This window comes from Marseilla massiliensis (genome assembly GCF_023336985.1).
GTDB classification, from domain to species: domain Bacteria; phylum Bacteroidota; class Bacteroidia; order Bacteroidales; family Bacteroidaceae; genus Prevotella; species Prevotella intestinigallinarum.
On sequence record NZ_JAMBLP010000012.1, the window covers coordinates 1 to 56176 of the forward strand.

Sequence of the window (56176 nt, forward strand, 5' to 3'; positions counted from 1 at the left end):
GCCTGCGGCCCCGGCCGCGCATCCCATCCCACAGGTCTGCCGGGGGCGGCCACGACGGCCGGATTGCTCCATTGCGCCGGCAGCCGTGCAGGTAGCGGACGCCGCCGCTGCTGCGCCCGATAGGGCTGATGCGGTGCGCTGAAGCATTTGTAGGAGAGGCCTGAGCTTTTCAGGTTATGCTTGTACTTTAATTAATTGTCTCCTGCTTATGGCATAGGCAGTTTTTGTAAAAGTTGCGCTTTGCAACCGTCTTTCAATCTGATATCACACGACTTTCATGAGTCCCGAAGTTTTGTGATGCAACGTGAAGACAGCGGGAAGCACAACATATAGCGCTGATTTGATAATATGGTAAGAGCGTCCATGTGGCTTTGCATGCAGTAAGAAATATAATATAAAGAAAGAAAAATGATAGTATTACTGCTAAAAATCTTTCGATTTGTTTGTCTATTTGTGTTGTTTTGATTAACTTTGCAGTTGTAAAGTAACTTAATTATGGAGAATATGTATATTAATCTATTACAGCTTATTGATATTATTCTACTGCCAGAGATGAAAGGGAGTGGGGAAATAGGCGTGTAATTATGACTCAGATATAGTTTCAGACCTTTTTCACTTCCATTAGTGAGAAAGGTCTTTTAGTTGGATAATACTTAAAATGAATATGATGAGTGACAGATTGTTTATTTTTGACACAACGCTTCGCGACGGCGAGCAGGTGCCTGGTTGTCAGCTTAACACTGTAGAGAAGATACAAGTTGCGAAGATGTTGGAGCAGCTCGGGGTTGATGTCATTGAGGCGGGTTTCCCAATTTCCAGTCCCGGAGACTTTAATTCAGTCATCGAAATTTCAAAGGCTGTGACATGGCCGACAATATGTGCCTTGACACGAGCTGTCGAGAAAGACATTGATGTTGCTGCCGAATCTTTGAAATATGCAAAGCATAAGCGTATTCATACAGGCATTGGCACAAGTGATTCGCACATACGTTACAAGTTTAACAGCACGAGAGACGAAATCATTGAGCGTGCCGTGTCTGCCGTCAGATACGCGAAGAAATACGTAGAAGACGTAGAGTTCTACGCAGAAGATGCCGGGCGCACAGAGAATGAATACCTGGCCAGAGTCATTGAGGCGGTAATTAAGGCCGGGGCAACCGTGGTTAATATCCCTGACACAACTGGATATTGTTTGCCCTCAGAGTACGGAGACAAGATAAAGTACTTGGTTGAGCATGTTGACGGAATAGACAAAGCTGTCATATCGACCCACTGTCATAATGATTTAGGTATGGCAACAGCAAATACGTTGAGTGGTGTGCTGAATGGTGCGCGCCAAGTGGAAGTCACAATCAACGGCATCGGTGAGCGTGCAGGCAATACATCGCTTGAAGAGATAGCCATGATTCTGAAGTGCCACAAGGATATTGGCATTGATACGAATATCAACACGGTGAAGATATATCCAGCCAGCCGTATGGTTTCAAGCCTCATGAATATGCCGGTTCAGCCAAATAAGGCCGTGGTTGGCCGCAATGCCTTTGCGCATTCAAGCGGCATCCATCAGGACGGCGTGCTCAAGAACGTCCAGACGTATGAGATAATGAACCCCAAGGATGTTGGGCTGGACGACAACTCCATAGTGCTCACAGCCCGTTCTGGCCGTGCTGCGCTTAAGTACAGGCTTGGAGTGCTTGGCGTGAAAGTGACGAGCGAGGAAGCAGTTGATAAGATTTACCAGAAATTCTTGAAGCTCGCAGACCAGAAGAAAGAAGTAAATGATGATGATATACTTATGCTTGCAGGAGCCGACACAGCAGAGGCTCACGCCGTCAAGCTTGATTACTTGCAGGTGACAACGGGCATGGGAGTAAGGAGTGTGGCCAGTGTAGGCTTAGACATCTCAGGCCAGAAGTTTGAGGAGTCGTCCACCGGAAACGGCCCGGTAGACGCTGCCATCAAGGCTTTGAAGCGAATCATACGCAAGCAAATGACTCTCAAGGAATTCACCATTCAGGCCATTAGCAAAGGGTCTGATGATGTCGGGAAGGTTCACATGCAGGTAGAGTATGACGGCAACGTCTATTATGGTTTCGGAGCAAACACTGATATAGTTACGGCTTCAGTGGAAGCTTACATAGATTGTATAAACAAATTTAGAAAATAACATCAGCTGATGAACACATTATTTGACAAGATATGGGATAAGCACGTTGTGCAGGCCATAGCAGACGGCCCCACACAATTATACATCGACAGACTGTATTGTCATGAAGTAACATCACCGCAAGCTTTCGATGGCTTGAGGAAGAGAGGGCTCAAATGCTTTCGGCCGCAGCAGATATTTTGCATGCCGGATCATAATACGCCTACTCACGACCAGGACAAACCGATAGAAGACCCCGTGTCGCGCAAGCAGGTAGATGCGTTGGCGGCAAATGCACGTGAGTTCGGATTGACTCATTATGGTATGATGTCTCAGGATAATGGCATAATTCATGTCGTAGGGCCAGAGAAAGGGCTATCGTTGCCAGGCATGACCATTGTGTGTGGTGATTCGCATACGTCAACCCATGGTGCCGTGGGGGCTATCGCCTTTGGCATAGGCACCAGCGAAGTGGAAATGGTCTTGGCTTCTCAGTGCATATTGCAGCAAAAGCCAAAGTCAATGCGCATAACCATCGACGGAAAATTGGGCACAGGTGTCACTGCAAAAGACGTCGCCTTGTACCTTATGTCGAAGTTGACCACTTCCGGGGCTACAGGCTACTTTGTCGAGTATTCGGGTCAGGTGGTTCGCGACATGAGCATGGAGGGCAGGCTCACCTTGTGCAACCTGTCTATAGAGATGGGCGCTCGCGGAGGCTTTGTCGCCCCTGATGATACCACATTTGAATATATCAAAGGCCGGCAATTCGCCCCCAAAGACGACGATTGGGAAAAGGCAGTGGCCTATTGGCGTACACTAAAGAGTGGTGATGACGCAGTGTTTGACAAAGAGCTTGTCTTTGATGCGGCCGACATTGAGCCCATGATTACCTACGGCACAAACCCGGGCATGGGTATGGGCATAACGTCTGCCATTCCGGAACTCAGTGATATCGACGATTCAGGAAGGGCATCTTTTGCCAAGTCGCTCGACTATATGGGCTTTAAACCGGGAGAGCGTCTGCTCGGCCATGATGTAGACTATGTATTCTTAGGCGCTTGCACCAATGGGCGCATAGAAGACTTCAGGGCTTTTGCCTCGATAGTGGAAGGCCGGAAAAAGGCCGACGGCATTGTGGCATGGCTGGTTCCCGGCTCGTGGGCGGTAGAGCGCCAGATACGTGAGGAAGGTATTGATAAGGTACTTCATGAATCCGGTTTCGAGATTCGCCAGCCGGGGTGCTCTGCTTGTCTTGCGATGAACGACGACAAAGTGCCTGCCGGGAAATATGCGGTGTCTACAAGCAACCGTAACTTTGAAGGAAGACAGGGTCCGGGCTCGCGCACAATATTGGCTTCACCGTTGGTTGCCGCCGCAGCAGCAGTAACAGGTAAAATCACAGATCCACGGATTTTAATGCAATGAACGTATGAAACAGAAGTTTAGTGTTATAACAAGTACTTGTGTTCCACTGCCTTTAGAGAATGTGGACACAGACCAGATAATACCTGCACGTTTTCTCAAGGCCACTGATAAGGCCGGCTTTGGTGACAATCTTTTCCATGATTGGCGTTACAATGAAGACGGTAGTCTGAAAAAAGACTTTGTGTTGAACAACCCTGTCTATGGCGGCTGTATTTTGGTTGCAGGCAAGAATTTCGGGTCGGGATCCAGCCGTGAGCACGCAGCATGGGCCATAGCGGGATATGGCTTTCGCGTTGTCATCAGCAGTTTCTTTGCCGACATACATAAAAACAACGAATTGAATAATTTCGTATTGCCTGTTGTCGTCACCGACTCTTTTTTGCAGGAGTTGTTCGCAAGCATAGCCGACAATCCGAAGACAGAGGTTGAGGTCGACCTTCCAAACCAGACAGTTTTGAACAAGGCCACCGGCAGGAGCGAAAAGTTTGAAATCAACTCGTACAAGAAGCACTGCCTGATGAACGGTCTTGACGACATCGACTATTTGTTGCAGAATAAGGATAAAATTGAGGCATGGGAACGGCTCAACAAATGAACAACTCCTACCGGCGCATACAGCCTTTTGTCGAGATTATGGACAGCACCCTCCGCGACGGCGAGCAGACCAGTGGCGTCTCTTTTCTGCCGCACGAGAAACTGGTCATTGCCCGCAAGCTCCTTAAGGATGTGAATGTTGACCGCATAGAGGTTGCTTCGGCTCGGGTGTCGGATGGCGAGAAAGACGCCGTTTCCATGATTTGCCGTTATGCCAGGCAGGTGGGGATGCTCGAGCGGGTCGAGGTGCTTGGTTTTGTTGACGGATGCCTTTCTGTCGACTGGATTGACAGTTGTGGCGGAAAGGTTATAAATCTGTTGGCAAAAGGTTCGTTGCGCCATTGCACCGGCCAGTTGCACAAGACGCCACAGGAGCATATTGATGATATACTGAGGACAATAGAATATGCTGAGAAGAAAGGCATCACCGTCAATCTGTACCTTGAAGACTGGAGCAACGGCATGAAAGATTCACCAGAGTATGTTTATGCCATGGTCGATGCCTTGGCCCACTGCGGTATACGGAGGTTCATGCTTCCAGACACCTTGGGGATAATGAACCCCTTGCAGGTTATAGAGTATTTCCGCAAGATGCAGAAGCGTTATCCCGGCACTCACTTCGATTTTCATGCGCACAACGATTATGACCTTGCCGTAAGCAATTCGCTTGCGGCCGTGCTGAGCGGAGCTAAAGGAATACATGTCACTGTGAACGGCCTCGGCGAGCGATGCGGCAATGCGCCGTTGTCAAGCGTTCAGGTGATATTGAAAGACCAGTTTCATGCCAAGACCAACATCAACGAGAGCGAGCTCAATGCCATCAGCCGCTTGGTCGAGGGTTATTCCGGCATAGCCGTTGCGCCCAATCAGCCCATAGTGGGCGAGAATGTGTTTACGCAGGTGGCCGGTGTGCATGCCGATGGTGACAACAAAGACAATTTATATTGCAACGACCTCATGCCTGAGCGTTTCGGTCGTAAGCGCGAGTATGCCCTGGGCAAGACGAGCGGCAATGCAAACATTGCCCGCAATTTGCAGGAGCTGGGCTTGGAGCTTACGCCTGAGCAGACCAAGAAAATCACTCAACGAATCACCGAACTGGGCGACCGCAAGGAGATTGTGACACAGGAAGACCTGCCGTTCATCGTCAGTGATGTGCTAAAGCATACCGCTCCCGAAGACAAAGTGCGGCTTGTCAGTTATATGGTCTCGTCTGCTTATGGCCTCAAGCCATTGGCAAGCGTCAAGGTTTGTATCAATGGCAACGAGTATGAGGGATTTTCCACCGGCGACGGACAGTATGACGCTTTCGTGAAAGCATTGCGCAAGATATACCGCGATTCGCTCGGACGCACGTTCCCGACACTGGCCAATTACGCCGTCACCATACCGCCGGGGGGCCGCACGGATGCATTGGTGCAGACGGTCATCACATGGCGCAATGGCGATAAGATGTTGCGGACACGAGGACTCGACGCCGACCAGACCGAGGCTGCAATCAAGGCCACGTTCAAAATGCTTAATATAATAGAAGAAGGTAACAAACAATAAATTAATAGACAATGAAACTTAAGATTGCTGTATTGCCAGGCGATGGCATTGGGCCGGAAATAATGGAGCAGGGCATTGCTGTCATGGATGCCATTGCAAGCAAGTTCGGCCATGAGTTTGAATATGAGCAAGCTCTTTGCGGGGCACATGCCATTGACGAGGTAGGCGACCCATTCCCCGAAGAGACTTATGATATATGCCGTAATGCAGATGCCGTGCTTTTCGCGGCCGTGGGAGACACGAGGTTCGACAACGACCCAACGGCCAAGGTGCGCCCCGAACAGGGCTTGCTCGCCATGCGCAAGAAACTGGGCCTCTATGCAAATATAAGGCCGGTACAGACGTTCAAGTGCCTTTTGCACAAGTCGCCGTTGCGCTCTGAACTTGTCGACGGCGCCGATTTTGTTTGCATCCGTGAGCTTACCGGCGGCATGTATTTCGGAGAGAAATACCAAGACAATGACAAGGCATACGACACCAACTATTACACCCGACCAGAGATAGAGCGCATACTGAAGGTTGGCTTTGAATACGCACGCAAGCGTCATCACCACCTCACTGTTGTAGACAAGGCCAATGTCTTGGCGTCAAGCCGGTTGTGGCGTCAGATTGCCCAGGAAATGGAACCGTCATACCCCGATGTGTCTGTCGATTATATGTATGTAGACAATGCCGCCATGCGCATGATAACAGAGCCTACGTTCTTTGATGTCATGGTCACCGAAAACACTTTCGGCGACATACTTACCGATGAAGGAAGCTGCATTTCTGGGTCGATGGGCCTGCTTCCGTCGGCTTCAACCGGCGAGAGCACACCTGTGTTTGAGCCTGTGCATGGCTCATGGCCGCAGGCCAAGGGACAGAACAAGGCAAACCCTCTGGCCCAGATACTGTCTGTTGCCATGCTTTTGGAGCATTTCAATTTGGTTGACGAGGGGAAGCTAGTCCGCAAGGCCGTCGACGCTTCGCTCGACGCATGTGTTCGCACGCCCGAGATTCAGGTCGAGGGTGGGGCCCATTACGGCACTCGCGAGGTAGGCATGTGGATTGTTGACTATATCAAGAAGTCGTAAGCCTTGAAGTCTTCAACATTTATCATCGGTGTGTGCCTGTTGGGCAGCCTTTCTGCCTATGGCCAGTCGCTTCAGCAATGGCGTGACTCTTTGTCTGTGTTGAATAGGCAGATAGAGACTTCGCCATATTCATCAGACTTGCACCTGCGTAAGGCTGCTGTCAACCTTGAGCTGGGGCAGTGGGATTATGCCGTGTCGGAGTGCGGCTTGGTGTTGGACAAGGAGCCACGCAACCTTGCGGCCCTTTTCTATAGGGCTTTTGCCAACAACAACCTGCGGCGCTATGACTTGGCGTGCAACGACTATGAGACCTTCCTCGGCATTGCTCCTTACAATATGGAGGCCAGGCTCGGCCTGGCCTATTCATATCGGAAGCTCGGGCGTAAGGCTGCTGCCATGGACGAGATGAACCGTCTTGTTGAGCAGTTTCCCGACAGTGCTGCTGCATATGCGGCCAGGGCCGACTTCGAGAAGGAGCAGAAGGTGTATGGTGCGGCTCTGTATGATTGGGAACAAGCCATACGCCTGGCTCCGGCCAACGTTGACTTCCGCATTTCGCGCGTTGACGTGCTGTTGCTCATGGGCAAGAAGAAAGAGGCTCGTGTTGCGCTCGACGAGATGGTTGGCAGCGGTGTTCCTAAGGGAATCTTGCGCAAGTGGTATGACAAATGCTCCAAGTGACGGGGCGAACCTAACCTGCCATTATGCCGCCGGGTGTTTGGATTGCATTTATATGATGGTTTCCAAGCGCTTCCATCCCATGGCCTGCCTATTGTTTGCCGATTGGCGTAGCCATTGTTGTCGGCGCCTTCTGCAGAGGCGCATGCCAATCAGCCCGGCAACAATCCGAACCTCTACGGCCCCCAAATGGCGATTGGAATTATAAACAAAAGCCTCACAGCAACCGTAAGGTGTCTGTGAGGCTTTTGCTTTGTGCCCCTTATTGTATTTCTGAGAATGCCGTTTTCATTGGGTGTCAATCCATGGTAAGCCCGTGTGGGGACGGTAGAGAGCGGCAGGGCGTGCGTCAGTTGAAGAAGTTCCACGACAACCCGAAGCGCAGAATGCGCCCGTTTTGCGGGTAGTGGGGAGTAAGGAAATACATCCTGTTGCCATTTCCGGCCGTCACGTGGCTGAACATAACGAAGAACCTGGTGCGCTTTAGGTGCAGGTTGGCGTAGACATCGACAAACGGATAGCCCCCCAGCTTCACTTTGCTTGCGCTGTTAGACTGCACAGCAAATTGGTTCAGTTGCGGCACGAAGTCAGGCGCGAAGTAGTTGGTGAAAAAATATGCGTCGCCTCCCAGCTCGACCGTAAGCTGCTTTACTATTTTAAACTTGATGTATAAGTTCGTAAACAGGTTCAGCGCAGGCACCGGCAGCACCTCTTGGTTGCTTGAGTGCTGGTAGGTTACGATGTTTTCCCAATTCAATATCCCGAGCCTGAAGTCTTGGCGCAGCTGGGCAGTGAGCAGGTTGATGTTGCCACCATGCTGGTTGATGCTGGCCGTCATGTTGGTGCGCCCGTCGGTAGTGGCGTCGTAAGACGTTGAGAAGTAAGTGTAGTTCTGTATCTCCTCCACCGCCACGCGCAGGCTGGTCTTTGTTTTTCTGTAAGAGAAAAGCCCTTCAATGCGCGTGCGCGTTTCCTTGCTCATGTCGTCGTTGTCCCACCATATATGCTTAGAGTGGTAGCGGCGCTGGTAGAACGTTGGGTTCAGCCTGTAGAAATAGGCTTTGGCTGCCAGCGTCACGGTGTCACCGAACAGGGGGAAGTTGACGTCGGTTCTGAAGTCTACCTTCAGTTGGCCCGCGTCTTCGCCCACCAGCCATGTTTCAGCCATCACATTGTAGTGCAGTGTCTTGCCTTGCGTCTTTGCTATTTGTCCGCCTATGCTCACATTGTTTTCTGTCCAGCTGGCCATCCTCGACAGAGTGTAGTTGCCGTTCTGGAACACGTCGGGCATGTCAAATTTGCGAAGCTCGTGGCTGGCAAACACTTTCAAGCCGGCCTTGGCGTATTTGTTGAACCCCTCAAGCAGGGCTATGGCCAGCGTGTTTTTTATCGAAAGCATCTTTGTGCGGTCGTAGATAGAGTCGCCGCCATAGCTCAAGTCGTCGTTGTGGGTGTAGTAAGTGTTTGCGTAGTAATCCTCGGGCGACTCGTATGTCTGGTATATCCTGTCGTACCTGTTTACGTCGGCTGTATGTATGAAACTTGTCACCGGCACAAACTCACGTTTCATGGTTGCGTCGATAGAGTCCTGCCTTTGCTTGGCGGCCAGCAGACTGTCCATTTTCTCTTTGGAGTCTACGCTGAGGCGTGTGGTGTCTATGGCCATTGATGTCGTGTCGGTAGGTTCGTCGCCGGCAATGGTTGCCCCCTCAGGTCGCCCCGACGGAGCCGCCGTGGCCACTTTTTCGCCGCGCTTGCGCCCGGTGGGCGGGTTGGCGTCTTTGCCCTGCTGTTTCTCTGCGTTGTCTTTCTTCGACTCGGCTGCAAATTGCCGCGCTTTCAGTTCGGCTTCGGTAAGCTTAACCATGCGGTAGAAACCAAGGCTGTACCTGTGGGTTAGGAAGAAGTGAAGGCTGTTGTTCCTGTTCCAGTTTTGGCTCAGCACTGTAGGTATCTCATTATCACTGTACGAGTCGTCAAAGCTTTCCGGGTGAGTTACGTAGTTGTCGTCTGTTATGCCTCCGTTCTCCGAAACCTTTTGGTGGTATGTTGAAAAGATGGCATGCATGTTGTATTGGTCGCCAAGGTACGACGCGTAGAGTGTTGCCCCGAAGTGCGACGTGCTTTGGTTTGCATAGTATCCACGGGCGTAGGCATAGTTGAGGTCGAACCCGAAGCCGAACTTCTTGTTGGCGTTCACCGCAAATTTAGCGTCGATGTGGTCTTCGCCGTTGGTCTTGTTGCCGCAGTTGTCGTAAGAGATGTTTGTTATCGGCGACAGGGTGTTGGTGAAGTGAAGCTGTTCGGGTTGCTTGATAATGTAGCTGTACGGTTGTGTGAACATGAACTGTGCGGGCAGCGGGCGGTCAATCACAATCCTGCTTTCGCGTGCGGTGTAGTTGTTGCCTGTGGTGTTGTATTCCCCGTATAGCCCGGTGTTGAATATGGAGTTCATGTACATGTGTTGCATTGTGTCGACGACAGCCGGCGTGATGTCGCCAAACTTGCGGTCAACAGTCCACACATAGATGCCCTTGGGAATCTCCTTGTTTTTAGTCGTGTCGTTGCTGTGCTTGTTGAAATTGCGGTTTTCGTTTTCGTCGCGCTGAGTTATTTGCCCTGTCTCGTCTATCTGGTTGTATGTCTGGGCATTGGCGCCGATGGCCGTGAGGCACAGTAGCGTTATAAGGGTTTTCTTCATTTACATTCTCAATATTCGGATGGCCGCATCTACAAACTTGAAGGGCAATGACGCGATGATTACGTAAAGGCCTATCGTCATGTTGCCAGCAAGATAAATAATCACGCCCGCCATGGCAATGACCATGAACGCAATGTTGAGCCAATTGCGTATCTTCTTCATTTTCAGCTGGCGTTCGTTGGGCCTTCCGTGGTGTTGGGCCTGTTGTCTTTCAACGATTTCGTCTATTTCGTCTTTTATCATCGGGTCGGCTGTGGTTTTACGGGTGTGAAATGTTGTTGTGGTTGCAAGGAAACGGCAAGCCTCTTATTTGAAGAGGTTTGCCATTTTGTTGAACAGGTAGTCCTTGCGGTCTATAGTCTTGCGGCGGAACTTGCCGCTTACCCTCGACAGTTTGTCTTTGTTCTTCTTCAGGCCGTACTCGTCGGTAATCCATTCTTCGGCGTTGTATGTCTGCGGGTTGCGTTCCTCGTCGTATAGGTAGTATATGCGTCTCATGGTTACTTCCGCCTTGCCGTCGCTGCATTCGGCCGTCAGGGTATACATAAACCGGGTGCGGTCGAGCACGAGGGGCTTGTTCTTGAACACGAGCCACTCTTGGTAGTTGGCGGCAAGCTGGTGGTTTACAGAGTCTTTCATGACCACACGGCTTTGTTCAAGCTGGTTGTCTTCCTTGCTCAGCTGTGTGAAGTAGGCCAGCAGGGTGTCGTATATCTGTGCTGCCGACTTGCCGGGCGCAGATATTTCTGTTGAAAACTGCACCTTGCCATCAACCATAGGTACGGCACCGGCCAGGTATTTTTGGTCGGGGTTGGCCTTTGTGCCTTGCTCGTTCTCCATTTCCCAAGAGTTTTGCGCCATGCCCATGAGCGGCATTAACGCCATTATTGCAACAAATATCTTTTTCATTTGCGTTGAATATAAAAGTGCTGTTTGATTTGCAAAATTACAAAATATCTGACTATTACTTGTTCTGATTACACAGATTAACATTGTTTTTATGATTATGTGGTGCAGGGCGCGTTGCGCCACTGGCCCGTGGGTGGCGTTATGATGCCGTTTCTGCCGCCGCGAACGTCACTTTACCGCATCTACTCTGATGCTGTCAATGCGCCTTGATATCTTTGGTATAGGCTTGTCGAAGAACACAAAGGTCCTTCCGTTGATTTTTGCCGTATGCCATCTGTCGGCTTCATACGTATCGCTCGCATACGCAAACGGCCGCTTGTAGAATGGTGCACTGTCGTCGCCCAGCATGAATGTTATCTTGTTCACTTCTGTGCCATTGGGTATTTGCATTGCCATCAGTCTGCCTGTTGCGTCCTCGCCGTATTCAATGTAGCTGTCTGGATCGGCCATTATCTTTCCCACCATGTCGTCGGGCAGGAACGACAGGCTGTCGCGGCCAAGCAGATAGGCGGCGCATCTCACGTTCTCGTCGTTTGGGTCGGGGGCGAAATAGTAGGTGTTTGGGCCGAACTCCACCTGCAGGAAAACAAATTTCCTGATGAAATAGCTGTTGCCCAGCATCGGTTTCACTCTTATCATGTCGGTTTGTCCGCCTTTTATTTGGGCCATTAAGTATAGGTTGTTGAGGTGGCCCTGGTATGCATAGTATATTCCCGGGATAAGCACCGCCACGATGGCTGCCGACAGCGCTGCGCCAAGCCTGGTCGAATATCGTTCGGCGCCAAGTCGCAGCAGCAGGTTGATGGCGAGGAGCATGGCGAAAAACTCCGCTGCGAAACATACCCGTGGCTGCGTGACGCCGCTGGCGAAGATTATGCCGATGCTCAATACCACCGATGAATACAGGTAGCCGTATCTGCTTAAGTGGAGAGCCAGCAACCTCTTGTTTCGCCTTCGGGCATAGGCCATCACCGCCACCAGCACCCATACCGTGCGCATCTCGGTGCAAGTGAACAGTCCGAGGCCCACCTTTACAAGTGGGCTTTCCGCTATGTGGCCGTCGCCGCCTATGGCCCGGAGCAGGGTGGAAGGGGCAAACGCGCATACAAGCGAGCCCAGCGTAAACCATGCCACATAGGGCAGGGCGGCGCTTTTGCGCATCGCTTTCCGCCTAAGCCAGCAATATCCAGCAAGGCTTATGGCAAGCGGCAGGGCCATGCCTTCATGCGTCCAGCCTATGAACAGGGTCAGCGGGCTCAGCAGATAGTCTTTGGGCGAGGCTTCGCGGCCTTTCTTTTTCTCGAAGATGAACAAGAAAAACATTATGGCGAGCGACACCCACAGGTAATTTACTGAACCCTCAACCCACAGGTATATGTCGGCAAATCCGGGAATCAGCACTATCATGACAAACAAGACCATGATTACCGTAAGTGGCTTGATGGTGGATTTTGACACGAACTTGGCGACGGCCCATACGGTCATGGCAAAAATCAAGGCGTTGGCCACGTCGTATGCCGGCTTGCTGAGCAGGCCTAGGAATGCCTGGGCCACTGTCTGCACGATGGCGCGCCCTGTGAGTTCCATGTAGTGTATGGCTTGCGATTGCACAATGTCGGCAAGGCTGCCTATCCTTACAAAACCCTCGTCGGCCGACCGTCGCCAGATGCAGTGGTATAGAATGTCGTCCGACAGGGTGTATGGCTGCAGGTAGGTGAGCAACAGCATGATTATGCCCGACATGGCTGTGAGCACCAATGATGTTTTTCTCAGGTTTCTTTTGTGCATGATAAGCTTAATATTACAATCTGTGTCTATGGTCTGTTGTCATGGAATCCGGCCTTTGGCGCTGCCGTTTTCGGCAGGCACTTCAATGCCGCCGGCCGCGGCACCGCTGCCCTTGGCAAGCGGGTTTGCGGCAATGGGAATGCCCTGCTTGCTTGGCGTGCTTTCGGTATGGGCCGTTTGGCGTGGCTGTTCGGGCTGTTTGGCATGATGAAACGGCTCGTTTTGTGTGGCAAAATCACCCGTTTTTACAACTCTCTGTATATCAGTAGTTTGTGGCGCCGGTTTAAACCTTTTATTTGGTATGTGCGAATGGCCTGCACAATGTAGCCACATGGCGTGCGGCGACGATGGCGTCAGCCCGTCGGTCGCAGGCAGGGCCATGGCTTGGCTCACTTCAGTTCCAGCTCTTTCTGCAGCCTTATAATCTCATCCCTGTATTGTGCCGCCTGGATAAAGTCGAGCCTCTTGGCAGCCTCCTTCATGAGCTTGGTCGTGTTGGCGATGCTCTTTTCAAGCTGCGGCCTCGTCATCCGTTCCACTATCGGGTCGGCGGCGAATGCAGCCGATTCGGGTTCTATGTATGCCATGCGTGCCGTCGGCTTCTCGTCCTCTTGTTCGCCGCCGCCTATTTCGGCACGCAGCACACCCGTTTTTAGCGATTTCTTGATTTGTGTAGGCGTTATTCCGTTCATCTCGTTGTATCGCATCTGCTTCATTCGGCGCCGGGCTGTCTCGTCGATGGTCTGTTGCATGCTGGCCGTAATGGTGTCGGCATACATGATAACCTTCCCGTTTACGTTGCGGGCAGCCCGTCCGGCAGTCTGCGTCAGGCTTCGGTGGCTGCGCAGGAAACCCTCCTTGTCGGCGTCGAGTATGGCCACAAGCGACACTTCTGGCAGGTCGAGGCCCTCGCGCAGCAGGTTTACGCCAACAAGCACGTCGTAGCGGCCTTCGCGCAGCTCCTCGAGAATCTTCACGCGGTCGAGTGTGGCGACATCACTGTGTATGTAAGCCGTGCTGATGCCGTGGCCGAGCAAGTATTCTGTCAGCTCTTCGGCCATCCGCTTGGTCAGTGTCGTCACAAGCACACGCTCTTTGCGCTCTATGCGCACCCTGACTTCCTCCATCAGGTCGTCTATCTGGTTTTCGCTCGGGCGCACCTCTATCTCGGGGTCGAGCAGCCCCGTGGGGCGTATCACCTGCTCTACAACCACACCCTCGGCTTCCTGCAGCTCGTAGTCGGCCGGTGTGGCAGAGACGTAGACCACCTGGTTGATCATGCTGTGAAACTCGTCGAACGTGAGCGGGCGGTTGTCGAATGCAGCCGGAAGCCTGAACCCGAACTCCACCAGGTTGGTCTTGCGCGCCCTGTCGCCTCCATACATGGCGTTGATTTGTGGCACGCTGACATGGCTCTCGTCGATAAACATAAGGTAGTCTTCAGGGAAGAAGTCGAGCAGGCAGTAGGGACGTTCGCCCGCGTTGCGCCCGTCGAAATAGCGCGAGTAGTTCTCTATGCCCGAGCAATGGCCGAGCTCCTTTATCATCTCCATGTCGTATTCCACCCTCTCCTTGATGCGCTGGGCCTTGATGGGGTCGCCCAGCTCGGTGAAATAGGCCACCTGCTTTGTAAGGTCGTCCTGTATGTTGCGTATGGCGATGTTGATCTGCTCCTGGGTGGTCATGAACAGGTTGGCCGGATATAGCTTGTATTCGTCAAACGAAGCCAGCCTGTCAAGCGTGACGGCGTCGCGCTCTTCTATGGCGTCGATTTCGTCGTCCCAGAACGTTATGCGCAGAATGGCCTCGTTGTAGGCCATGGCCACGTCGATGGTGTCGCCCTTGACCCTGAACGAGCCGCGCTGCAGGTCGATGTCATTGCGCACGTAGAGCGCCTGGACGAGTTTGCGCAACAGCGCATTGCGGTCTATAGACTGCCCGCGCCTTAGCTCAATCACGTTTTCAGACAGGGCCACAGGGCTGCCCATGCCGTAGATGCAGCTGACCGACGAAACGACCACCACGTCTTTTCGGCCCGACAGCAGCGACGAGACAGCCCGCAGCCTGAGGCGGTCTATCTCTTCGTTGATGGCCAGGTCTTTCTCTATGTATGTGTCTGTGGTCGGTATGTAAGCCTCGGGCTGGTAATAGTCGTAATAACTCACATAGTACTCTACGGCGTTTTCGGGGAAGAAGCCGCGCATCTCTTCGTAAAGCTGAGCGGCGAGGGTCTTGTTGTGGCTCAGTATCAGCGTGGGGCGGTTGGCGTTGGCAATGACGTTTGCCATCGTGAAAGTCTTGCCAGAACCGGTCACACCGAGCAACACCTGGGCCTTGTCGCCGCGCTCCAAGCCCTCGGTAAGTTCTCTGATAGCCTCCGGCTGGTCGCCGGTCGGCTTGTATTTAGATGTAAGTTTGAAGCTGCTCATGGTCGGCAAAAGTACTCATTTTCATCGTAATAAACGTTATATTAAAGAACATTTTCCAAAAAAACAAACGAAATACTTGGGGTTTCTATGGAAAATGACTAATTTTGCAATCCAAATCAGCAACGGATGAAGACCAAGATATTCATATTGTTTTGCTTTGCGGCTCTCTTCAGTGGATGCACCACTGAGTTTAACCGCGTATACAAATCAGCCGACTACAGTTATAAGTATGAGTATGCCAAGGAGTGTTTCGCCCGCGGCAAGTATATGCATGCCATCTCGCTATTGCAGGAACTGCTGACCGTGATGAAGGGTACAGACAATGGCGAGGAGTGCCTCTACATGCTGGCAATGGCTGAATACAGCGACCGCGACTACGAGAGCGCGTCGGCAACGTTCAAGAAGTACTTCTCGTCGTATCCCAAGGGCGTTTATGCCGAGCAGGCCGCTTATTACATAGGGCAGTCGCTCTACCAGAGCACCCCGGAGCCACGGCTCGACCAGACACCTACAGTGGGTGCCATCAACGCCTACCAGCAGTTCTTGGACATTTATCCCGACTCGAAGCTACGCCCCGTAGCGCAGCAGCGTCTCTTTGACCTTCAGGACAAACTGGTGATGAAGGAATATCTCTCTGCCAAGCTCTATTACGACCTCGGCGACTATTTCGGCAACTGCACCGGCGGCGGCTCTAATTTTGAGGCTTGCATCGTGACGGCCCAGAACGCGCTGAAGACATATCCGTACAGCAAGATGCGCGAGGATTTTGCTGTGCTGATAATGAAGAGCAAGTTTGAACTGGCCGAGCAGAGCATAGAGGCCAAGCGCGTTGACCGCTACCGTGACGCCGAAGACGAGTGCTACGGGTTCCTCAACGAGTATCCCGACAGCAAGGAAGCTGCCACGGCCAAAAAGTATATTGAGAAGTGCAAGAAGGTCACCAACGACTGATGTTGCATTGTTTTATTGTCGATAAATCAAATTCAGATTAGCAATATTAAAATGGATTACAAGAAATCAAAAGCTCCGGTTAACACCGTTACACGAAACATCATGGACTTGTGCGATGAGACGGGCAATATCTATGAGAGTGTTGCCATCATCGCAAAGCGCGCAAACCAGATTTCAGTTCAGATAAAGGAAGACCTCAGCAAGAAGCTTGCGGAGTTCGCTTCTTACAATGACAGCTTGGAGGAAGTGTTTGAAAACCGTGAGCAGATAGAGATTTCGCGCTATTATGAAAAGCTGCCCAAGCCTACGTTGCTTGCTACGCAGGAGTTTGTGGAAAACAAGGTTTACTGGAGGGACCCCTCAAAGGAGGCTGCCCAGGCAGAAGAAAAATAAGCTGATGTAGCAGATGTCATGATACAGCGCATACAGACAATATATCTGTTGGTGGCAGTAGTGCTCTCGGTGGTTTGCCTCTGCATGCAAATAGGCACTTTCACTGAGGGCGGGGCTGCCGTTTACAGTGAGTATAACTTGTGGGTGACCGGCCCCACCGGCGTCCGCCAATTTGTGACGTGGCCGCTGTTCGCCGTACTGCTGCTGTCGGCGGCTATTGGCCTCTATGCCATATTCATGTACGCCAACCGGTTGCTGCAGGCCCGTTTTTGCATGTTCGCCATGCTGTTGGTGGTTGGCTGGTATATACTTTATGTGGTATATGGCGGCGTTCTGAAGCCGGGTGACGGTTCTGCAGAGTTTGCACCGACGTGGGCAGGGGCTTGTCCGCTGGTGGCATCGGTGTTCTATTTTCTGGCCCGCCGTGCCATCATGGCCGATGAGAGGTTGGTCAGGGCTGCCGACAGGATAAGGTGAATGAAACAATATCGTGATAACAAGAGGGTGCATCATGGTGATGCGCCCTCTTTGTTTTGCCGCGGTATGATTTGGTGGTAGCGGCTGGTTGGCATTGTCGGTGCTTGGCTTGACCCCTCAATGCATTGGCGTCTGCTGCCTTCTGGCATGCCCTTTTATCCGGGTTGCACCCGGTGGTTGTTTATAACGACATACGAATGATTATGGAATATAAAGGTTTGGACTTTGTGGCTATTGACTTCGAGACGGCCAGCGGCAGGCGTGATTCTGTTTGCGAGGCCGGCATCTGTGTCGTGCGTGACGGACAGATTAGGGAAACAAGGTCGTGGCTGGTTAGGCCCAGGGACAATTTTTACAGCAATTTCAACATACAAATACATGGAATAAGGCCTGAGGACACGGAAAATTCACCGGCTTTTCCTTTTGTCTGGGATGAGCTGTCGGCCTATCTGGCTGAGACACCGGTGCTTGTTGCACACAATGCGGCGTTCGACATGAGCTGCATACGCAGCTCCCTCGAACAGTATGGCTTGCCAAAGCCTGATGTCACATATTATTGCTCGTTGCGTGCCGCACGCCATCTTTATGACTTCAGCTGCAACAAGTTGGATTATCTTTGCGCAAAGTTTGAGATACCAATGGGAGCGCACCACCGCGCGGGCGACGACGCCGAGATGTGCGCAAGGCTTTTCCTTAGGGAAGTCAGGGATGCAGGCTGGTGCGAATTGCACGAGATGGACTATTGCGCCGGCAGGTTGTGAAGCCTCGCGGCTGGCAATGGGGCATGCATGCTGGGGTGTGAGGCAGTGCGTGGCGTGGCGCCGCCAGGTGACGTCGGGCTCATTTCTTCTTTAAAACGAGTTTTTGTGGCAGCTTCTGCCATTTACCGTCGTTGGGCACTTTCAATGCGCTCCCGTCGCCTTGCGTCAGCACATATGTGCTGTCGTCTTTGATAGTGAGGGTTGCTGTCAGGTCTTCGCTGCCGTAATCGTTGATCAACTCGATCTCGGCCTTGTCTTTCCCGACAATCTTTGCCGAGGTGATAAGCCAGTAAAAACTGTTTCGTTGCTTGGCAAGGTATCCCGGCAACTGTCCCAGTATCTCGTGCCCGGGCACGTTGATTCCGCTGCCGTGGAAGTCGAAGTTTATGTAAACCTTGTATTCGTCATTCGACAGGTTGCCTTTGAATGGCTCTGCATCGCTTTGTGCCATTGCTGAAGCAGCCATCAGTGCAAGTGCTGCTATTGTGAGTATTCTTTTCATGTCGTAATAAATAACGTTTGTTTTGATGTGGTGGGCATTGCAGGCTCCTGTTTGTTATGCATTTTATTTGTGTTGACGCGCACAAGTCTAGGCCTTCTGCAAAGATAGCAAATATAAATCATTAAATCGTTATGTTGCTGAAGATTGTTTTGCCTTTTATTGTAAATCTCAATAATTTAATGTATATTTGCGACTGCTAACGAGTAACTTTATGGGAAGATATGATTTGAAACCGGATTATATATTTGAATCAAGTTGGGAAGTTTGTAATAAGGTAGGTGGTATCTACACTGTGCTGTCTACAAGAGCCAAGACACTTCAGGACATGATGAAAGACCGAATAATATTCATCGGGCCTGATTTTGGAGGAGATGTTCAGGATTGTTATTTTGAAGAAGACCCAAGCCTCATGGCTGGTTGGCGCGAGGCTGCGGCCTCTGAGAACTTGAACGTGAGGATAGGGCGGTGGCGTGTGCCGGGCAGCCCGGTTACTGTCTTGGTCGACTTTAAACCTTATTACCCACAAAAGAATGATATATATACATGGCTGTGGGAGCATTATCAGGTAGATAGCCTCCACGCTTACGGAGACTATGATGAGGCTTCGATGTTCTCATATGCAGCAGGCCTTGTTGTTGAAAGCTTCTATAATCACAATCTTGGGGCTGACGACCGCGTTGTGTATCATGGCAACGAGTGGATGACCGGCCTTGGACTGTTGTATGTCAACAACAAGTTGCCGCAGGTGGCGACTCTTTTCACTACGCATGCAACAAGCATCGGAAGGAGTATTGCTGGCAATATGAAGCCGCTTTACGATTATCTTTTTGCTTACAATGGCGACCAGATGGCCGGAGAGCTTAACATGCAAAGCAAGCATTCTATTGAAAAACAGACTGCGTGGCACGTTGACTGCTTTACCACCGTGAGCGACATTACTGCGAATGAATGCAAAGAGTTGCTCGACAAACAGGTTGATGTAGTTTTGCCGAATGGATTCGACAACAGTTTCGTTCCTGCACCAGCGGTCTTTGCACGTAAGAGGAAGAAAGCACGCAAGCGCATGCTTGATGTTGCGAGCTCCTTGCTTGGCGAGCGCCTTGGGGATGACACGCTGATTGTGTCGACAAGCGGGCGCTATGAATTCCGCAACAAGGGCGTCGACGTTTACATAGAAGCCATGAACAGGCTGCTGCGGGACAAGGTTTTGCACAAGAAAGTCGTTGCTTTCATTGAAGTGCCGGGATGGGTTGGCGAGCCGCGCAGAGACTTGCAGGAGCGTCTTGCCAGCGGAAAGGATTATGACACACCATTGGAAGTGCCGCTCGTGACGCATTGGCTGCATGAGATGAGCCACGACTGTGTGCTGGATACCCTTAAGTATTATGACATGCACAACCGTCAGGAAGATAATGTGAAGGTTATTTTCCTGCCGTGTTATCTTGATGGGAACGACGGCATACTGAACATGTCATATTATGATATTGTGCTCGGCAATGACTTGTGCATTTATCCTTCGTATTACGAACCATGGGGTTATACTCCGCTTGAGGCTATTGCATTCAAGGTGCCGTGCATCACGACAGATTTGTCGGGCTTTGGTCTATGGGCAAACAGCATAAAGGGAGGTTACAGCGAGCTTATTGATGGTGTGAAGGTGATTCACCGAACCGATTACAACTACTCGGAAGTAGCCGACAATATCAAGGAGACTGTGGCTGATTTCTCAAATTTCACAGATTCGCAGGTCAAGAAAGCACGCGCCAACGCAGATGCTTTATCGAAGAAAGCACTTTGGAGTGAGTTTATAAAGTATTATTTTGAAGCATACGCCATTGCATTGGAAAAGGCAGAGAGGCGTGTTGTGGGATTGAAATGAATAGTATTCATCAAATTAAAATATGAAAATTAAAGCAGATTATGTTAACGTTCCTCAGTGGAAAGAGTTGAACGTTAGGTCAGGCATGCCTGAACAGCTTAAGTGTCTGGATGAGCTGGCCCACAACATGTGGTGGTCTTGGAACCATGAGGCACGGGATCTCTTCCGTGAGCTGTCACCCGAGCTGTACCGCGAGGTAGATCACAACCCCGTTCTTTTGCTTGAGCGGCTTAGCTATGAGCGCAAGGAAGAAATCGTAAAGGACAAGGCTCTCATGAAGAAGGTGAAGAACGTCTATGGGTTATTCCGCGATTACATGGACGTTAAGCCTAATCGCAAGCGTCCTTCGGTGGCATATTTTTCAATGGAATACGGCTTGAACCAGGTCTTGAAGATTTATTCTGGCGGCTTGGGCATGCTTGCCGGCGACTATCTTAAGGAGGCATCAGACAGCAATGTGGATATGTGTGCTGTCGGTTTCCTTTACCGTTATGGCTACTTTAAGCAGTCTCTGAGCATGGATGGGCAGCAGATCGCCAATTACGAGGCTCAGAACTTCAACCTCCTGCCCATCGAGCGCCAGCTTGACAGCGACGGCAACCCGCTCGTTGTTGACGTTCCGTATACTAATTATTTTGTTCATGCATATGTGTGGCGTGTCAATGTTGGGCGCATAAAGCTCTATCTTCTTGACACTGACAACGAGATGAACTCTGAATTTGACAAGCCTATCACTCACTCTTTGTACGGAGGTGATTGGGAAAACCGCCTTAAGCAGGAGATTCTCTTGGGCATTGGTGGTGTTCTCATGCTGAAGAAGCTTGGCATTAGCAAAGATATTTATCACTGCAACGAAGGTCATGCAGCGCTTTGCAACCTGCAGCGTCTGTGTGATTATGTTGAAAGCGGACTGTCGTTCAACCAGGCTATGGAGCTCGTGCGCGCGTCTTCATTGTATACTGTGCACACTCCGGTGCCCGCGGGCCACGACTACTTCGACGAAGGCTTGTTTGGAAAGTACATGGGTGGCTACCCCGCAAAGCTCGGAATATCATGGGATGAGCTTATCGGAATGGGCCGAAACAACCCCAATGACCATTCCGAGAAGTTCTGCATGTCGGTGTTTGCTTGCAACACATGCCAAGAAGTCAACGGAGTAAGCAAGCTGCACGGATGGGTAAGCCAGAAGATGTTCTCAAGCATCTGGAACGGTTATTATCCCGAAGAAAACCATGTAGGTTATGTAACCAATGGTGTTCACATGCCGACATGGGCCGCAACAGAATGGAGAAAGATTTATGCGAAGTATTTTGATGAGTCGTTCATGAGCGACCAGAGCAACCAAAGCATCTGGGAAGCCATATATAAAGTGCCCGATGATGAGATTTGGGACACCCGAATGGCTTTGAAGAAGAAGCTCGTCGATTACATCAGGATGCAGTTCTCTGAGAAATGGTTGCGCAATCAGGGCGACCCATCGCGTGTCGTATCATTGCTTGAGCGAATCAATCCTAATGCGTTGATCATCGGTTTCTGCCGTAGGTTCGCCACATACAAGCGCGCCCACTTGCTGTTTACAGACCTTGAGCGCCTTGAAAAGATAGTTAACAACCCAGAGCGTCCGGTTCAGTTCCTTTTCTCGGGGAAGGCACATCCCGCCGACGGTGCCGGTCAGGGACTGATAAAGCGGATTTACGAGATAAGCCAGCGCCCGGAGTTCCTTGGCAAGATAATATTCCTGGAGGACTACGACTATCAGTTGGCACGCCGCCTGGTAGCTGGCGTTGACATTTGGATGAACACCCCGACACGTCCGCTTGAGGCTTCTGGTACATCAGGAGAGAAGGCAGAGATGAACGGTGTTGTCAACCTGTCTGTGCTTGACGGCTGGTGGCTGGAAGGCTATCGTGAGGGAGCCGGATGGGCTTTGACCGAGAAGCGTACTTACCAGAACCAAAGCTATCAGGATCAGCTTGACGCAGCAACAATCTACAGCATGCTTGAGCGTGAGATCATACCGCTCTATTACGCCAAGAACGAGAAGGGCTACAGCGAGGGTTGGATCAAGGTCATCAAGAACTCAATTGCCCAGATTGCTCCTCATTACACTATGAAGCGCCAGCTCGACGATTATTATAGCAAGTTCTACGAGAAGGAAGCTGCCCGTTTCAAGATGCTTTCGGCAGACGACAACCGTGTTGCCAAGGAGATTGCACAGTGGAAAGAGGTCGTTGCAGAGCGTTGGGATGCCATCGAGGTTGTTTCATGCGAGTGGGACATACCTGCCAGTGGTGTAGAGACAGGCAAGGAATACACCATCAAGTATGTTCTCAACGAGCAGGGGCTTGATGATGCCATCGGCTTGGAGTTTGTGTCAGTCAAGAGCGACGACGACGGCGAGGAGCGCATATCCAGCATCATACCGCTCAAGGTTGTTTCGCACGAAGGCAACAATTACACATTTGAGGGTAAGTTGGAAGCAAATAGCGCCGGAACTTTCAAGGGTGCCATAAGGATGTATCCGAAGAACTCAAAGCTGCCGCACCGTCAGGATTTCTGCTATGTCAAGTGGTTCACCCTGCCAAACGACAAGTGATAGTGACCGGAAACTGAGTTCATGCCATTGAAGGCATGCGTCATCAAGGCGCAGAAGCATAGCCCATGCAGCATGCTTCTGCGCCTTTTGTTCTTATGCTGGCAGTGCCTTGCCTCAGTGATGGCCTTGCCGTGTCGGTTAAGTCTTGCAGCAGAGCCATGCATTTTGCGTTGCGGTTCACGGCCTGGCACATGTCACAGCAATGGTTGGTAAGTAAAGATAGGTGAATTGGTTTCTGCAAAACATCAAGGTTTACCATGCAAGGCCATACGTTGCCAGGCATCCTATTGACGCTTTGTCATTCCGTCGCCGGCAAGGCATTTCCAAAAAACAGACTTCATGGCTTGCCCACAAGTGCCGTCGACGTATTCAACTTCAACTGACCGTTATTGTCAGAACGTTTTTTCGCGCAATTCGCCGGGCATTTTTTGTTCCAGTTCATGTCTTTTATCCCGATTGATGAACCGGTTGTAATATGTCAATAAGAAAGCCCCAAACTCATTGTCGATGTTTTTCGTGGCCTTGCTGATAAGTATTTCTTCAAACATCTTGTTCAGCTCAGTTATAGAGTCCATAATCTCTTGGCGGGCTTGGTGGTCGGCTTTTGTGTCGTAGAGGCGCGATGCAAGCCTGTTTATGTCAAGCCCGATGCCAGCCGTCTCATCTACGAAGTCCTGCCATTTGTTGTTCATCGTTGTGCCCCCAACCTCCATTGTCAGAGGGCTGTCTGCCATGTAGAGCCTTATATTGCCGCCTTCCACAAAGAAAGGCAGCTGGGCTTCCCTGTCTTTTGTTGAGAAAACGATGCAGAAACGTGTAGAATCAGCCTTGCCGGCAAACTCAAACTTGCCGTCTTTCACCACTGCCGTGTCTACAGGCTGCCCTTCGCTGTCGGCCCTTGCCATTATCACCGTGTCGCCATCGACTAGCTTTTCTCCACTGCCGCTTATCTTGAAAGAGCCAGACTGACAAGCGGCAAGCATCATGCTTGCCGCCGTCAGTACAGTTATAGTGTCCTTGCGCATATTTCGCCTTGTTACACCAGGTATTGGCTGCTTATGCTTTCGTTGTTTATCACTCGCCTTATCGTTTCTGCAAACATGTCCGCAACCGATATTTGCTTTATTTTGGCGCAGCGGTTGGAGTAGGGTATCGAGTCGGTGAACACGATTTCTTCGAGTGATGAGTTCTGCACCCGCTCGCTGGCCGGACCGCTCATGACACAGTGCGAGGCACATGCCCTCACGGTGAGGGCTCCGGCTTCCTTCATTATGTCGGCAGCCTTTGTAATTGTTCCGGCCGTGTCCACCATGTCGTCGATGATTATGACGTTCTTTCCTTTGACGTCTCCTATTATCTGCATGCTTTCCACCACGTTGGCCCTGGCGCGTGTCTTGTTGCAGAGCACCAGCGGGCAGCCGAAGTATTTGGCGTAAGTGTTGGCACGCTTTGAGCCGCCGACATCAGGCGAAGCTATCACCATGTCCTTCAGTTTCAGGCTTTGCAGGTAGGGCAGTAGTACCCCAGAAGCATACAGGTGGTCTACCGGCACGTTGAAGAATCCTTGTATCTGGTCAGCGTGCAGGTCCATGGTGATGAGCCTGTCTATGCCGGCCACGCTGAGCAGGTCGGCAATGAGCTTTGCTCCTATGCTCACCCTCGGTTTGTCCTTGCGGTCTTGCCGTGCCCATCCGAAGTAGGGTATTACGGCGTTGATGGTCCTGGCCGATGCCCGTTTTGCGGCGTCTATCATCAGCAGCAGCTCCATCAGGTTGTCTGAGTTGGGGAATGTGCTCTGTACCAGGAACACATCGCGACCACGGATGGACTCTTCGTATGAGACAGCAAATTCTCCGTCAGAGAACTTCGTTATGAGGAGCTGCCCCAGCGGGCAATCCAAACTTTTGCAGATTTTTTCTGCGAGGTATCTCGTATTGGTACCCGAGAAGACCATGTAAGAGTTTTGTTCGCTCATTTTATTGTTGTTTGTTTATGTAATGTGCTTTCAGTTTGTGGCTTTGCGGAGCCTTTCAAAATGGAGTATGAGTTCCTTGTAGTCGAGCTGGTTGTGGATGTCAAAGCGGTTCCACAGGTCGCCGCACACAACAACCCCGCCGAATCCCAGTTCCCGGGCCGTGCGTATGTTTTCTATGTTCATCCCGCCCAGCGCATACACCTTCTTGTCTATCAGTCCGTGGCTGGCGGCGTCTTCCAGTTGCTCAATGGTGAACGAAGCTTTCTCGTTGCCGTTGGTAAGGCTGTCGAACACATTCTTCAGGAACACATAGTTCGACTTTTTCTTCGCGTCCTTCAGTTCGTCCAGCGTGTGGCACGTGCGGCTCACATGTCCTTTGTATCCGTTTGGCGGCAGACTGGTGGCGTCGTCTATGTGTATGCCTTTAAGTCCGTATTCGTCTTTTAGGTAGAAGTGGCCGTGAACGGTTATCTTGTTATAGTAGTCTTCGTGCAGCAGGGTCAGCAGCCTTTCCGAGTACATCGGTGCGGCTCCCGGCTTGTAAAGATGCAGGTTGTCAAGGCCCTCGTCGAAGAGTGATGAGAGTATCTTGTCTTCCTCCACGAAGAACGTGGGCTTGGTCATTATTATGAGTTTCATTGTCTGCCTTTTCTCTCTTCTTGTGCAGTGTGGTTTGTGCCGTCAGCATGGCGCTTTGGCGTCGGTTGCGCCCGGCGTCGGCATATTCTCTGCAAAAGTAGCAATTTTATAGGAATAATGCAATTTAACCGTGGCAAAAGTTTCTGCTTTTGGTCTAAATCTTTGTCGAGGATTGTTTTTGTGGCATGGTATTAAATGAAGAAGCGGTTTGTTGGCAAATTCTATTTGTTTTCGGGCGGCATGGTGGCAGGTTGCTTCCGTGCCGGCCGGCTGTCGGTGTTGCCGTCGCGGCGTGCTGCTGTTTGCCGTTGCGGCAAGTGTCATTAAAGGCAGGCTCCCGCGGCTCTCTGATGAGTGCCGCGGGAGTCTGTTGTTTGTTTGGAATAAGTTGTTGTTTGGTTTTTATTATGCCTCGCCCTCAGGTATTACGGATACGAAGCTCTTGTTTTTCCGGCCTTTCTTGAAGTTGACGATGCCGTCGGTCAGGGCGTAGAGTGTGTCGTCTTTGCCGATGCCTACGTTCTTGCCGGGATTGTGCTTTGTGCCACGCTGGCGAACTATGATGTTGCCTGCTATCACTTTCTGGCCACCCCAGATTTTCACTCCGAGTCGTTGTGAAGCTGACTCGCGACCGTTCTTGGAACTACCAACACCTTTTTTATGTGCCATTTTCTTGTTTCCTCCTTTGGTTTAAGCGATTACTTCCTTAATTCTGATTTCGGTGAACTGTGCGCGGTGGCCGTTCTTCTTGCGGTAGTCCTTGCGCCTTTTCATCTTGAACACGATGACCTTGTCACCCTTTACGAGCGGGGTGATTACCTCGCACACTACTTTTGCGCCGTCCACGGTGGGTGCGCCTACTTCCACGCTGCCGTCTTTGTCTACAAGCAGCACCTTCTCAAACTCAACAGCCTGACCCGCTTCCGAGTTCTTGATGTGGTGAACAAAGAGCTTCTTGCCCTGCTCAGCCTTGAACTGTTGACCGTTAATTTCTACGATTGCGTACATTATTTATTATGTTAAACGGTTTTTTCCGCAAGGCGGAATGGCCTCATGCCATCACTTTCTCAAGCCTCCACGGACTAAATCGGCCGCAAAGTTACTGCTTTTTTGTGAATAATGGGGCGTATGGCTTATGGAATGAATTCGTGGTTAACCTTAATTAACTAAAAATGTCGAGGCAAAAAATAAAGCGACGATCCTCACAGACAATCGCTCTATATCTTATAGGTATTAGCCGTTTTAAGGTAAAAAGATTGTTTTCAGGATAACGAGTGCAAATATACGAATTAATTTTGGCAACACCAAAAGTTTTTATTGCGTTTTTTCAATAAAATTTGTTGTGTGGGCACACGGCGGTTTCACGCTGTTTGATTGTGGCTGTCGTTCCTTTTGCCATGCCTTTTTTGCTCTGTTGTGGCTTGTTTGTTGTGTCATTCGGTCGTTATGGATCCTCCGGGGTGTTTTAGGGGGTGCTTTTCGTCTTGGCGTATGGCTTTCCCACCTGTGCCATCAGGGAGTTTGTTTGGCTTGCCTGCTATGGCGCTTGCCAACTGTCTGTGTATCAGCGTGTTGGCAATACGGCCCATTTGGCGTTGCAAAACGGCATGTTTTGCAGTCTGAAACGGCCTGTACTGAGAGGCGATATGGGCCGTATTGCTATTGCGGTTTGCCGGTTGCAGCCGGGCAGTGGTGTGTGGGCTTTGTGCAATGCGCTTGGTTTCAGCGCCGGCTGTGCGCTGTGTGTGCCACTTTTCTCACTGATGTGTTGCCTGTGTGGCCGAAAAGATGTATATTTGCGTGCGCTGTTTCCCCAAGGGTCTTGGCGCTCTGTGCGTTTGTGTTTAATGTAAATTATGCAATAATAATAATGTCTACATCGAGTAATATTGCGATTGTGAGTTACCAATCGCCCTGCGGCAAACTTTTGCTCGGGGCTTTTGACGGTCGCCTGTGCCTTTGCGCGTGGGCCCGTGAGCTGCATCCCGGGCGTGCGCAGGCCAGTTTGGAGCGTCGCTTGGGTGTCGGTGCCTGTGAAATGGCTTCGCCGGTGACAACCGAGGCGGCCTTGCAGCTCGACGAGTATTTTGCAGGCAACCGCGTTGCCTTTACCGTGCCATTGATGCTGGTGGGCACCGAGTTCCAGCAAGAGGTGTGGCGGCAGTTGATGTCGGTGCCCTATGGGCATACCGTGTCTTACGGGCGCCTGGCCCAACTTCTGGGCCGCTCCGGTGCAAGCAGGGCGGTCGCAAACGCCAACGGGGCCAATCCTGTTTCCATTTTCGTTCCATGCCACAGGGTGGTGGGGGCCGACGGCTCGCTCACCGGTTATGCCGGAGGCATCGACGCGAAACGCTTTCTGCTCGGGGTTGAGGGGAGTGCGAGCCGATGAAGCCCGATGCTTGCGAGTTCAGGCGTGCGGTGTGCGAAGTGGTGGCGGCCATCCCTGCCGGCATGGTGGCCACGTATGGTCAGGTGGCTTGTCTTGCCGGTTGGCCCAGCCATGCCCGCATGGTGGGCCGGGTGCTCAGCTGTGTCGGGGCGGGCGAGGGCATACCTTGCCACAGGGTGGTCGGCGCTTCGGGCCGTACGGCTCCGTGCTGGCCCGGCCAGGCTGCTGCGCTCAGGGCCGAAGGTGTGGCTTTTCGGGCCAACGGCCATGTCGACATGAAGCGTTGCCAGTGGGACACCTCGACCCTGCTGCCTTTATGAGCGTTCCGCCCTGGGCAGTATGCCCGTCATTCATTTGTTTTTCACGCGGATTTTGCGTATCTTTGCGGCGGCTTTCCTGCGGCAACAAACTTGGCAGGGCAAGCCGGAAGTTAAACCATTGCAGCAAAATAAATCATGAAAGTTGACGCAACAACGTTTGAAGGTATGCATACACCTATTTATATATTAGAGGAAACGCTGTTGAGGCGTAACCTCCAGTTGATATCCGATGTGGCCAGGCGGGCCGATGCCGAGATTATACTGGCATTTAAGGCATACGCCTTGTGGAAGACGTTCCCCGTGTTCAGGGAATACATACACTCTACCACTGCGAGCTCATTGAGCGAGGCCAGGCTTGCCTTCGATGAGTTCGGGGCGCCGGCGCACACGTTCTCGCCGGCGTATACCGACGCCGAGATCGACGAGATAGCCCGGTGCTCCAGTCACATCACGTTTAATTCGCTGACACAGTATGCCAGATATTCGTCTCGCGTGCGCGATGTAAACCCACAGCTCTCGCTTGGGCTGCGCATAAACCCGGGCTACTCGGAGGTCGGCACAATGCTTTACAATCCGTGTGCGCCCGGAACCCGCTTCGGCATATCGCCCGACAAGCTCCCCGAACGGCTTCCCGAGGGGGTTGAAGGCTTTCATTGCCATTGCCATTGCGAGAGCGGGGCAGACGTGTTTGCGCGTACATTGGTGCATATCGAGGATAAGTTTTCAAAGTGGTTCCCTCAGTTGAAGTGGATAAACTTTGGCGGCGGGCATCTCATGACGCGCGAGGGGTACGACACAGACCTGCTTGTCGATACCATCAGGGGATTCCATTCTCGTTACCCCAACCTGGATGTCATACTTGAGCCGGGCAGCGCTTTCGCATGGCGTACGGGCAGCCTGGTGTCACATGTGGTTGACGTGGTGGAAGACCAAGGCATAAAAACGGCCATACTAGACGTTAGCTTTACATGCCACATGCCCGATTGCCTGGAGATGCCATACCATCCCGAGGTGAGGGGGGCGCAGCTGTTGCCGCTTGAGGCGGCCTGCGAGCCTTGCACATACAGGCTTGGGGGCAACAGCTGCCTGGCCGGCGACTTTATGGGGGCGTGGCGTTTTCAGAAGCCGCTCGCCGTGGGCGATACCGTGGTTTTTGAAGACATGCTCCATTATACCACCGTCAAGACCACGATGTTCAACGGTATTTCGCATCCTGCAATAGGCTTCCTGCATGCAGACGGAAATCTCGAAATTATGCGCTCTTTTGGGTATGAAGACTACAAAAAACGCATGAATTGAAAAAAAACGAGAAAAAAGTTGCCGAAAATTTTGCAGGTTTCAAAAAAAGTCGTACCTTTGCACCGCGTTAAGAGAAACGCTCCTTACAAAAGGAAGTGCAAAAGCGGAAATAGCTCAGTTGGTAGAGCACGACCTTGCCAAGGTCGGGGTCGCGGGTTCGAGTCCCGTTTTCCGCTCGACATTATGTACAAAAGAGTTTTTGAGCACGGGATGCTCAAGCAAATGCCCAGGTGGCGGAATTGGTAGACGCGCACGTTTCAGGTGCGTGTGCCGCGAGGCGTGCAGGTTCGAGTCCTGTTCTGGGCACTCTTTTTTCTTGTTTGATGGAGAGGTGGCGGAATTGGTAGACGCGCTACTTTGAGGGGGTAGTGTTAATTGCGACGTGGGAGTTCGAGTCTCCTCCTCTTCACCATTTTTCGCGGAAATAGCTCAGTTGGTAGAGCACGACCTTGCCAAGGTCGGGGTCGCGGGTTCGAGTCCCGTTTTCCGCTCTTCTTTTATTTTACTCAGAAAAACAACATTACCAAATGAATTTGTACTTAAGATATTTCGATAGGGAGATTTTAGTCCATAATGTAGATGATGCCATCGACTTCTTGGCAAGTATTGATGAAATTGGCATGAATCCCATGTTGGAGGAAGATATCCGTGAGTACGCAGCGAGTGATGTGTATTACCCAAAGCGTTACAAGATACGTCCACGTGTATATTTCATTATAATCAAGACCGAGGCAGCTACCATGCTCGACTTCAAGGAGAAGCGTGCGTTGCACAGCGTTTCGCCTGCCAACGACCGCGAGAAGATAGTGTCACCGGTAATAGCCCACCTCAACGAGGAACTTCCGGGGTGGTATGAGGGCGTGATTGATTTCAAACGCGTGCTTCAGGTGCCCGGCACCGGCAAGTTCCAGTACCGCGATACGCATTTTGTTGCCCAATGCAAGGCCGTCTCGGGCATGGATTGCTACAACCGTATAGTCGAGCATCTGCGCCAGCGTGTAGACAGTCGCAGCCAGTTTCCGTCGGCAAAAGGCAAGAATTTCAAGTTCCGCTACTTGGGGCAATGCAAGTAATGCTTCATTGACTCTGTGTGCTTGTTGAGTTTTCTTGTTCATCCTGATTCGGTTTTGTCATGAATAAGGTGATGCTTATTGGTAATGTGGGCAGGGAACCTGAAGTAAGGTACGTTGACCAAGGGGTGGCCGTGGCCAGGCTTACGATGGCTACGACCGAGCGCGGCTACGTGCTCCAGAACGGAACACAGGTGCCAGAGCGCACAGACTGGCATAATGTTGTTTTGTGGAGGCGGCTTGCCGAGATTGTAGAGAAGTATGTACACAAGGGCGACAAGCTCTATGTTGAGGGGCGCATACGGTATACCACGTATAACGACAAGCACGGTGTAAAGCACAATGTGACCGAGGTTTGGGCCGAGAACATAGAGTTGCTGAGCGTCAGGCCTCGCCCCGCGGCAAGCGATGGGGGCGCTGCAGCCCGGCCGTCGCAGCCCGATGGTGGCTCCGTTACGGCCGAGGATAGCCAGAACCCGCCGTTTTGAAGGTTGCCGCATGGGGCGGTAAAGATATGAAAAAGACATTGGCAAGTCTTCGCTTCCGCTCGGTAAGCAGGCTTTGCCAATGTCTTTGTTTTTTAGGTATGGCGCCGTTGCGGGCTTTCAGCTGTTTTTCTTTCGTCTGGCCATCATCCGTTTTATCCACAGATAGTAGCCTGTCAGGGGCAATATAGCGCCAATCAAAGCCATGATGAAATAGATAACCTTTGTTGTCGGGCCACCCCACGCTCCGGTGTGGAAGGCATAAAACCATCCTTTTAACTTGGCCTCGCGCGGAGTTTCGCCCCAAGTCGTTATGCTTTCCACGAGTCCGTCCTTGGTGTTGAACGTCAGTTTGTCCACGTGCCTGAGGTATCCTTCGCCGTTCTTGCTCACCTGTGCGGTGCCATTGGCAATCGTTATCGACGAGTAGTCGCCCGAGTATAGGGCCGCAATGTTGCGTGCCGCCTTGTCCCATGCGGTGTAGTCGGCTTGGGGGTTGCCGGCCTTCGTTTTGCCAGTCTTGCCGTTGTTGTCGGCCCGAGCGTGGCTTTGCTTTTGCGTGTCGGCCCCAAACATGCCGTAGACGGCCGTCCTGTACCATCCGAACGACCATGTGAGGCCTGTCAAAGCCATGACGAGCAAGACCAGGGTAGAGTAGAATCCCAGCGCCACATGGCTGTCATACCATAGCCGTCGCCACCCTTTGGTGCAGGAAACCCGCAGCCGGTGCTTCAATGCTTTCCTGTTTTTGGGCCACCATACGACCAACCCCGACAGTAGGATGATGGCCATGGCCAGAGTTGAAACCCCGACAATGGTCTTGCCGGAAGTCTTGTCGCCTTTCTTAGGCGGCACGTCCATGAGCCAACGGTGCAGCTGTCGCACGGTCTGGAAGAACGGATGGCTTTCCGGCCACCCCAATACTTCGCCGGTGTATTGGTTTACACAGAGCGAGCGCTTGCGTAAGTTGCTGAAAGTTACTTGGTAAGAGCGGTCTTTTTCAGCCGGAATGATGATGCTGGCAATGCTCAGCGAGTCGTCTACCTGTTCGCTTACGCGGTGCGCTATGGTTGCAATGTCGAGCGCCCTTGCGTTTTCTGGAGGCTCAATCTCGTAGAGATGGCTGTTTATCGCATCATTGATTTCACGCTCAAAAACCAAGGCTGCCCCCGTCAGGCAGATTATAGAGATAATCAGCCCGAAGGGGACAGAGAGCCAAAGGTGTATTTTTCTGAATGTCTTTTTCATTGTGCAGGCCTTGATTATTGGTCTTCTTTAAGCAGGCTCACACCCAGGATAGACTCCGTGTTGACCTCCATGCCTCGCACGGCATTGCCGTCTTTGTCTATCGTGTAGAGCGCTGCGCGTGAGCCGTCGGCCAGTTGCATTTCTAAGGTGATGGTGTTGCGGCTTTCGTCGATGGCCACCGGCAGTGCGATGTCCTGTATCTCAGAGGGCGAGGGCAGTCCGCTCACCTCGTTGTATTCCATTGTCTCGACGTCGAAAATGCCGAACTTCTTGTGCGACCCCTCGGCCACGCCGCTGTTGCCGGGCTCAGAGAATAGCTGAAGGCAAAACTTGTTGTCGCCTATATAGTAGCATCTCCATAGGTAGTGGCCTGTCTTTTCGGTCAGGTTAACGTAGTAGTCGCTGTCAATACCCACCGGCATCCCGTTGTCGATGTTTCTTCCGCTTATCCTCAGCACGGCCGAAGGCATCTGCGGGGCGGTTTCGTCAGAGTTCTTGATTGTGCTCTGGCAGAACAGGTATATGTCGTCGCCCACCACTTCGATGCCCGTCTCGGTGCGCGAGCGGTTGTTGCCTTTTATCTGCCCGGCCTCTTGTCCCGGGTGGTCGGCGCTCTTGCGCACAATCGTGTGTTGGTATTTCAGATACTCTTTCTGGCTGTCTTCAGGGTCAAACTCATATACGCCGATATACAGGTTGTTGGCCAGGTCGGTGCTGTAGGTGGCTTTTGCGCGTGTCGACTGGTCGTCGGGCTCTATGTGTTTTGTGTAGTAGGCCATCAGCACATAGTCTCCGTATCCTGCCAGGTCGCCCACTCCCCATGTCTCGCCTTCCATCAGGCTGGCCGGTTCGGCATCGAGGTTGTCGCAATCTATTATCCCGTCGACAACCGCGCGGTTGAAGTTTTCCAGTTCAATGAACTTCACGCGCTCATAGTGTCCGTCGCCGGTCTGGTCGGAGAGCCCTATGAGGTAGTTTTTGAATATGCCCCTTGCCTTGACATCGCCATCGAGCGCCAGTCCGCTGCCGTGCTGCACCATGGTTCCGCCAGACAGTTTCCATGCCTTGGTGATATAGTCTGACGACGAGCCTCCCTGCGAAGGGTAGTTCATCCCAATCAGATATTTGTTGCCATAGTTCACGAAGTCGGGGTTGTTGCCGCTGAAGAAGATGCGGTTGTTGGTGTTGCCTGTAGCGTCGAGCAGCCCCGACGCAATGCTGTCAACCTGTTGCAGGTAGGCCCCGTTGCTCTCTCCCGAGCCGCTCATCACTATATACTGTTCGGTGCTGTTTCCGTTAGGCGGCGTTGTTGAGCCTGGGTTTGCGTCGTCGTCGCTGGTGCAGGCCGTGATGGCACACGCCAGCATGCCGAGGCCAATGAGTCTTAAGTCTTTTTTCATTTGTCTTTAGTGTTTATTGTTTTTTCAATGTCAGTGTCATTGTTTCACTTGTTGAAGTTGTAGGCCACTTTGAAGGCGAACGACCGTCCGGGCTTCTGCATCTTGAAGTTGTCGTAGAGTCTTTCGTCGAAAATGTTGCGGCATTCAGCCGACACCGTAAATTCGCGTTGCCTTCCGAAGCTGTAGCTTATGTTGATGTCGTGCGAAATCTGCGTCGGCACTTCCAGTTCGCTGTTGTTGTATGTGTTCCACTCGTAGTTGAACTCATGCACATAGCTCATCATGTAGTGTATGTCGAGCAGAGTGCCCTTGACCACCACGTCGTTGAGGCTCACGCCTGCTTCAGCGTTTCCATACATGTATGGCATGGCCGGTATGCGCTCTTTGTAGTTGAGGCTCAGGCTTTGTGTGCCCGTTTTGTACTTCATCATGCTGCGCATGTCGAAGTAGCTGAAATTGGCCCCGACAAACAACATGCCGTTGTAGGTGTATCTCAGGCTCATGTCGCCGCCTATGCTGCGCACGCCCCCTTCGTTGCTTGAGCTGGCGCGCCCGTTGTCGTTGTTTGTGGTGCGGCGTATGTAGTCGTTGATGTCGCGGTATTGCAATGCGGCGTCAATGGTAAGCCGGTGTGCCGGCGTGTCCATGGGGCGCACCGTGACCCCCAGGTTGACGTTGTTGCTCGTCTCGGGCTTGAGCGTGGCGTTGCCCCTCTCTATGTCGTCGCCCGAGCCGAACAGCTCGCGGCTCGTTGGCAGCCTGTAGGCATATTCGTAAGAAAGGCGCAGCTGCAGGCGCTTTCCTATGAAATAAGTAGTGGCCAGCCCGCCTCCCCAATACGACTCAGTGGAGCTCATGTCGCGGTAGTTGCTCCCGCCGTCGGGGTCGAGCCATGCCTCAAGGTGGTTGACATAGTTTTTCACGAAGGCCGACGTGTTCCATATTCCCCTGTAGTCGTACTTGTAGCTAAGGCCTGATGTGGCCTTGACGCTCTTTTGCGGGTGGTCGTATTCTGGCTTGCTGACGGTCTCATCCTTGCCCGACCGCGAGAAGGTGGTCAGTGTTGAGCTTACAGACACAGAGTGGCCGGGGGCCGGAAACAGCGCTATGGCCAGGTTGGCCGCACCGTTGTGGTCGCGGTAGTGGTATTTTGTGTACGACAGTTCGCCCGGGGCGCTCTTGTCGGGGCCGCGCTCTCCCAGCCAGTTGTAGTTGCAGCTGGCCGTGTCGGCAGCATACGACTTGCCGAAGTTGTAGTTGCCGTTGAGCGACACATGCAGCCCTTCGAGCACGTCAAACCGTTTCTCGTATGTCAGCGTGGGCATCAGGGTGCTTGCAGTGGTGTATCGGGCGCCGTACACCCAGTTCATGTTAGATGCGTTCTGGGTCTCTTTGTACTCATAGCCGCCGGTGAATCCGAGCAGCAGCCTGTCGGCAAAAGGCTTGTCTACCACGCCCACCTTGAGCACGGCGGCCTCGTTGTGGTACCTGGCGTGGAAGCGTCGCACCTCGAAGTCGCCGTAGACCACGCTGTTGTTTGTGAAGTCCGTGTAGTGGTCGATGTTCACCTTGTAGTCGTTGTCCGAATAGTTTTGGTAAGCGTTCAGCGAAACGTGGAAACCGTTTTTGGCCGTATACTCGGCGTAGACGTTGGTCTTGTGAGTGTTGAACGAGCCAAACGAGTAAGACGCGTTGACCCTGGTGCGCCGGCTTTTGTCTGTCACGATGTTGATGGCCCCGCCCAGGGCGTCGCCTCCGAGCTCTATGGGCACAACGCCCTTGTACACCTCGATGCGCTTGGCCAGCCCCGCAGGTATGTTGTTGAGCCCGAAGGCCGAGCTCATGCCTTCCATCGGAACCCCGTCGATGAACACCTTTACGTGGCGGCCCGAGAATCCGTTGAGCGACACGTCGGCATCGGAGCCCACTCCGCCGCCCTGCCTTATCCTCACGCCGCTTATGCGGTCCATCACGCTTGCCAGGTCCATGGTGGTGTTCTTAAACTTGTCTGTCTCTATAAGTGAAACGTTGTATGCCAGCCGTGCCACTTTCTCGGTGGGGCTCAGGCCGTCGACCACCACTTCGCCGAGAGACTTTTCGTCGACCGCCATCTTGATGGCCATCGTTTCAGACGACTTCAAGTCGACCGTGCCACTGTGCTTCCTGTAGCCCAGCAGGCTCACGCTCACGGTGTATCTGCCCGCCTTGCCCAGTTGTATGGTGGCCTTGCCGTCGGCCCCGGTCAGGGCCCCTCCGGCCAAGGCATTGCCTTCGGCGGAGCGCACCTCCACGCGGGCATGGCTCAGCGGCGCGCCGTCAGCCTTGTCGGTAACTATGCTTGTCAGCTTTAATGCTTGTTGGGCGCTTGTAAGCGCAAACGCAAATACGGATATGAGTAGAAGGCTATACCGCAATTGATATGGCGATTTATTCATGTCGATGTATATGAGTTGAGTGATATGATTTTTGATTTCGGGTGCAAAGTTAGGCATAATTCGAGCAGTAGGCAATCGCAATTATTAGTGATATTTGGCACGGAGACGGCCCTGAAATTGGTCTTTTGGGTGGTAATAATACACTGAAATGGTGATTTTTCGGTGCCGGTGGCCTTTGTTTGTGCGGCCCATGACCATCCTTTGGTTGCATGTCATCGCCATTGCGCCATGCCAGCGGCCGGTCTGGCTCCTGGGCTTGCCTGTAGCGTCATGGCCTCGGTTGGCGGCCATTTGTTGTAATAAAAAATGCTACTCACGGCATCCGGCGCAACAAGCTGGCTGTGAGGCGTTTGCCAAACGGGCCGAATGCTATGGCCAAACGGCCTTTGTCGCTGTGCGAAACGTGCCGTATGGCAGGCCGGAATGTGCCGCCTTGCCATCCTATGGTGCCGCCGGCGTCAGGCATGGCCATAAGTGTAATCATGTTTTACTGCGGGCCATCCGTTTCGTCCCGCCCTAAGCCCTATCTTGCACTGGCCGGAGCGCAGCCGCCCCGTGCGCATCGGGCAGTGTGGGCAGCCCGGCCCTGCATCGTTGACGGTGCCGCCGACAGGGCCGCTTCATGCAGTCGTAGGCTGCCATACACATCGCAAAAACTATTATCGGCTGTTAAAAAGCCATGTCATTTCTTTGTAATTCATTCGTTTTGCCTTAATTTTGCAGTCAAAACAGATAAATAGCGATGGAAATAAATACAGCCGAATTTACTTTGAGCGCGCCGCGTGAGTCGATGTGCCCAAAGGACAACAGGATAGAGTATGCATTCATTGGCCGTTCGAACGTTGGGAAATCGAGCCTAATAAATATGTTGTGCGGCAAGAAAAAGCTGGCTAAGACGTCGGCCATGCCCGGCAAGACGCTGCTGATAAACCATTTCATAATAAACCGTGAGTGGTATTTGGTAGACCTGCCCGGCTATGGCTATGCCAAGCGGTCTAAGACAGAGAAGGCCCGCCTGGAGCAGATGATAAGCGGCTACATACTGCAGCGCAAGCAGTTGGCATGCGTGTTTGTGCTTGTCGACGTGAGGCATGAGCCGCAGCAGATAGACCTTGAATTCATCAACTGGCTGGGCGCCAGCGGCATACCGTTTGCCATCGTGTTTACGAAGGCCGACAAGCTGTCGGCCGGCAAGGTTGCCGGCAATGTCGAGGCATACAAGGCCAAGCTGACGGAGACATGGGAAGAGCTGCCGCCTATATTCATAACATCGTCGGAAACGAGGGTGGGCAAAGAAGAGTTGCTCGGGTATATCGACTCGGTAAACAAGTCTCTCAAGGACGCATAAGGGCATGGCAAAGGACAAACCGTTTCTTGACGTACAGAACCTGACCAAGACGTTCGGGGCGCTCGTGCTGTTTGAGGACATCAGCTTCAGCATAGCTGAAGGCCTGCGGGTGGGGCTGATTGCCAAAAACGGGACGGGCAAGTCGACGCTGCTCTCGGTGCTCTCGGGCAAGGAGGGGCGCGACGCCGGCGAGATAATATTCCGCCGCGACCTGAAAGTGGGCTTCCTCGAGCAGTCGCCGGTGTTCGACCCGGCTGAGTCGGTGCTCGACGCCTGCTTCAACCATCACGGCGACGACGCCCTGGTGCTTAAGGCGAAGCAGATACTGACGCGGCTTAAGATTCGCGACCTGTCGCAACCGATGGGGCAGCTCAGCGGAGGGCAGCAGAAAAGGGTGGCACTGGCCAATGTGCTCATCACCGAGCCCGACCTGCTGATACTCGACGAGCCCACCAACCACCTTGACTTGGACATGATAGAGTGGCTCGAGGGCTACCTGTCGAGCGGCAACAAGACGCTGCTGATGGTGACGCACGACCGCTTTTTCCTCGACAGGGTGTGCTCGGTGATAATGGAGCTCGACGACAAGCGCATTTACACATACCGCGGCAACTACAGCTATTACCTCGAAAAGCGCCAGGAGCGGCTTGACGCACGCCGGGCCGAGATAGCCAGGGCCAACAACCTGTATCGCCGTGAGCTCGACTGGATGAGGCGAATGCCGCAGGCCCGCGGACACAAGGCCAAATACCGCGAAGACGCATTCTACGAATTGGAGCGGGTGGCCAAGCAGCGCATGGAGGAAAGGCAGATGAGGCTGAAGTCTTCAAATGTATATATAGGCAGCAAGATATTCGAGTGCCAGTACATATCTAAGGCGTGGTCGGGCGAGCATGTCATAATGAAGGACTTCTATTACAACTTCGCGCGTTACGAGAAGATGGGCATCGTTGGCAACAACGGCACCGGCAAGTCGACGTTTGTCAAGATGCTGCTCGGGCTCGAGCAGCCGGATTCCGGGCGGATTGTGATAGGCGACACGGTGCGCTTCGGCTATTTCTCGCAGGAAGGACTTAAGTTTGACGAGGGCCAGAAGGTGATAGACGTTGTAAGGGACATTGCCGATTACATCGACTTGGGCGGCGGACGCCACCTCACGGCGTCGCAGTTCCTGCAGCATTTCCTGTTCACGCCCGAACAACAGCACAACTATGTGAGCAAGCTCAGCGGTGGCGAGCGCCGCAAACTGTATCTGTGCACAGTGCTGATGCGCAATCCAAACTTCCTCGTGCTCGACGAGCCTACCAACGACCTCGACATAGTGACGTTGCAGATATTGGAAGAATATCTTGCCGACTTCCCCGGTTGCGTCATCGTGGTGAGCCACGACCGCTATTTCATGGACAAGGTGGTCGACCATTTGCTGGTGTTCAAGGGCGATGGGGTGATAAAAGATTTCCCCGGCAATTATACCCAATACAGGGCATGGAGCTCGCTCCAGTCGAAGGAAGAGGTGGAGACGGAAGCCAAGGTGCGTAAGGCCGCGCCGCAACAGCCGCGGCATGAGGCCAGACGACGTATGACATACAAGGAGAGAATGGAGTTTGCTGAGCTCGAGAAAGACATAGCCGCCCTGGAGGAAGAGAAGAAGTCAATTGAGGAGGCGCTGTGCAGCGGCACCCTCTCCGTGGCCGAGCTCACAGAGAAGAGCAAGCGGTTGCCGCTGCTTAACGAAGAGCTTGACGAGAAGAGCATGAGGTGGCTGGAACTCAGTGAGATAGAAAACAAATGAAGGAGGCGCAGATATGATACAGCAATATCCTTCACAATTGTTGGAAAAAGCCGTCGACGAGTTTGCCAAGTTGCCCGGCATAGGCCGCAAGACGGCCCTGAGGCTTGTGCTTCACCTGCTCAGGCGAGATGCCGACGAGGTGGAGCGCTTTGTCGGAGCCGTGGGCAAGTTGAGGCGTGAGGTCAAGTATTGCTCCGTTTGCCACAATATAAGCGACGGCGACGTTTGCCCTATATGTTCCGACCACAGCCGTGACGGGGCAACGATATGCGTGGTGGAGAACGTGCAGGACGTCATGGCCGTCGAGGCTACCATGCAGTTTCATGGCCTTTACCACGTGCTGGGAGGGGTCATCTCGCCAATGGACGGCATAGGGCCGGGCGACATCGAGATAGACTCGCTGGTGGAGCGGGTGGCCCGCGGAGGCGTGAAAGAGGTCATACTGGCCCTTGGCTCAACCATGGAGGGCGACACCACCAACTTTTATATATACAGGAAGTTGGCGCCATACGACGTAAGGTTGAGCGTCATTGCCCGCGGCATATCCGTAGGCGACGAACTGGAATACACCGATGAGGTGACGTTGGGCCGGTCGATACAGAATAGGACATTGTTTGACGGAAAGTAAAATAATGATGAAAAAGACACGAAACATATTGATGGCAGAGTTTTGGACAGGCATAGTAGTGTCGCTTGCACTTGTTGTCGCCTATGAGAGCGATGTGCTCGCAGTGGGCGCCTGCGCTTCGGCAAGCGGTGCCGAGTTTGCTGCCATGACCGCCATGGAGCTGCTCACGCTTGTGGCCATACCTCTGTCTTTGCGCATGTTCAGGTTTGCCCCGGTGAGGCATGCTCTTGCCGTTGGCGCCGACCGGGCCTTGGCCAGGTGGGGAACAGTGCGCATTTTGTTGCTTGCGCTGCCCATGGTGGCCAACACGCTGCTTTACTATCTCTTCATGTCAACAACATTTGGGTACATGGCCATCATCCTGTTTCTGTGTATGCCGTTTGTGTTCCCGGCATTGGGGAAATGCTACTACGAGGTGTCAATGGCCGAAAAAGACAAATGAAGCTGAGTGTAATCATAGTAAACTATAACGTAAAGTACTACGTAGAGCAGTGCTTAGATAGTCTTGGGCGGGCGCTCGACGGCATCGAAAGCGAGATTTTTGTGGTAGACAACCACTCGAAAGACGATTCGGTGGGCTACATCACACGGCGTTTCAAGAATGTGGCCGTCATAGACTGCAACCATAACCTGGGCTTCGCGAGGGCAAACAACATAGCCATACGCCAGTCGGCAGGCGAATACGTGCTGCTGCTCAACCCCGACACGTTTGTTGGTGAAGACACCATACGCAATGTGCTCGCCTTCATGGATCTGCATCCCGCTGCCGGCGGTGCCGGGGTCAGGATGTACAATCCCGACGGTACAAGGGCGCTGGAGTCGAGGCGGGGACTGCCAACGCCAATGACATCGTTCTACAAGATGTTCGGGCTCTGTGCCCGCTTCCCGCAAAGCCGCACGTTCGGCAGGTATTACATGGGCTACCTGAGCTGGGAAGAGCCCGTTTGCATAGAGGTAATCAGCGGGGCGTTCTGCCTGTTGAGGCGCGAGGCGCTCGACAAGGTTGGACTGCTCGACGAGGATTTCTTTATGTATGGCGAAGACATCGACCTGTCGTACAGACTGCTGCAGGGGGGCTATGAAAACTGGTATTTGCCTTACCCGATACTGCATTACAAGGGGGAGAGTACACATAAGACATCTTTCCGCTACGTGCATGTGTTTTATCAGGCAATGCTCATATTCTTCAGGAAGCATTACGGCCATCTCAGCTTCTGCATAACGGTTCCCATCAAGGGGGCCATATATGTCAAGGCGCTGGTAGCTCTGGTCAAGATGCTCTCGTACAGGCTGCGCAAGTCGCTTGGGCTGATATACAAGCGGGGCGACGACCCGAGGTATCTGTTCGTCGGCGGGAAGCAGATGACCGACCGCTGCAGGCTCGTAGCGAGGCGGAAGGGGCTCTCGGCCGACTTCTGCAGCGGCGATGAGAACAACTATGTGTTGGCCATCGACATGGTGAACCGATATCTGGAAAAGACACCTCTCTATGTCGTGTTCGACACAGACGCCTTTTCTTATAAGTCTATGCTGGGGATAATGGCGCAAGTGTCGAGGCCCGACGTTAAACTCGGGACGTTCTCCAACAAGACAAAGATTATTATTACACCCGACGAGATAATAAAATGACAACTCTTGGCGCAAAGCAGCATATAAGGTTGAGGGCCATGGAGCCCGAAGACCTTGATTGGCTGTATAAGATTGAAAACGACACCACGCTTTGGAACGTGGGGGCGACCAATGTGCCGTATTCACGGTATGCGCTTCACGATTATATAGCAAATGCGGCAAACGACATATACATCGACAAGCAGGTAAGGCTTATAATTGATGATGGACTTGGCGTTCCGGTCGGGGTGGTTGACCTGGTGAACTTTGATCCGAGGCATCTTAGGGCAGAGGTCGGCATTGTAATAGAGTCAAAATACAGGCGCTGTGGCTATGCGGCCATGGCCCTGAGGGAGGTGGCGGCCTATGCCTCTGATGTGTTGCATCTGCATCAATTATATGCGGTGGTTGCTGAGACAAATGTAGTCTCGGTCAGACTGTTTGAATGCATGGGCTATACGGGCTGCGGAAGGCTCAAAGATTGGCTCTTCGACGGCAAAAAGTTTGTCGATGCAAAGGTTTTGCAAGTTTTTTTGTAAATTTCTCGTGAAAAGTTTTGGAGATTCAAAAAAAATGCCTACCTTTGCACCCGCAATCAGAAATGAAGACAAGAGGTGCGTTAGTTCAGTAGGTTAGAATGCCTGCCTGTCACGCAGGAGGTCACGAGTTCGAATCTCGTACGCACCGCTTGAAGAGAGCGGAAAAATTGAAATGGTGCGTTAGTTCAGTAGGTTAGAATGCCTGCCTGTCACGCAGGAGGTCACGAGTTCGAATCTCGTACGCACCGCACAAAGGCTTAAAGAGGTCTTCGGCAATGAAGATAAAATGCCTTCAAAGCAATGCAAAACGTTGTAAAACATCTGTTTTACAACGTTTTTTTTATAAACCTATATCATCAGTGATGCCGTTGGATGGAGTAGCCCAATTTCGGGTTGTGCGCTTAATGCGCGTCGTACCTTTTATACACGGCTTTTAGTGGAATGCACTATAAGCGTCAATAGATCCAGGCAGGCTCACTATGAAACTGCAAAGTACCCTTACCAATAATGGCCGCAATGTGCGATGCAATCAAATTCGCCGTTATGCCTCCGAGGCATGATTAGCATAATCCATGGCCTTTTTCGGTGGCTAAATCACGATTATGATTCATTGTTTTATCAGAATTGTATGTATATTTTTCCAATATTTTTCGGAATGACGGCCAATTTCATTTGACATCAAAAGTAAATATGTATCTTTGTTGCTGGTGGTCATGGCAATTATTGCTTGATACTCAGTATGGTAGAGTCACAATGTCGTTTTGCCAATCAACAAATTGACATGTGTAAGTAATTCATATAGCTCATTCAAACACGATATTAATAATATGGAAGATTTGAAAAGATTTATTGCAAGAAACAAGGATACTTATGTAAAGCATTCCGATGTATCAGAAGAAATGATTTCTAAGTATGAGCAAATGTTTCGTGGAAAATTCCCAAAAGAACTGGTTTGGATATGGCGAAATATGGGCTTTGGAGTTTACGAAAACGGATATTTGCAAATTGTAAATCCGGAAGAATATGATTTTGTGTTTGATTATATCGACAAATTATTAGAACCAACCATAGTTTGGGGTATTACCGCCTTGGGGGATTTATTATTATGGGAAGGGAATGATAATTGGATCATAGCTCCAGATGAAGGTAATAGAGGGGCGTTTATGAATATCAGGTTTTTAAAAAAAAGAAATAACAGGGAGCGATCCTTCTGTATATCTTGATATTCTTATTAACGATGAAATAAATTTGTTAAGAGATTATAAAGCCAAGCCCTATCTACAAGTGAAGGATAAACTACCTAAATTAGAATATGGTCAATGCTATGGTTATGTTCCGGCATTAGCACTTGGTGGTAGCAGGAGTATCAAAAACTTGCAAGTAGTAGATGCGAAGAGTTATATTGATATTATCGGTCAATCTGTTGGTAAGATTTATGATTTAGAAGATTAAATATAAATCCACGTAGTACATGCCGCAATTTACATTGAATCAAAAAAGAGAGCTTGCTTTCTATGGATTTGAGCCTGTCAACCTTGTTACAGGCTCTGTTCTATACGATGGCATTGATTTTTCTTTCTCAGGAGCTTTACCATTGGAGTTTCTGCGTATGTATCATTCGGATAGTAGTTTTCGTGGAGCTTAAGGGTATGGCGTTATAAGTGGAATACGAGTGAGGAAATATAATTTTATTATCTTTGTAATCTGATTTTATATATAAAATTTAATTCTATAATATATGAATATTAATTTTGAGACCAAAAATAAACCGGTATTGTCAACCATATTTGTCGTAGAACAAAACAGTCCAATTCTTTACGTCTATTTGGATGACGATGGGGATTGGCAATGTTTAGGTGGAGAAGAAGTTGATGAGTCTGATGCACGTATCATTTCTATCGGCGAATTGTTAGAACTTGATCCAACGCTAACAACTGTTCCAGACTTGGAAAAGGGAGAATCTGCTTCACGCACAAACAAACAAGGACAATGGCAAAAAGATTAATTTCTGTAGATGTTCTTAGAGAGGAGTTGACTTCATCTCAGAGCAAAATCCGCATTATATTAGTAGGACATATTCTCACTCTGCCAGCAGAACCAGCGCATCAACGCATCAAGTTCTATTACGAGAAAGTGTTGGGGCGCGAACGCCATTGTTACATGGTGAGCCTGGCAAAGCGCGAGAATGTGCAGCCCGACGTGCTGAGCAAGGAAGAGGTCAAGGCGTGCCTGGATGTCGTGGCGGTTGATCTGCGCTTTTTCTGCATGTTTTCCGTCCTCTATTCGGCGGTGCTTCGAATAAGCGAGCTTCTGGCGTTGCGTCCCGACGACATCAACGTGTCGCGCTCGCTGATCCGTATCCGGCAAGGAAAAGGACGCAAAGACCGCTTCACGCTGCTTTCCAGACCGATGGTAAAGAAACTGACGGAATACCGTGGGCTGTACAAGCCGCAGGTGTGGCTCTTTGAGCGCAAGCCAGGCGAGCAGTTCACCGAGAGCATCGTGTCGAAGCGGTTGAAGGCGGCGGCGCGTGAAGCCGGCATAACCAAGCGGATTTATCCCCACCTGCTGCGCCACTCCTTTGCCACGCACCTTATCGAGCAGGGCACCGACCTGAAGATAGTGAAGGAACTTATGGGGCATAACAACATCAAGACTACCGAGATGTATGTCCACATAGCCGACACTTACATGAGCCATGTAAAAAGCCCGTTGACGACATCTTGGAGGACGATGGGATATGAAATACTTAAAGAAAATAACAGCCAAATCGGCTGTTAGCATAACGTTAGCCACTCAAAAAAGAATAAGTATGTATTCAGCAGAATGGAATCAAGTCGTAAAGGATTATGAGGCATATAAAGAAAGCCTTTCAGTATTTAGAAAACATAATAACAAGACAAAAGACCTTTCAAAAGCTTTGCATAGTGGTAACATTAATTGCTATTATGCTTTAGAAGTTCTGAGGTATATGCCTAATGAAACATGTATTTTTCTTTTAGAAGATTTGTTTTATGTCTTAATATATAGTAATGATACCTATTCATTTTATGCTAAATCTATAATTCTTAGGCTTATTGATGACAAACTGGTGGAAACAATTGCAGATTTAGCCAATAAATATTCGCAAAATACGACAGATAGTGAAGATATAAAGAATATCGCCCAGCTATTATTTGAGTGTAAAAATAAAAACAGATTATATGAAGAAACTTATGTTCTTTTTCAAAAAAAACATCTTTCTGTTTTGATAACAGAAGATTTCTTTGATGATGAAGAATATAAGTATTTATAAATACATAACTTAGTGGCTAACAAGTGGCTTAACTTCTCTTGAAAGGTCGGTTAGCCACCAAACATTATCTGCAATTAATCAAATTATAGATATGGAAAGAATAGATTAATAAAAAGAATGCTTGTAAAGAAAGCGACAGGTTTTACGACAGGCGGTTTTAAACCTACAAACTCCGATAGCGAAAGCTGGATTGGAAGAGTGTATATGTATAAAGAAGAGGAAACAATACCTACTGACAATGAAGGGAAGACGATGTTTCCTTTATTACAAGTATGCCTTGATGGATTGCCTTATATTCCTGATGCACTTAAAGGTACAAAAGTGCTGACGGTTTTTATATCTAAAGATATACCGGCAAGTTTATCCACTAATGGTGATGGTTGGATTATACGAGAATATACAGATAAAGATTTATTGGTCATTAAAGACCTTTCCAGTCCATCATCACCCATCAAACCGTTTCCGTTGAAAAGCTGCCTAATTGAAGAAGACTATCCTGTATGGGATAGCGGAGACATTCCTACAGAGATAGAGGATGGGTTAGTCGAAATGGAAGACCAGGAGGAAATCACCGACTATTATGACTATACGGAATGTTATTCTGGACATAAGATAGGCGGTTATCCTTGTTATATCCAGTCGGGGGTGAATTTTGGCGATGGATTTGAATTTGTACTTCAGATAGCTTCCGATGAGAAAGCTAACTTCAACGTCATTGATAATGGAAACATTTATTTGGCAAAAAACCGTTTAACAGGCGAATGGGTATTTTATTGTGATTTTTATTAAGATGCAGATAACACGCACCTGTGCCGCCTAACGGCTGCAAGCTGCCAAACATTAGTGTTTAATATGATAATTGTGTGAAAATGGATGCAAAATTAGAAAATGAATACTCTGGAGATGAAATTTGGTCTCATTTTGCAGAAACTGCAAAAAAAGAAGTCGATTCCCCTTATTTTAATACAAACTATGACATATTAAACAAGTTGAAGGAGTATCTAAATCCTTATGAGGATATAGCTTACGTAGTATATTATTATTTTTATAACGATAGTATCAAATGGATTCAAAGGGCAATTCCTATCTTAGATAATATAAGTCCAATGGAATGTATCAGTTCTAAAGGATTGATTAATAGATTACGAGAGGCATTGTTAAGAACACCCTTGTAATTAATTGGATCTATACTGACATCATGAATAATTTTATGTATGAAATGAACACTAACATACACCTCAATCGCCCAAAATTGCGATTAGCTGCCAAACATTAGCGGTTAGGAATTGAAAAGCAATGAAATACTTTAGATTTGTTTGTGACATTAAGACAAAGCCGTCAGAGGCTGTTGATACAACTCGTGACAGTGCAATCAATGAAGTTGGAGTATTCTGTGCGTATTTGTCAAGGATGTACGAGTATTACTTTCCTGCGACACAAACAGATAATGTTGTTTCTATAACGGTTTGTCTGACAGAAGATGCACAAGAGGCGGAACATCCTCAATCTTGTGCAAACATAAAAGTGGTGACAAATGTTATGGACATTGGCAAGTTTACCCGATTGACCCCAAGCGGCAAATCATTATATATTATCGGATTATGTCAACAAGCCATAATGTCTTTAGTTTCTGAAATGAGTTGGGAAACAGAGTCTTTTGAACATACTTACAACCGCATTTTGGGGAAGAATTGCCTTTTTCGGGAGTACTGGCGAAAAGCGAAATGTTCTCCAAATAGGCAATTGAAAGCTCAAATATATTTTGAAGACGATTATGAGAAAGACGGCATATACGTTGACTTTACCGATAAAAGTGGCAAGCTTATAAAACGGGTTCAGTTTGCTCCAAGTGGTTATCACATTTACAGCAAAAGCATAAGTGAGCTACAATGGGAAAATAATTCACATGTAATAATAAAAAGAGCTTTTTCCCATAGTTGCACGAAAACGTGTGATTATTGGATAATAGGAATTGATGGCAGCATAGATTACCATTCTCCAAGAGCAGAAAATTCAGAGGTCAATCCGCATGGACTTTTTGATTTAGGTATTTTGTATTGGGAAGGAAAAATAATCATGCCGAATCAAGATAAAGGGCTTGAGCTAATAAGGAAAGCTGCGGAGCTGAACTACAAGCATGCACAAAAATGGATTGAACGAAATATAAGTATAACCGCTAACAAACAGCAGACCGACTGAATAAGCGGAACGCTGCCAAACATTAGCAACAAAAGAAATAATAAATATGGCGATTGACGGTATAAACATATTGGAAAGCGATTTAAGCATAGATGTTCAAAATGAAATATTGGACAGATATGATCTTGGACAGTCGGCAGATGAAATTAAATCTTATCTGAAAAATGAATTACAGAATTTGTCATCTTCACTTGATTTTGAGATTTATATTTCTACAGCCTGTCTTACGCTTTGGAAAATCGGGTTATTGGATGATTACTTTATAAAACAACTTGAAATTATTGTGGAAAACGGAGCTGACAAGACTTGGGCTGAAATAGACAAAACCGCTATTTCACAAAGAAATATTGCACTCCAAAAATTACTCAAAAAGGTAAGCACACCCATCTTTAAAGTACGTAAGCCGCAAAAGCACAAGACAATCGTAAACAGTCTTTTTACAAAAGGAGAAGTAATTGCCTTTCAAATTGATAACAAGTACCGTTGCCTCATCTTTGAGGAATTTTATCAATACAGAAAAGATGCTTATTATGCTTTTGTTCCTACTACTTACAATGACTGTCTAAAGCCAACAATAGATACGATTTTGACAGAAGAAGTCCCTGTAACAAAAAACAATGCTATGGGAAGTTTTGGTGTACGCAAGTTATCTCTATATTATACGGATATAGAGAAGCTAAAAGGTCATTTTATATCAATCGGACATTTAAATATTGATTTGGAGATTGAGCAATCAGGTTTCAACCGTCAAATAACAAGTGTCAAAGGATTGGGCGAACTGGAGCATCAGATCAATGATATTCTTGAAGGAAATAAAATTGAATTCTATGCTTGCTATGAGTTAAAGTAAAGTTGCCAACAAACCGGGATAACGCTTAAACGGCGTTGCCCGCTATCCATTAGCAATTTGTTGAAGAAATATGGAATCTATCAAATTGAATTATCATTCAGCCATTGAAAGCGAGGAAAACAACTGCCATTTTTGGACGGATGGAAAGTTTGTTTTTTATGAGCGAAATAATATCCCCTTAAAAAATGCACATCCTAAAAAGATGCGATGCTGGAGAAATTTTGCTTATGATGACGAACGAGTATTTCTTCGTAATAAACCACTGCGTGGTGTATCTCCTGTTGGTTTTATGATATTAAACTATTCCTTTGTTAAAACCAGCAGTCATGTAATCACGGAAAATGGATGTGTGAAAGTCAATAACGATTCAGTAATACAGACCTTAGATAATGGTATGTGGTATGGTTCGTCTGAGTTGTCAGCTCATGGCTATATCAAGATAGACAACACCATATGGTATCATGCACATTGGAATGACGGTTTGACAAAATTGACAAGCGTAAATGCAAAGCATTTCATTTCTTTACAAGACGGAGTTTTAGGAATGGATGATAAGAAAGTTTATGCTTTTGGAAAAATTGTAGCAGGAGCATCAGTTAAGGATTTTCGGAAAATCATTGATAGCATATACTGTGGCTATTTTATAAGTAATGGTAAGCTATTTTTTGAGAACGAAACGATACGGGAGGCTTCTATTGATATGATCCATATACCTGACGAAGTTCTAAATGCCCAAAGCTGTATTCGGCTTTTGGTATGTGATAATAGATATTATTCAAGAGAAGTTGAAGTATCCTATGAGATATTTGAAGAATGGCTGAATAAGTATAAAGGAATTGCTAACAAACAGCAAACCGACTGAACAAGGCGGAACGCAAACATTATCAATAATTAAACAGAAACGCAATGACAAAAGAAGAAGCATATATTTTATTAAGTTTCCATTCTTGTAGAAACAATGATATAGAAAATGAGAAATGGGAAAATGGATTTCTTGGTTCACTTCGTCCATTTCAAGGAAAACTATATGAGTGTAATTTTATCGAGATAATGGAATGTCTTAAAGTCCTTGCAGATGATTTTATGAAGCCAACAATCAATCAAACCCTACTAAATGATGTATATGGCATAATACATTTAGGCAGGAGGTGGATTGAAGGAGCTGATTTTGTTACACAAGAGCAGCAAAAGCAAATCATAGAATGGGTTGATATGATACAAGATTGTTTCTACTACCTATTAGAAGAAGATATTGATACTGCGTTTCTTGAATATAAAGAATATATAATTGATAACAAGGAAAGATAACTCCTAAACGGCGTTCCTTTCCAAGTCATTAGTTTCCATTAAATGAATTTGATTATGAAAATTGAAGATATAACGATAGAGCATTTCAATCGGTCGATTAAGAATGAAAATATTACCATAGAAATGTGGGATGAAGAAGTCTTGCTTCAAACCAATATTTATTTTTATACGGAAAATCATGACATTTCCCCTTTTATAGAAGAAATAAAATATAGGTTGATTCGCTTTAATCAAGACAGAAACCTGGTTCTTCAAAATATTATAGATGAAGGATATTTGCAGACTGCTGAAACTTGGGCTGAAGATTGTAAGATTACTTTGCCTATATCAAAAGAAAAGTTTTTGGAAAGTTTTTATCCTTTTGAGATAGGATTTTGTATAGGAAATTTAGAAGATGAACCTGACGTCATGGTTTATCTTGGTAGTGATGTTGAATATTTTTCAGACCATGTTTTGTGTTGTTATATAATAAAAAAGAATAATCAAATAGAATATAAATCTGTATTAGAAGGATAATTGGAAACTAACAAGCGGCTCAACCTCCCATAAAGATTGGTTAGCCACCAGACATTATACACATAAAAAGATGACAAATCGCGAATTTCAACAAACCAAGAGAATTTTACTCGGACAAGAAAGGATGAATAAAAAATATGCCCAACTTGCCCATTATATACAGGAACGATTTTCTGTACAAGTAATCAATGTAACTTGTAGTAAAAGAAACGATTCAATTAATGTTACTCTTTGTTTCAAATATGAAAATGAGGAAAATTTCTTTTATAAAGAACCGTTTGTTGTTGATTCTCGAAAAAGGAATGCAATATTAAAGCAATTCAAACTAATTGCGAATGCAGAAAATAAATCCGATAGTATTTGTCTATCCTATCAAGCATTTGAAACATTATCAAAAGAGGAAGCAAATAACAGCATTACTGAACTTGAAATATTGGAGTTGAAAGAAAAACTGCATTGTAATGATTTATGGGTAATTTCTCGCTGTTTGGCTAATGTTGTTTTTTTCTTGTATGAGGATAAGCAAGTAAGGCAATATAAAGAAGGAGGATTTATAGATATATGGTCGGAAATGTATTTAGATTTATTGAATCGCTATGATGAATTTGGATTTTTTACAAAAGAAAATTTTCATGTTGAGATAGATAGTAAGGAAAATTTTGATAATAATTTTAATAGTAATTGGTATTATTACTATGCTTAAAATGTGTATAACAAGCACCTGTGCCACCTAACGGCGACAAGCTGCAAACCATTACCTACGAGAAAACAAAAACAATGAAACAAATATTATCTGATTATCTTGAAATATGCTTGAAATTCCGAAAGGAATATCTTAGCAAGCCCGAAAGGAAACAGCGGTACATTCTCTTAACGGAATGGGCTAAGACTCGATATGCGGACGCCAATCCGACTATCTCTGAGTTGTATGAGTATTGGGACAAATACAAAGATGTAAGCTATAACAAAATTTTTATCGACAAGGCAATACTCCCAACGGTTAATGAGGACTTTCAGAACGGAGGCATAGAAGGTTTGAAATTCCTATTTTATTGCCTGCGTGGTAAAGATTGGATTGATCTTATATCAACGACAAGTCCTGTGTCTATATTTTCTAAAGAGCATAATTATAAATATAGCTCGCTTCAGTTGGCTGATATGGTTCTTGAAAAAGATCCTGATAATGAAGATGCGTTAAAAACAAAATATTTCATTGTAAAAGAATATCTATGGTACTCAATACATGAAATTCCTTATGGTGTTTTGTCTGGCGTGAATGGAGCAAGCATTTCGGATATACCGAATATGTTAAGCTCTGTTGACAGTTTCCAAGCCATTTCAAACAAACTAAATATTGCCAATGACGAAATTCTTATAGAAGATTGTCGAAAATTTTATGCCGCATATAGAGAATATCTACAACAACTGGATATGTATGCTGATTTTGAAAATTATCTGAATAAGAATAATATTTCGTATGAACGATATTGCAAGTACATACTATTACGAGAAGGAGAATAAACAAGAGAATCAGCAATAAAAGCGTCGGTTACAAGCGGATGAATCTCCCTAATGGTCGATTATCCGCTGGACTTTATCAATCAATAGAAATTTATGAGCATTGGAATTGTAAATAAATCTGATACTCCTTGGAGATTTACAAAAGATATACAGCAAGATAACTGGCATATTCAATACACAGATCTGAATGAAATATGCCAAGGTGGTCCCCTGGTTGGCACTCTTATCGTAAATGGGCAGAAAGTCTTTTGTGACAAACGCTTTGGAGGCCCATTGTTATGCTGTAAAAATTTAGCATTTATTCCGATGTATATTCGTAAATTCTGCGTTTCAGGATTTATGCTGTCTGTTATAGAACTTAATTCAATGCGGTTAGGATTGATAAAAGGAATTTATGATTTGGTGTATCTTGATAGTATTGATGAAGATGAAATCCTATTCTATCAAGATAGGAATAGAAATAAATCACTCAGAAAGAAGATTGATAACAAGCGGCTTAACCTCCCCTAAAAGGTCGGTTAGCCACCGAACATTAGCAACAAATAAAAAACAGGAATTATGAACTACAAAACAATGCTCGTAAAAGTTCTTGGAGAAAAAGAACTTGCAGAAATGAATGTGAAGGCTATAAAAGATGATGAAAGCTTGTTTGACGAGTTGACAAACAAGAAGTTACTTTTGGTGGTGGACTGGAGTGGAGAAGATAAGGAAGGGATGCTCTACGGGTTCTTCGACAGCCGTCTGCAATCAATGCTGGGAATCCGGTTGGACGTTCCCGAAGAAGAAGTCTACCAAAAGTATAACCAAGAAATAGAAGAACCCCAACGAGGTGATTTTGTACCCTTTGCGTTATCCTATTTTGACAAGCGATTGGAAAAGCTCGGTGCAAGAATTGTCTTGCTTGATTTGGGAACTGACACTTATAACATATTGGTGTCTTATAAAAAAGACGCCAAAAAACTTAAGTCTATAAAATCCGATTTTTGGAAACTATCAACTTTAGAGCAAAAGCAAGGTAGAGTGGTTATTTACATAATATGCCCTAATTGTAAAGATACTGCATATTATGATATGTCGATTGAAGAAGAAAGCCATCAGGCAAATGTAAAATGCGAGGAATGTGGAACACTCTTTTGGGATGAAAATGCAAATGAAGTTGTAGAAATGGAAAAGACTTACTATTAATGTAGTTGCTAACAAGCACCTGTGCCACCTATAACGGCGGCAAGCTGCATCCCATTAATCGCTTGAATAAAAAAGAACGAAATATGAAAAAGGACATTACTTATTTTGGAGATATGGAAATCAACTCTCCACAAGAGGCAACCAACGGAAAGGTTACAATTGACAATCATCAAATAGAATTAGATCTGAATTTCTATGCTGGCGTGCCAGAACATGACTGGGTTGCAGAATACGAGAGTTATATCAAGAACTTAAAACAACATAAAACCAATGTAGAAGCTGCCATTCGTTCAGATTACGAAGATGGAGGTGCTGTAAAGGGATATGTTGATATTCATCTTGAAAAATTGGATGCTTCTACCATAGATAATGTCTTAGCAGGTACAGATTATTCCAAGCCCAAAGGGGAAAGGCTGTTGTCGGTTTTAGAATTAGACCGAATCGGCTTTTATCCCGGCGATGAAAACTATGCAGTATGGGATTATACCATAGGTCGTGAAATTGCAGATATGCTGGTGGTTGTCAATACTAATAGTGCTGGAGAAATTAACTATGTAACGTGGGAGAGTTGAATAGCGATTAACAAGCGGATAAATCTCCCTAACGGTCGATTATCCGCCAAACATTAACAACCCTGTAAATAGAAACTATATGTTCATTGAAAAATTAAATCAATATACAGAAGAACAGATTATCGGGCTAAAAAATGAAGGTAATCAGTTGCGATTGTTGATAAAAGAACAACCTGACATTGAGAAATTGAAACTTCTAAAAGAAGCTATAATCAATGAAGCGACAGAAGTTACATTGGTAATTAGTTCAAATAACAACAATCTGATTGCTTTCTCCTATTTTGAATGTATAAGTGACAATGTAATAGGAGTTGAATCATATAATTACACCGAGAATATTCTGAAAACAATTGAAGGAATTTCAATATTCAGAAATTTGAGGAGTATAGTTATTGATGCACTATATGATAAAAAACTCTGCATTGACGAACTTGCTTCATTGGAGAAATTGGAAGAACTTTGTATGAGTTTTTATCCTATAACGAAATATCAATATCCTGCATTGAACAAACTGAACGGACTGAAGCGATTAAAAATTAAAGGGTTAGATTCGAACAAATTGTCCTGTCTACCAAACTTGGAAACATTAACTTGCTTTAATTTAAAGGATGGGACACATTTAGGTATTAAGGCACCAAATTTAAGAAGCATAGATATATACCGTTCGCCGAAAATATTGAATCTTAATTTTTTATTGGATTTAAAGGAACTAAGATGTATTTATTTAGACGGACTTAGCAATGTTGAAGAAATGCCGGATTTAAGTAGCCTTCATTCTTTAACCTGTATGTCTCTTGCCAATATGAAGCGGCTACAAAGTTTTCCTTTATACCGCGAGAATTTAAAAAACTTATACTTGCAATTGCCTCTTGATTCATTGAATAATGTAATTCCTGAAAATCTTCCTAACCTCAAGCATATAAGTGTAAATTTGGGAAGTGATAAAAAAAGTGAAATGATATTAGATAGATTCAAAGGCATTTGTGAAGTTGGTATATGGTAAAAACAAGGTTGCTAACAAACAGATGAAACATTGAAGTAGGTTTATCTGCCTTAACATTAAGCTGCTGAATAAAAAAGAACAAATGAAGAGTTGGCGCAAACTACAAAAGGAATTATATCTGATAATTGATCCAACGATTGATTTTCAGATTCACTGTGTCGCTTATCCGATGAGAAGTCGATATGGAAATACAGCACTTCCTCGGTACTGGATTACACTCGGGAAGGAGATAATATTTGATTATCCGAAACAGTTTGTATTGGCAGATGGAACTGTTAGGAATTATGATCCGGATGGAATACATCAAATTTATCCTTATACGACCGATGTTTCCGATATTTCAAACTTGATTCGTGATTATATTGACATTCCTGTTTCAGAGATTGTCACCAAACATTTTGAAAATGACTATTGGGGCTTGGCAAATGTACTTCGTGCAGCGGACAGGCGTATCGGACAGCGTAGGTTGGATAGTCTACGTCGAAAAATCAAAAATCAAGCGGCTCAAAAAATATTGGAACTAAGAATTAAACCTACAGCAGCTAACAAACAGCAGACCGACTGAACAAGCGGAACAATACAACCCATTATCTTTTAAATAAATAAACAATAAGCAATGAGAAAAACGAATTTAGCCATCATGGCATTCTTGAGTTACAGCCTGTATGCGGAGGCGCAACTCAATATCGTGACTCGGAACAGTGGCATGAAAGAGTACACGGTGCAAAACGCACAGCCTTACGATAGCCTTACGAACGTGGAAGAGCGAAGTTTTGCCTCCCTGCCCGGACAAACCCTCTACATGCACGGGGCAAGGAATGACAGCCGGGGGTATTACGACACTTTCTTCACGGGCAACTTCCTTGCCGGGAGCGGGAGACAGGTTTACAAGGATGACGGGCAGGGCAATACCCCTGCCGAAGCGGTGGTGGGAAAGTATTATGAGGTGCTGAAAGTCTGGACAGAGAGGGATTACCTCACAGTCGGCTGTTGCCTGCTGCTGCGCGAAAAGGAAAGCGGAGAAGAAATCTACTACAATCCTTATCTTTACCCTCTCAGCATGACCTGTTTGGGCTTCTACGAGAAGCTGAAAAGATACATCGGGCAGACATTCCTCTCACTTGCCAAACGGGTAGAAACCGAAGACGGACAAATCATAACACCACCCGAAGGTACGGAATACCGCTGCGTGGATGTCGGTTTGAAGATGAACAGCGACGGCGCATTCCTGCTCATGGAGGGAGCGGACGGAGTTCGTGTGGAAGCCTTTTCCATAGGTGGCGACGAGGTGTATGGATTTGTGAGTGCCGCCCGCATCTCCTCACTGACGGAACGTTACGGCAAGAAATACGGTAAGCAGGTGGCATTCCGCAAGGTGGACACGGGCATGACACGCGAGATGGTCATTGCCGCATGGGGCGAACCTTATCGAAAGACAGAGATAAAAAGGCAAGACGGGACGCTCGAAACATGGAGATTCTCGGACAACCGCTACGTGGAACTACTTGACGGGAAGGTCTTGAACGTGCGTGTATATTAGGCACGCTACAAACCTTTTTTTCATAAGAATGCAATGAGAATCTCCGTTAAAATCACTGGAGGGTGAGGGTGTTGCAAAAACTCCCTCATTCCCACACAAAGAACATCGTCAGGCAGGCGACTAACGCTATGCCGACTAGCACAATCTGAATCC

The 56176-nt window shown here is 48.5% G+C and carries 58 protein-coding genes, 6 tRNA genes and 1 pseudogene (1 of these 65 cut by a window edge); 50 read left to right on the top strand and 15 right to left on the bottom strand.

What is annotated here, in order from left to right:
- Positions 1 to 667 precede the first annotated feature (667 nt).
- The 6 genes from M3089_RS09300 to M3089_RS09325 are packed head-to-tail and all read left to right on the top strand — an operon-like array spanning position 668 to position 7473.
- Entirely contained in the window at positions 668 to 2167 is a 1500-nt protein-coding gene (locus M3089_RS09300; RefSeq protein ID WP_205111499.1) for a 2-isopropylmalate synthase, read from the top strand.
- Positions 2168 to 2176: 9 nt separating this feature from the next.
- On the top strand, positions 2177 to 3574 hold the full coding sequence (gene leuC / locus M3089_RS09305; protein WP_249083617.1) for a 3-isopropylmalate dehydratase large subunit: 1398 nt from the start codon (positions 2177 to 2179) through the stop codon (positions 3572 to 3574).
- A gap of 4 nt (positions 3575 to 3578) precedes the next feature.
- Positions 3579 to 4169, top strand: coding sequence for a 3-isopropylmalate dehydratase small subunit (gene leuD / locus M3089_RS09310; protein WP_205111424.1), 591 nt, complete (start codon positions 3579 to 3581; stop codon positions 4167 to 4169).
- Positions 4148 to 5719, top strand: a complete 1572-nt coding sequence (locus tag M3089_RS09315; RefSeq protein ID WP_249083619.1) for an alpha-isopropylmalate synthase regulatory domain-containing protein — start codon at positions 4148 to 4150, stop codon at positions 5717 to 5719. The genes leuD and M3089_RS09315 overlap by 22 nt, the downstream gene beginning before the upstream one ends.
- Positions 5720 to 5730: 11 nt before the next feature.
- Complete coding sequence (gene leuB, locus M3089_RS09320; protein WP_249083628.1) at positions 5731 to 6792, top strand: 3-isopropylmalate dehydrogenase; 1062 nt, start codon at positions 5731 to 5733, stop codon at positions 6790 to 6792.
- A gap of 3 nt (positions 6793 to 6795) precedes the next feature.
- Complete coding sequence (locus M3089_RS09325; RefSeq protein WP_249083633.1) at positions 6796 to 7473, top strand: tetratricopeptide repeat protein; 678 nt, start codon at positions 6796 to 6798, stop codon at positions 7471 to 7473.
- Between the two features lie 346 nt (positions 7474 to 7819).
- Here M3089_RS09325 and M3089_RS09330 read toward each other — a convergent pair whose 3' ends face one another.
- From M3089_RS09330 to uvrB, 5 genes are all read right to left on the bottom strand, one after another.
- Positions 7820 to 10171, bottom strand: coding sequence for a putative porin (locus M3089_RS09330; protein ID WP_249083635.1), 2352 nt, complete (start codon positions 10169 to 10171; stop codon positions 7820 to 7822).
- The gene (locus M3089_RS09335) at positions 10172 to 10414 is read right to left on the bottom strand and encodes a hypothetical protein (RefSeq protein WP_205111434.1); all 243 of its coding nucleotides are present in this window, start codon (positions 10412 to 10414) and stop codon (positions 10172 to 10174) included. It abuts the gene before it with no gap.
- Positions 10415 to 10477: 63 nt separating this feature from the next.
- Positions 10478 to 11080 (bottom strand): DUF4468 domain-containing protein, encoded by a 603-nt coding sequence (locus M3089_RS09340; RefSeq protein ID WP_249083637.1) that lies wholly within the window; start codon positions 11078 to 11080, stop codon positions 10478 to 10480.
- A gap of 168 nt (positions 11081 to 11248) precedes the next feature.
- Positions 11249 to 12868 carry a DUF6056 family protein gene (locus M3089_RS09345; RefSeq protein ID WP_249083639.1) on the bottom strand — a complete coding sequence of 540 codons (1620 nt, stop codon included), beginning with the start codon at positions 12866 to 12868 and terminating at the stop codon, positions 11249 to 11251.
- Between the two features lie 389 nt (positions 12869 to 13257).
- Complete coding sequence (gene uvrB / locus M3089_RS09350) at positions 13258 to 15297, bottom strand: excinuclease ABC subunit UvrB (RefSeq protein ID WP_249083641.1); 2040 nt, start codon at positions 15295 to 15297, stop codon at positions 13258 to 13260.
- Between the two features lie 126 nt (positions 15298 to 15423).
- Here uvrB and M3089_RS09355 point away from each other — a divergent pair, with 126 nt between their 5' ends.
- The 4 genes from M3089_RS09355 to M3089_RS09370 all read left to right on the top strand — a co-directional run bounded on the left by M3089_RS09355 (position 15424) and on the right by M3089_RS09370 (position 17879).
- Positions 15424 to 16248 carry an outer membrane protein assembly factor BamD gene (locus M3089_RS09355; RefSeq protein ID WP_205111441.1) on the top strand — a complete coding sequence of 275 codons (825 nt, stop codon included), beginning with the start codon at positions 15424 to 15426 and terminating at the stop codon, positions 16246 to 16248.
- Between the two features lie 51 nt (positions 16249 to 16299).
- Complete coding sequence (locus tag M3089_RS09360) at positions 16300 to 16641, top strand: DNA-directed RNA polymerase subunit omega (protein ID WP_205111443.1); 342 nt, start codon at positions 16300 to 16302, stop codon at positions 16639 to 16641.
- A gap of 18 nt (positions 16642 to 16659) precedes the next feature.
- A complete protein-coding gene (locus tag M3089_RS09365) occupies positions 16660 to 17118 on the top strand; it encodes a DUF4293 domain-containing protein (protein WP_249083642.1) in 459 nt (152 codons plus the stop codon).
- 203 nt (positions 17119 to 17321) lie between these two features.
- A complete protein-coding gene (locus M3089_RS09370; RefSeq protein ID WP_249083644.1) occupies positions 17322 to 17879 on the top strand; it encodes a 3'-5' exonuclease in 558 nt (185 codons plus the stop codon).
- Between the two features lie 79 nt (positions 17880 to 17958).
- Here M3089_RS09370 and M3089_RS09375 read toward each other — a convergent pair whose 3' ends face one another.
- A complete protein-coding gene (locus M3089_RS09375) occupies positions 17959 to 18381 on the bottom strand; it encodes a hypothetical protein (protein WP_249083647.1) in 423 nt (140 codons plus the stop codon).
- Between the two features lie 211 nt (positions 18382 to 18592).
- Here M3089_RS09375 and M3089_RS09380 point away from each other — a divergent pair, with 211 nt between their 5' ends.
- Both M3089_RS09380 and glgP read left to right on the top strand, forming a co-directional pair.
- The gene (locus tag M3089_RS09380; protein WP_249083649.1) at positions 18593 to 20260 is read left to right on the top strand and encodes a glycosyltransferase; all 1668 of its coding nucleotides are present in this window, start codon (positions 18593 to 18595) and stop codon (positions 20258 to 20260) included.
- A gap of 22 nt (positions 20261 to 20282) precedes the next feature.
- On the top strand, positions 20283 to 22856 hold the full coding sequence (gene glgP, locus M3089_RS09385) for an alpha-glucan family phosphorylase (protein ID WP_249083652.1): 2574 nt from the start codon (positions 20283 to 20285) through the stop codon (positions 22854 to 22856).
- A gap of 392 nt (positions 22857 to 23248) precedes the next feature.
- Here the strand turns inward: glgP and M3089_RS09390 are convergent, their stop codons facing one another.
- The 5 genes from M3089_RS09390 to rplU form a co-directional block, all read right to left on the bottom strand.
- Positions 23249 to 23881, bottom strand: a complete 633-nt coding sequence (locus tag M3089_RS09390) for a DUF4369 domain-containing protein (RefSeq protein WP_249083657.1) — start codon at positions 23879 to 23881, stop codon at positions 23249 to 23251.
- A gap of 11 nt (positions 23882 to 23892) precedes the next feature.
- Positions 23893 to 24831, bottom strand: a complete 939-nt coding sequence (locus tag M3089_RS09395; RefSeq protein ID WP_205111457.1) for a ribose-phosphate pyrophosphokinase — start codon at positions 24829 to 24831, stop codon at positions 23893 to 23895.
- Positions 24832 to 24861: 30 nt separating this feature from the next.
- A complete protein-coding gene (locus tag M3089_RS09400) occupies positions 24862 to 25470 on the bottom strand; it encodes a thiamine phosphate synthase (RefSeq protein ID WP_205111459.1) in 609 nt (202 codons plus the stop codon).
- A gap of 405 nt (positions 25471 to 25875) precedes the next feature.
- Positions 25876 to 26139, bottom strand: a complete 264-nt coding sequence (gene rpmA, locus M3089_RS09405) for a 50S ribosomal protein L27 (protein ID WP_205111461.1) — start codon at positions 26137 to 26139, stop codon at positions 25876 to 25878.
- 21 nt (positions 26140 to 26160) lie between these two features.
- Positions 26161 to 26478 (bottom strand): 50S ribosomal protein L21, encoded by a 318-nt coding sequence (rplU, locus tag M3089_RS09410; RefSeq protein WP_205111463.1) that lies wholly within the window; start codon positions 26476 to 26478, stop codon positions 26161 to 26163.
- A gap of 862 nt (positions 26479 to 27340) precedes the next feature.
- Between rplU and M3089_RS09415 the strand changes: the two genes are divergently transcribed.
- From M3089_RS09415 to M3089_RS09455, 9 genes are all read left to right on the top strand, one after another.
- A complete protein-coding gene (locus M3089_RS09415; RefSeq protein ID WP_249083659.1) occupies positions 27341 to 27862 on the top strand; it encodes a methylated-DNA--[protein]-cysteine S-methyltransferase in 522 nt (173 codons plus the stop codon).
- On the top strand, positions 27859 to 28182 hold the full coding sequence (locus M3089_RS09420) for an MGMT family protein (protein WP_249083661.1): 324 nt from the start codon (positions 27859 to 27861) through the stop codon (positions 28180 to 28182). Before M3089_RS09415 ends, M3089_RS09420 begins: the two co-directional genes overlap by 4 nt.
- Before the next feature lie 135 nt (positions 28183 to 28317).
- The gene (gene nspC / locus M3089_RS09425; RefSeq protein ID WP_249083663.1) at positions 28318 to 29481 is read left to right on the top strand and encodes a carboxynorspermidine decarboxylase; all 1164 of its coding nucleotides are present in this window, start codon (positions 28318 to 28320) and stop codon (positions 29479 to 29481) included.
- A gap of 103 nt (positions 29482 to 29584) precedes the next feature.
- Positions 29585 to 29657, top strand: a tRNA-Gly gene (locus tag M3089_RS09430).
- Positions 29658 to 29705: 48 nt separating this feature from the next.
- Positions 29706 to 29787, top strand: a tRNA-Leu gene (locus tag M3089_RS09435).
- Between the two features lie 19 nt (positions 29788 to 29806).
- Positions 29807 to 29893: transfer RNA gene (locus M3089_RS09440), tRNA-Leu, on the top strand.
- Positions 29894 to 29899: 6 nt separating this feature from the next.
- A tRNA-Gly gene (locus M3089_RS09445) sits at positions 29900 to 29972 on the top strand.
- A gap of 36 nt (positions 29973 to 30008) precedes the next feature.
- The gene (locus tag M3089_RS09450) at positions 30009 to 30554 is read left to right on the top strand and encodes a hypothetical protein (RefSeq protein WP_205111471.1); all 546 of its coding nucleotides are present in this window, start codon (positions 30009 to 30011) and stop codon (positions 30552 to 30554) included.
- Between the two features lie 59 nt (positions 30555 to 30613).
- A complete protein-coding gene (locus M3089_RS09455) occupies positions 30614 to 31039 on the top strand; it encodes a single-stranded DNA-binding protein (protein WP_205111473.1) in 426 nt (141 codons plus the stop codon).
- A gap of 117 nt (positions 31040 to 31156) precedes the next feature.
- Here the strand turns inward: M3089_RS09455 and M3089_RS09460 are convergent, their stop codons facing one another.
- Genes M3089_RS09460 through M3089_RS09470 form a run of 3 tightly spaced genes read right to left on the bottom strand, consistent with a single transcriptional unit; the run spans position 31157 to position 36119 of the window.
- The gene (locus tag M3089_RS09460; protein ID WP_249083665.1) at positions 31157 to 32284 is read right to left on the bottom strand and encodes a PepSY-associated TM helix domain-containing protein; all 1128 of its coding nucleotides are present in this window, start codon (positions 32282 to 32284) and stop codon (positions 31157 to 31159) included.
- 14 nt (positions 32285 to 32298) lie between these two features.
- Positions 32299 to 33684, bottom strand: a complete 1386-nt coding sequence (locus M3089_RS09465; protein WP_249083667.1) for a DUF4374 domain-containing protein — start codon at positions 33682 to 33684, stop codon at positions 32299 to 32301.
- Positions 33685 to 33728: 44 nt separating this feature from the next.
- Complete coding sequence (locus M3089_RS09470) at positions 33729 to 36119, bottom strand: TonB-dependent receptor (RefSeq protein WP_249083670.1); 2391 nt, start codon at positions 36117 to 36119, stop codon at positions 33729 to 33731.
- 742 nt (positions 36120 to 36861) lie between these two features.
- On the opposite strand from M3089_RS09470, the gene yihA reads away from it, so the two are divergent.
- The 29 genes and pseudogenes from yihA to M3089_RS09610 all read left to right on the top strand — a co-directional run bounded on the left by yihA (position 36862) and on the right by M3089_RS09610 (position 56023).
- Complete coding sequence (yihA, locus tag M3089_RS09475; protein WP_205111481.1) at positions 36862 to 37467, top strand: ribosome biogenesis GTP-binding protein YihA/YsxC; 606 nt, start codon at positions 36862 to 36864, stop codon at positions 37465 to 37467.
- 4 nt (positions 37468 to 37471) lie between these two features.
- Positions 37472 to 39259 carry an ABC-F family ATP-binding cassette domain-containing protein gene (locus M3089_RS09480; protein WP_249083672.1) on the top strand — a complete coding sequence of 596 codons (1788 nt, stop codon included), beginning with the start codon at positions 37472 to 37474 and terminating at the stop codon, positions 39257 to 39259.
- Positions 39260 to 39272: 13 nt separating this feature from the next.
- Positions 39273 to 39887, top strand: a complete 615-nt coding sequence (gene recR / locus M3089_RS09485; protein ID WP_205111485.1) for a recombination mediator RecR — start codon at positions 39273 to 39275, stop codon at positions 39885 to 39887.
- Between the two features lie 4 nt (positions 39888 to 39891).
- A complete protein-coding gene (locus M3089_RS09490) occupies positions 39892 to 40329 on the top strand; it encodes a hypothetical protein (RefSeq protein WP_249083674.1) in 438 nt (145 codons plus the stop codon).
- Positions 40326 to 41516, top strand: coding sequence for a glycosyltransferase family 2 protein (locus M3089_RS09495; RefSeq protein WP_249083676.1), 1191 nt, complete (start codon positions 40326 to 40328; stop codon positions 41514 to 41516). The genes M3089_RS09490 and M3089_RS09495 overlap by 4 nt, the downstream gene beginning before the upstream one ends.
- On the top strand, positions 41513 to 42034 hold the full coding sequence (locus M3089_RS09500) for a GNAT family N-acetyltransferase (RefSeq protein WP_249083678.1): 522 nt from the start codon (positions 41513 to 41515) through the stop codon (positions 42032 to 42034). Before M3089_RS09495 ends, M3089_RS09500 begins: the two co-directional genes overlap by 4 nt.
- 74 nt (positions 42035 to 42108) lie before the next feature.
- Positions 42109 to 42182 (top strand) — tRNA-Asp (locus tag M3089_RS09505).
- Between the two features lie 26 nt (positions 42183 to 42208).
- Positions 42209 to 42282: transfer RNA gene (locus M3089_RS09510), tRNA-Asp, on the top strand.
- 579 nt (positions 42283 to 42861) lie between these two features.
- Positions 42862 to 43257: a GAD-like domain-containing protein gene (locus M3089_RS09515; RefSeq protein ID WP_249083684.1), complete on the top strand. Its 396-nt coding sequence runs from the start codon at positions 42862 to 42864 to the stop codon at positions 43255 to 43257.
- A gap of 25 nt (positions 43258 to 43282) precedes the next feature.
- Positions 43283 to 43486, top strand: a complete 204-nt coding sequence (locus M3089_RS09520) for a T6SS immunity protein Tdi1 domain-containing protein (RefSeq protein WP_249083686.1) — start codon at positions 43283 to 43285, stop codon at positions 43484 to 43486.
- A 19-nt stretch (positions 43487 to 43505) separates the two neighbouring features.
- Positions 43506 to 43679: a DUF6531 domain-containing protein gene (locus M3089_RS15940; RefSeq protein ID WP_394802277.1), complete on the top strand. Its 174-nt coding sequence runs from the start codon at positions 43506 to 43508 to the stop codon at positions 43677 to 43679.
- A 93-nt stretch (positions 43680 to 43772) separates the two neighbouring features.
- Positions 43773 to 44039 carry a hypothetical protein gene (locus tag M3089_RS09525; RefSeq protein ID WP_249083688.1) on the top strand — a complete coding sequence of 89 codons (267 nt, stop codon included), beginning with the start codon at positions 43773 to 43775 and terminating at the stop codon, positions 44037 to 44039.
- 75 nt (positions 44040 to 44114) lie between these two features.
- Positions 44115 to 44815: pseudogene (locus tag M3089_RS09530) on the top strand (tyrosine-type recombinase/integrase); the annotation flags it as partial.
- Between the two features lie 31 nt (positions 44816 to 44846).
- Complete coding sequence (locus M3089_RS09535) at positions 44847 to 45329, top strand: hypothetical protein (RefSeq protein WP_249083690.1); 483 nt, start codon at positions 44847 to 44849, stop codon at positions 45327 to 45329.
- A 117-nt stretch (positions 45330 to 45446) separates the two neighbouring features.
- Complete coding sequence (locus tag M3089_RS09540; RefSeq protein ID WP_249083692.1) at positions 45447 to 46118, top strand: DUF1963 domain-containing protein; 672 nt, start codon at positions 45447 to 45449, stop codon at positions 46116 to 46118.
- Positions 46119 to 46198: 80 nt separating this feature from the next.
- The gene (locus tag M3089_RS09545; protein WP_249083694.1) at positions 46199 to 46504 is read left to right on the top strand and encodes a hypothetical protein; all 306 of its coding nucleotides are present in this window, start codon (positions 46199 to 46201) and stop codon (positions 46502 to 46504) included.
- A 121-nt stretch (positions 46505 to 46625) separates the two neighbouring features.
- Positions 46626 to 47528: an SEL1-like repeat protein gene (locus M3089_RS09550; RefSeq protein ID WP_249083695.1), complete on the top strand. Its 903-nt coding sequence runs from the start codon at positions 46626 to 46628 to the stop codon at positions 47526 to 47528.
- A 46-nt stretch (positions 47529 to 47574) separates the two neighbouring features.
- Complete coding sequence (locus M3089_RS09555) at positions 47575 to 48378, top strand: hypothetical protein (RefSeq protein WP_249083697.1); 804 nt, start codon at positions 47575 to 47577, stop codon at positions 48376 to 48378.
- A gap of 70 nt (positions 48379 to 48448) precedes the next feature.
- Complete coding sequence (locus M3089_RS09560) at positions 48449 to 49240, top strand: DKNYY domain-containing protein (protein WP_249083698.1); 792 nt, start codon at positions 48449 to 48451, stop codon at positions 49238 to 49240.
- 44 nt (positions 49241 to 49284) lie between these two features.
- Entirely contained in the window at positions 49285 to 49686 is a 402-nt protein-coding gene (locus M3089_RS09565) for a hypothetical protein (protein WP_249083701.1), read from the top strand.
- 54 nt (positions 49687 to 49740) lie between these two features.
- Positions 49741 to 50202, top strand: coding sequence for a hypothetical protein (locus tag M3089_RS09570; protein ID WP_249083703.1), 462 nt, complete (start codon positions 49741 to 49743; stop codon positions 50200 to 50202).
- Between the two features lie 70 nt (positions 50203 to 50272).
- Positions 50273 to 50905 carry a hypothetical protein gene (locus tag M3089_RS09575; protein WP_249083705.1) on the top strand — a complete coding sequence of 211 codons (633 nt, stop codon included), beginning with the start codon at positions 50273 to 50275 and terminating at the stop codon, positions 50903 to 50905.
- Between the two features lie 74 nt (positions 50906 to 50979).
- Positions 50980 to 51723 (top strand): hypothetical protein, encoded by a 744-nt coding sequence (locus tag M3089_RS09580; protein WP_249083707.1) that lies wholly within the window; start codon positions 50980 to 50982, stop codon positions 51721 to 51723.
- 93 nt (positions 51724 to 51816) lie between these two features.
- A complete protein-coding gene (locus tag M3089_RS09585) occupies positions 51817 to 52233 on the top strand; it encodes a hypothetical protein (protein WP_249083709.1) in 417 nt (138 codons plus the stop codon).
- Positions 52234 to 52281: 48 nt separating this feature from the next.
- Complete coding sequence (locus M3089_RS09590) at positions 52282 to 52908, top strand: DUF6630 family protein (RefSeq protein WP_249083718.1); 627 nt, start codon at positions 52282 to 52284, stop codon at positions 52906 to 52908.
- Between the two features lie 83 nt (positions 52909 to 52991).
- Positions 52992 to 53480 carry a DUF2004 domain-containing protein gene (locus M3089_RS09595; protein ID WP_249083720.1) on the top strand — a complete coding sequence of 163 codons (489 nt, stop codon included), beginning with the start codon at positions 52992 to 52994 and terminating at the stop codon, positions 53478 to 53480.
- Positions 53481 to 53559: 79 nt separating this feature from the next.
- Positions 53560 to 54483 carry a hypothetical protein gene (locus M3089_RS09600; RefSeq protein ID WP_249083721.1) on the top strand — a complete coding sequence of 308 codons (924 nt, stop codon included), beginning with the start codon at positions 53560 to 53562 and terminating at the stop codon, positions 54481 to 54483.
- A gap of 82 nt (positions 54484 to 54565) precedes the next feature.
- Positions 54566 to 55048 carry an SF0329 family protein gene (locus tag M3089_RS09605; protein WP_249083722.1) on the top strand — a complete coding sequence of 161 codons (483 nt, stop codon included), beginning with the start codon at positions 54566 to 54568 and terminating at the stop codon, positions 55046 to 55048.
- Between the two features lie 51 nt (positions 55049 to 55099).
- A complete protein-coding gene (locus tag M3089_RS09610) occupies positions 55100 to 56023 on the top strand; it encodes a hypothetical protein (RefSeq protein ID WP_249083723.1) in 924 nt (307 codons plus the stop codon).
- An 85-nt stretch (positions 56024 to 56108) separates the two neighbouring features.
- On the opposite strand, the gene M3089_RS09615 is transcribed toward M3089_RS09610, so the two are convergent.
- On the bottom strand, positions 56109 to 56176 hold the final stretch of the coding sequence (locus M3089_RS09615; protein WP_249083724.1) for an Imm17 family immunity protein. 214 nt of this gene lie beyond the right edge of the window; 68 of the gene's 282 nt are visible here — the last part of the coding sequence; its start codon lies off the right edge, out of view; the stop codon is at positions 56109 to 56111.

Excerpts from the sequence above, each read along its gene's own strand:
- M3089_RS09300 (WP_205111499.1), top strand. The coding sequence starts at position 668 with ATGAGTGACAGATTGTTTATTTTTGACACAACGCTTCGCGACGGCGAG.
- leuC (WP_249083617.1), top strand. The coding sequence starts at position 2,177 with ATGAACACATTATTTGACAAGATATGGGATAAGCACGTTGTGCAGGCC.
- leuD (WP_205111424.1), top strand. The coding sequence starts at position 3,579 with ATGAAACAGAAGTTTAGTGTTATAACAAGTACTTGTGTTCCACTGCCT.
- M3089_RS09315 (WP_249083619.1), top strand. The coding sequence starts at position 4,148 with ATGGGAACGGCTCAACAAATGAACAACTCCTACCGGCGCATACAGCCT.
- leuB (WP_249083628.1), top strand. The coding sequence starts at position 5,731 with ATGAAACTTAAGATTGCTGTATTGCCAGGCGATGGCATTGGGCCGGAA.
- M3089_RS09330 (WP_249083635.1), bottom strand. The coding sequence starts at position 10,171 with ATGAAGAAAACCCTTATAACGCTACTGTGCCTCACGGCCATCGGCGCC.
- M3089_RS09335 (WP_205111434.1), bottom strand. The coding sequence starts at position 10,414 with ATGATAAAAGACGAAATAGACGAAATCGTTGAAAGACAACAGGCCCAA.
- M3089_RS09340 (WP_249083637.1), bottom strand. The coding sequence starts at position 11,080 with ATGAAAAAGATATTTGTTGCAATAATGGCGTTAATGCCGCTCATGGGC.
- M3089_RS09345 (WP_249083639.1), bottom strand. The coding sequence starts at position 12,868 with ATGCACAAAAGAAACCTGAGAAAAACATCATTGGTGCTCACAGCCATG.
- uvrB (WP_249083641.1), bottom strand. The coding sequence starts at position 15,297 with ATGAGCAGCTTCAAACTTACATCTAAATACAAGCCGACCGGCGACCAG.
- M3089_RS09355 (WP_205111441.1), top strand. The coding sequence starts at position 15,424 with ATGAAGACCAAGATATTCATATTGTTTTGCTTTGCGGCTCTCTTCAGT.
- M3089_RS09360 (WP_205111443.1), top strand. The coding sequence starts at position 16,300 with ATGGATTACAAGAAATCAAAAGCTCCGGTTAACACCGTTACACGAAAC.
- M3089_RS09365 (WP_249083642.1), top strand. The coding sequence starts at position 16,660 with ATGATACAGCGCATACAGACAATATATCTGTTGGTGGCAGTAGTGCTC.
- M3089_RS09370 (WP_249083644.1), top strand. The coding sequence starts at position 17,322 with ATGGAATATAAAGGTTTGGACTTTGTGGCTATTGACTTCGAGACGGCC.
- M3089_RS09375 (WP_249083647.1), bottom strand. The coding sequence starts at position 18,381 with ATGAAAAGAATACTCACAATAGCAGCACTTGCACTGATGGCTGCTTCA.
- M3089_RS09380 (WP_249083649.1), top strand. The coding sequence starts at position 18,593 with ATGGGAAGATATGATTTGAAACCGGATTATATATTTGAATCAAGTTGG.
- glgP (WP_249083652.1), top strand. The coding sequence starts at position 20,283 with ATGAAAATTAAAGCAGATTATGTTAACGTTCCTCAGTGGAAAGAGTTG.
- M3089_RS09390 (WP_249083657.1), bottom strand. The coding sequence starts at position 23,881 with ATGCGCAAGGACACTATAACTGTACTGACGGCGGCAAGCATGATGCTT.
- M3089_RS09395 (WP_205111457.1), bottom strand. The coding sequence starts at position 24,831 with ATGAGCGAACAAAACTCTTACATGGTCTTCTCGGGTACCAATACGAGA.
- M3089_RS09400 (WP_205111459.1), bottom strand. The coding sequence starts at position 25,470 with ATGAAACTCATAATAATGACCAAGCCCACGTTCTTCGTGGAGGAAGAC.
- rpmA (WP_205111461.1), bottom strand. The coding sequence starts at position 26,139 with ATGGCACATAAAAAAGGTGTTGGTAGTTCCAAGAACGGTCGCGAGTCA.
- rplU (WP_205111463.1), bottom strand. The coding sequence starts at position 26,478 with ATGTACGCAATCGTAGAAATTAACGGTCAACAGTTCAAGGCTGAGCAG.
- M3089_RS09415 (WP_249083659.1), top strand. The coding sequence starts at position 27,341 with ATGTCTACATCGAGTAATATTGCGATTGTGAGTTACCAATCGCCCTGC.
- M3089_RS09420 (WP_249083661.1), top strand. The coding sequence starts at position 27,859 with ATGAAGCCCGATGCTTGCGAGTTCAGGCGTGCGGTGTGCGAAGTGGTG.
- nspC (WP_249083663.1), top strand. The coding sequence starts at position 28,318 with ATGAAAGTTGACGCAACAACGTTTGAAGGTATGCATACACCTATTTAT.
- M3089_RS09450 (WP_205111471.1), top strand. The coding sequence starts at position 30,009 with ATGAATTTGTACTTAAGATATTTCGATAGGGAGATTTTAGTCCATAAT.
- M3089_RS09455 (WP_205111473.1), top strand. The coding sequence starts at position 30,614 with ATGAATAAGGTGATGCTTATTGGTAATGTGGGCAGGGAACCTGAAGTA.
- M3089_RS09460 (WP_249083665.1), bottom strand. The coding sequence starts at position 32,284 with ATGAAAAAGACATTCAGAAAAATACACCTTTGGCTCTCTGTCCCCTTC.
- M3089_RS09465 (WP_249083667.1), bottom strand. The coding sequence starts at position 33,684 with ATGAAAAAAGACTTAAGACTCATTGGCCTCGGCATGCTGGCGTGTGCC.
- M3089_RS09470 (WP_249083670.1), bottom strand. The coding sequence starts at position 36,119 with ATGAATAAATCGCCATATCAATTGCGGTATAGCCTTCTACTCATATCC.
- yihA (WP_205111481.1), top strand. The coding sequence starts at position 36,862 with ATGGAAATAAATACAGCCGAATTTACTTTGAGCGCGCCGCGTGAGTCG.
- M3089_RS09480 (WP_249083672.1), top strand. The coding sequence starts at position 37,472 with ATGGCAAAGGACAAACCGTTTCTTGACGTACAGAACCTGACCAAGACG.
- recR (WP_205111485.1), top strand. The coding sequence starts at position 39,273 with ATGATACAGCAATATCCTTCACAATTGTTGGAAAAAGCCGTCGACGAG.
- M3089_RS09490 (WP_249083674.1), top strand. The coding sequence starts at position 39,892 with ATGATGAAAAAGACACGAAACATATTGATGGCAGAGTTTTGGACAGGC.
- M3089_RS09495 (WP_249083676.1), top strand. The coding sequence starts at position 40,326 with ATGAAGCTGAGTGTAATCATAGTAAACTATAACGTAAAGTACTACGTA.
- M3089_RS09500 (WP_249083678.1), top strand. The coding sequence starts at position 41,513 with ATGACAACTCTTGGCGCAAAGCAGCATATAAGGTTGAGGGCCATGGAG.
- M3089_RS09515 (WP_249083684.1), top strand. The coding sequence starts at position 42,862 with ATGGAAGATTTGAAAAGATTTATTGCAAGAAACAAGGATACTTATGTA.
- M3089_RS15940 (WP_394802277.1), top strand. The coding sequence starts at position 43,506 with ATGCCGCAATTTACATTGAATCAAAAAAGAGAGCTTGCTTTCTATGGA.
- M3089_RS09525 (WP_249083688.1), top strand. The coding sequence starts at position 43,773 with ATGAATATTAATTTTGAGACCAAAAATAAACCGGTATTGTCAACCATA.
- M3089_RS09535 (WP_249083690.1), top strand. The coding sequence starts at position 44,847 with ATGTATTCAGCAGAATGGAATCAAGTCGTAAAGGATTATGAGGCATAT.
- M3089_RS09540 (WP_249083692.1), top strand. The coding sequence starts at position 45,447 with ATGCTTGTAAAGAAAGCGACAGGTTTTACGACAGGCGGTTTTAAACCT.
- M3089_RS09545 (WP_249083694.1), top strand. The coding sequence starts at position 46,199 with ATGGATGCAAAATTAGAAAATGAATACTCTGGAGATGAAATTTGGTCT.
- M3089_RS09550 (WP_249083695.1), top strand. The coding sequence starts at position 46,626 with ATGAAATACTTTAGATTTGTTTGTGACATTAAGACAAAGCCGTCAGAG.
- M3089_RS09555 (WP_249083697.1), top strand. The coding sequence starts at position 47,575 with ATGGCGATTGACGGTATAAACATATTGGAAAGCGATTTAAGCATAGAT.
- M3089_RS09560 (WP_249083698.1), top strand. The coding sequence starts at position 48,449 with ATGGAATCTATCAAATTGAATTATCATTCAGCCATTGAAAGCGAGGAA.
- M3089_RS09565 (WP_249083701.1), top strand. The coding sequence starts at position 49,285 with ATGACAAAAGAAGAAGCATATATTTTATTAAGTTTCCATTCTTGTAGA.
- M3089_RS09570 (WP_249083703.1), top strand. The coding sequence starts at position 49,741 with ATGAAAATTGAAGATATAACGATAGAGCATTTCAATCGGTCGATTAAG.
- M3089_RS09575 (WP_249083705.1), top strand. The coding sequence starts at position 50,273 with ATGACAAATCGCGAATTTCAACAAACCAAGAGAATTTTACTCGGACAA.
- M3089_RS09580 (WP_249083707.1), top strand. The coding sequence starts at position 50,980 with ATGAAACAAATATTATCTGATTATCTTGAAATATGCTTGAAATTCCGA.
- M3089_RS09585 (WP_249083709.1), top strand. The coding sequence starts at position 51,817 with ATGAGCATTGGAATTGTAAATAAATCTGATACTCCTTGGAGATTTACA.
- M3089_RS09590 (WP_249083718.1), top strand. The coding sequence starts at position 52,282 with ATGAACTACAAAACAATGCTCGTAAAAGTTCTTGGAGAAAAAGAACTT.
- M3089_RS09595 (WP_249083720.1), top strand. The coding sequence starts at position 52,992 with ATGAAAAAGGACATTACTTATTTTGGAGATATGGAAATCAACTCTCCA.
- M3089_RS09600 (WP_249083721.1), top strand. The coding sequence starts at position 53,560 with ATGTTCATTGAAAAATTAAATCAATATACAGAAGAACAGATTATCGGG.
- M3089_RS09605 (WP_249083722.1), top strand. The coding sequence starts at position 54,566 with ATGAAGAGTTGGCGCAAACTACAAAAGGAATTATATCTGATAATTGAT.
- M3089_RS09610 (WP_249083723.1), top strand. The coding sequence starts at position 55,100 with ATGAGAAAAACGAATTTAGCCATCATGGCATTCTTGAGTTACAGCCTG.